The organism is Anaeromyxobacter sp. SG64 (genome assembly GCF_022690745.1).
Classification (GTDB): Bacteria; Myxococcota; Myxococcia; order Myxococcales; family Anaeromyxobacteraceae; genus Anaeromyxobacter; species Anaeromyxobacter soli.
In genome coordinates this window covers 115,344-155,954 of sequence record NZ_JALCZB010000003.1, presented here as the reverse complement: position 1 = coordinate 155,954, position 40,611 = coordinate 115,344, and the positions used below count along the sequence as shown (strand labels likewise).

The window sequence follows — 40,611 nt, the reverse complement described above, 5'->3', positions numbered from 1 at the left end:
GCACCTCGCGCTCCGGGGCCGCTGGCCGCCCTCCGCGTTCGTGCTCGCGCTCGGGGTCCTCGTCGCCGTCCCGCTCGCCGCGCCGGCCGCCATCCGGCTCCTCGGCCGCGCCGGGCGGCCCCAGCGGCTCGGGGTCGCGTACGGCGCGCGCACGCTCGGGGCGAGGCTCGGCTCCTCGGCCGTCGCGGCGGGGGCGCTCGCGGTCGCGGTGGCGATGCTCGCCGGGGTCACCGTCATGGTCGGCAGCTTCCGCGGCTCCGTGGAGCGCTGGCTCGACGCGACCCTCCGGGCGGACGTGTTCGTCACGACGCCGTCGTGGCGGCGCGCGCGCAGCGACGCGACGCTCGCGCCGGAGGTGGTCGCGCGGCTCCGGCAGGCGCCGGGGCTCGTCGCGGTCGATCTCCTCCGCCAGGTGCAGGTCCAGGCGGCCGGCAGGCGCATCTCGCTCTCCGGGATCGACGGCGCGCTGCCCGGCGGCGAGCGGCGCTTCGCGCTCCTCGCGGGAGACCCCGCCGCGGTGATGGCGGCGCTGCGGAGGGGCGCCGCGCTCGTCTCCGAGCCGCTCGCGCGGAAGGCCGGCCTCGCGCCCGGGTCGCGGCTCGCGGTGCGCGGCCCCGAGGGCGAGATCGCGCTGCCCGTCGCGGGGGTGTACCGCGACTACGGCACCGAGGGGGGCGCCGCGCTCGTGGACCTCTCCACCTTCGCGCGCCTGTTCGGGCCCGGCGCCCCGTCGAACGCCGCGCTGTACCTCGCTCCCGGCGCGGATGCCGAGGCGACCGTCCTCCGGCTCCGCGCGGCGCTGCGGGACCACGCGCTCCAGATCCGCTCCAACCGGACGCTCCGCGCGGAGGTGCTCGCGCTCTTCGAGCAGACGTTCGCCGTGACCCGGCTCCTCCAGGTGATGGGGCTCGTCATCGCGGCCGCCGGGGTGACGCTCTCGCTCCTGGTTCTCGCCCGCGAGCGGCGCGGCGAGCTCGCCCTGTACCGCGCCCTCGGCGCCACGCGTCCGCAGCTCTTCACGGTGTTCCTCGGACGCGGCCTCGGCATCGGCGTCGTCGGCCTCGCGCTCGGCGCGGCCGGCGGCGCCGCGCTCGCGCTCGTGCTCGTCGAGGTGGTGAACCCTGCGTTCTTCGGGTGGAGCATCGCCCTCCACCCTCCCTGGGCCGCGCTCGCAGGGCAGGCCCTCGCGATCCTCGCCGCCGCCGCCGCGGCGAGCCTCTACCCGGCGCTCACGGCGAGCCGCACCCCGGCGGCGGAGCTCTCTCGCGATGCGCTCTAGCCCCCTCGCCGCGCTCCTCGCCGTCGCGCTGGCCGGCGCGCCGGGGTGGCGTCCGGCGGATCCCGCGCATCGCTGGGAGCTGCCCCGCGATCACCACGCGCACCCGGACCACCGGAACGAGTGGTGGTACTTCACGGGGACGCTCGCCGTCGTGGACGCTCCGGCGCGCCGGCTCGGCTACCAGCTCACCTTCTTCCGAGCCGGGCTCTCCCCGGACCCGCCCGCGCTCGACTCCGCCTGGGCGGCGAGCCAGGCGGTGATGGGCCACGCGGCGGTGACCGACCTGCGCTCCGGGAAGCACGTCTTCTCGGAGGTGCTCTGGCGCGCCGCGCCGCTCCTCGGCGGCTTCGGCGCGCCGTCCGATCCCGTCCTGGCCTGGGCGCGCGCGCCCGCGGGCACTCCGGGGCGCTGGACGCTGCGGCTCGAGGACGGCGCGTTCCACCTCGCCATGCGCGACGACGCGCGCGGCATCGCCTTGGACCTCGTCGCCCGCCCGTCGAAGCCCCTCGTCCTGCAGGGGCCGAACGGCTACAGCCGCAAGGCGGCGCAGGAGGGCTACGCGAGCCTCTACGCCTCGTACACGCGGCTCGCGACCGAGGGGACGGTGACGGTGGGCGCGGAGACGCTGCGCGTGCGCGGCGAGAGCTGGATGGATCAGGAGGTCGGCTCGTCGCAGCTCGCCCCCGCGCAGGTCGGCTGGGACTGGTTCAGCCTCCGGCTCGCGGACGGGCGCGACCTCATGCTGTACGTCCTCAGGCGCGCGGACGGGAGCGTGGACTGGCGGAACGGGACGCTCGTCGCGCCCGGCGGCGCGTCGCGCGTGCTCGCGCCGGAGGAGTGGAGCGTCACCGCGCTCTCGACCTGGCGGAGCCCGCGCGGAGTGACGTACCCGGCCGGCTGGCGGATCGAGGTGCCGCGCGAGGGGCTCCGGCTCGTCGCGGCGCCGGAGGTCGCCGGGGCGGAGAACCGCTCCGCGCTGGCCGGCGGCATCTCGTACTGGGAGGGGCCGGTCCGGCTCACGGGCGCGGACGGGCGCGCGGCGGGCGAGGGGTACGTCGAGCTCACCGGCTACGGCGAGGGTACGCGGCCGCCGCTCTGAACGTCCACGGAGGGTTGCCGCACGCCCCGGCGACGGCTGGCGCGTCGTCGCAGGCGGCTCGCCTCGTCGGCGGGTCGCGGAGCCGGGCGGAACCCCAGAGGGCGCCGCGCCGGGGGGCGACGCCCCGGTTACCGTCCAGGGATATGGCGCAGCCGGACGAACTCGCCACCACGGGCGCCCTCGCCGCAGCCGGCGCCGCCGCCATCGCGGCGAGCTTCGAGGCATATCAGGACGAGCGGGTGCGCATCACCGCCCGGGCGCGCGGCCGGTTCGAGGCGAAGGACTGGGCCGGCGGCCAGGCCGACGCGCGTGAGCGGCTGGATCTCCGCGATCGGCTCGTGAACGCCTGCGTCGGCACGGTGCGCGCCGAGCTCGGCGCGGCGGCGCACGATCACCCCCTCTGGCGGAGCATGAAGGAGCTCTACGAGGCGCGGGTGGCGGCGCGGCCGGACCGGGAGATCGCGCAGTCGTTCTTCAACTCCGTCACCCGGCGTGTGTTCGTCACGGTGGGCGTGGATCCCGCCATCGAGTTCCTGGCGGCCGACGGTCCGGCGGTCCGCGAGGGCGGCGTGCCCGTTCATCGGAGCTTCCGGCGCGAGGTCACGACCGAGGCGCTCCTCCGCACCGTCCTCCGCGCCTACGCCTTCGCGGTCCCCTACGAGGACCTCGAGCGCGACGTGCGCATCGCGGCGGTCGAGCTCGACGCGCACCTGCGCGAGCTCGACGACGGCCAGCCGATCGAGACGGTCGAGCTGGTGACGTCGGTCTTCTACCGCGGGAAGGGCGCCTACCTCGTCGGGCGGCTCCGGCGCGGGCGGTTCACGACCCCGCTCGTCCTGGCCCTGGTCCATGGCGCGGGCGGCGTGGTCCTCGACGCCATCCTCCTCACCGCCGAGGACGTCTCGATCGTGTTCAGCTTCACGCGCTCGTACTTCCACGTGGAGGTGGAGCGACCGCGCGAGCTGGTGGCGTTCCTCTCCACGCTCATCCCGCAGAAGCGGGTGTCGGAGCTCTACATCGCGCTCGGCTTCAACAAGCACGGCAAGACCGAGCTGTACCGGGAGATCGCGCGCCACATCGCCGCCACCGGCGAGTCGTTCGTGCCGGCGCGCGGCGACAAGGGGCTCGTGATGAGCGTGTTCACGATCCCGGGGCTCGACGTCGTCTTCAAGGTCATCAAGGACGAGTTCAAGCCGCCCAAGCAGACGACGCGCCGCGAGGTCATGGACAAGTACCGGCACGTCTTCCGCCACGACCGCGCCGGCCGGCTGGTGGACGCGCAGGAGTACGAGCACCTCGCGTTCCCGGCGGACCGCTTCTCGCCCGAGGTGCTGCGCGAGCTCCGGGAGGAGTGCGCCGGGAGCGTGGAGATCGGGCCGCGCGAGGTCGCCGTGCGGCACCTCTACGTGGAGCGGCGCGTGACGCCGCTCAACCTGTTCATCCGCGAGGCGGACGAGTGGACCGCGCGGCAGGCGGTGCTCGACTTCGGCCGCGCGCTCAAGGATCTCTCCGCGACGAACACCTTCCCGGGCGACCTGCTCCTCAAGAACTTCGGCGTGACGCGGCACGGGCGCGTGATCTTCTACGACTACGACGAGCTCACGCGGGTCACGGACTGCGTGTTCCGCGACCTGCCCACCGCCTCGGGCGACGACGAGGAGACGAGCGGGGAGCCCTGGTTCTACGTGGGGGAGAACGACATCTTCCCCGAGGAGCTGCTCCCCTTCCTCGGCCTGACCGGGCGGCTGCGCGAGGTCTTCCTCCACGCGCACGGGGACCTGCTCACCGGGCGCTACTGGCGCGGCATCCAGGAGCGGATCCGGGAGGGGGAGATCGTGGACATCTACCCGTACCGCGAGGAGCAGCGGCTCGTGCACGGATATGCCTAGCCGTGCTCAGTCCGCGGCGGTCCGCTCCGTCTGTCGCGTCGCCAGGATGGCGCGATCGATCGCGTCGCCCGTGCAGAACCAGGAGAAGAGCCCGCCGGCGCGCCGCGCCGACTCGAGCGCGGGGAGCGCCGCCGGGTCGCGCAGCTCGCCGAGGAGCTCCGCCGCCGCGCGGCGCGAGCCGCAGCTCTGGGCGCCGGCGAGGAGCTTCCGGGCGTTCTCGCGGAGCGCCGCGTCCTCGCGCAGCGCCGGGCGGGCGGCGAGCGCGACGCGGTAGCGCCGCAGGCACTCACCGCTCGCGCCGCGGGCGCACGCGACGTCGCCGCGGAGCTTCTCGACGAGCGGATCGCCCGGCCGGCTCCTCGCGGCCTGGTCGACCCGGGCGCGCGCGTCCGCGAGCCGGCCGCTCCTCAGGAGCGATGCGACGTCGCCTGCGAGCGCCGCCTCGCTCCGGGGCAGGTACAGCGCCGCGAGCGCGAGGGCGGGGAGGGCGAGGAGCGTGAGGCGCCGTGGAGAGGCGACGAAAGCGCGAGCGAGGCCCGGCGCCCGGGTGAGCGCGACGAGGATGGCGGGCGGGAAGGGGCGATGGGCGGGGGTCGGAGATGGGGTCGGGGTCGCGGTCGCGGTCAGGGTCGGGGTCGGGGTCAGGGTCGGGGTCGGGGTCAGGGTCGGGGTCGGGGTCAGGGTCGGGGTCGGGGTCCGGGTCGCAGTCGCGGTCGCGGTCGCGGTCGCGGTCGAGGTCGAGGTCGAGGTGTGCAGCCCCGTCGTCTGCGCGGCCGCAGCCGCCGCCGGGAGCGAGGCCGCGCTCGCGGTCGGCTCCCCGAGCCTCGCGCTGCCCAGCACGACGCGGAGCTCCTCGGCGAGCTGCGCCGCGGTCGTCCGTCTCCACGCGCGCCGGGAGAGCCCGCGGGTGACCGCCGCGGCGAGCCCGGCGGGAAGATCGGGGCGAAGCACGGCGAGCGGGACCGGCTCCTCGTGGAGCACGCGGCGGATGGCCTCGAGCGGCGTCTCGGCCGGGAAGGGCGGACGACGGGTGAGCAGCGCGTAGATCATCGCGGCGAGCGCGAACGCGTCTCCGCCGCGGGACGGCGCGCCGCCGCGGAGGAGCTCGGGGGCTGCGAAGCCGAGGGCGGAGGCGGCGGCGGGATCGGCGGGATCGGGGTGGAACGGCAGCTCGGCGTCGACGAGCGTCACGGACCCGTCCGCCGCGACGACGACGTTGCCCGGGTGCAACCGACCGTGCACGCGGCCGCGCCCGTGCAGAACGAGGACGGCGCGGGCGAGCGCGCCGGCGAGGTCGAGAGCCGCGGCGACCGGCGGCGGGGCGGCGAGCACCTCGGTGAGCGTCCGGCCCGGCACGAACGGGCGGAGGAGGTGTGCGGCGCCCTCGTGCTCCAGCACGGCCGCCGAGGCGCCGGCGCAGGCGCGCGCCCGGCGCTCGAGCTCTCCTCGTCCGACGCCCGCCCGGCGGAGCACGGCGAGCGTCCCGGCCGCCTCCGCCCGCACGAGCAGCGTCCGGCCGGGGCGGAGCACCGAGACGAGGGCGTGGCCGGGCATGGGCAGGGTTCGCGCCGCCGCGCCCCCGCTCGCCGTGATCGCCTCGCGCGCCGGAGTCATGGCCGGCCGCTCAGGGGAAGAGCAGCGACGCGGTGAGCGCCGCCTCGAGCCGCGTGTACACGTCCGCCACCCGCTCCGCGCGCGCCTCGCCGCCGACCCGGAGCCGCTGGCCGACGCGCTGCGCGAACGCGAGCCGGGCGTCGCCGCCGGCGCGGACTCCACCTCCCGCGCCGCCCACGACCTGCAGCGCGGGCCCGGCGTCGAGCGAGAGCCAGCCGCGCGCGCCCGCCTCGCGGGTCACGGACAGGCGTGGCGAGGCCGAGACGAAGAGCGGCGGCGAGAACACGCCCGGAGCGGCGTCCAGCGGGTCGCTCGTCGCGGAGAGATCGCGGGCGTGGTGGAGGGCGTCCGCGGAGACGCCCGCCGCGATCGCGAACCCGCGGGCTCGCGTGAGCGCCCGATCGACGCGGGCGCCCAGGCCCGCCGCGAAGACCGGCGAGATCCGCTCGGCGGAGATGGATCCCGCGCGCGCGGTGAGCTCGACCCGCGTGGCGCTGCCGCCTGCCAGGCGAAGCTCCACGAGGTTGTCGCTCGCCGCCCCCACGCGCGCGTCGCCGGCGCCCTCGCCGGCGTAGGCGCGGAAGGAGTCGAGGCGCGAGGCGCGCCGGAGCTCCAGCGAGGCCCGCCGGTCCTCGGTGGCGCGCTGGAGGGCCACGCCGCCCGACAGTCCGGCGGCCCCGCGGCGCACGCCGTCGAGCGCGCCCCGCAGCTCGAGCCGCGTCCCCGGCGACGGGCGCCACTCGCCCTGCACCCTCACGTCGGCCCCCGAGGCCTCGGCGCCCGCCTCCCCGCGCGCGACGGCGAACCCCGCCTCGACGGCGCTCGAGGTGAATGGCGTCGGCTCCGCGGCGCCGGACACGAAGGCGCCCACCCGCGAGAGCCTCGCGCCGCCCGGCTGCGCGAGCACCCGCGCGCCGCCGCCCGCGGCCGGCTCGCGCCCCACGCGGAGCGAGCGCTCCAGCGCGGCGACGTCCGGGCGCGCCGGGCCGTACCGCTCGGCGAGCTCCCCGTGCGCGAGGGCGCGGTCGGCGTCGCCGTTCCAGGCGAAGGCGTGCGCGAGGCCGCGGTGCGCCTCCGCGTCGTTCGGCGCCTCGGCGAGCACGGTCTCGTAGACCGCGATGGCGTCCTTGCTCGTCTCCCGGCGCGCACCGAGGACCCGAGCGAGGCCGACCCGGGCGCGCCGCGAGCGCGGCCGCTCGCGCAGGACCGCCTCGTACTCGCGGCGGGCGGCGTCGGCCGAGGCGGGATCGGCAGCGAGCACCTCGGCGTACTCGAGCCTCGTCTCGGGGGAGGGCCGGAGCGCGAGCGCGCGCGCGTACTCGCCGCGCGCCTCGTCGCGCCGCCCCGCGCGGGCGAGCGCGCGGGCGCGGCCGAGCCGCAGATCGGGATCGTCGGGGTGGCGCTCGAGGAGCGCCGCGTAGCGCCCGGCCGCCTCTCCCGCCCGGCGCGGATCCTCGGCCGTGATCCGGGCGAGCTCGCGCGCGGCGCGCTCGTCCCCGGGGCTCGCGGCGAGGCGTCGCTCGAGCTCGCGCACGGCCTCGTCGCGGTGGCGGCGATCCCAGAGCAGGAGCTTCAGCCACTCGTCGCGCAGCGCCGCGTCCTCCGGCGCGCCCGAGAGGAGCGTCCGGTACTCCGCGAGCGCCTCGTCGAGGGTGGCGCGGTCGCGCCCCAGGAGCCGCGCGAGCTCGTGGCGGCGCGCGGGATCGTCCCGGCGGCCGAGGCCCATGCGCAGGTACCTCACCGCGTCCTTCGAGCGGTACGCGTACCGGGACCACTGCAGCAGGCGGGCTTGCTCGAACGCGAGCTGCCAGTCGTCGGGGAAGCGCGCGAGGTGGCGATCGAGCTCGGCGACGGCGCGGTCCGTCTCGCCGTTCTGGAGCAGCGCCCTGCACAGCTCGTGGGAGGCCTCGCGGCTGTTCGGGTTCAGCTCGAGCGCCTTGCGCCACGCCTCGATGGCGGCGCCGTAGTTCGCGATCTGCATGTTCGCGCGGCCGCGCGACAGGTACCAGGACTCGGCGAGGCCGGCGCGCGCCGCGGGCGCGAGGGCGAGCGCGGCCGCGATGATCGCGGTGCGGATCGAGGGGCTCATGCTGGATCTCTCTCGGGTCTTTGCGAGGGCTCTCTAGGCGGCAAGGTATTCATGCGCCTCGCCGCCCGGGAGCGGGGCGGGCAGGAAGGCGAGCCCCGCGCGCCACAGCCCCGGGAGCACCCGGCGTGCGTGCGCGACGCGCACCCAGCGCACGCCATCGCGCAGCACGACGGGCAGGGCTTCCGCCGGCGGTCTCCCGAGGAAGAGCGCGCCGAGCCCCCCCGGCGAGGTGTCGAGCACGACGCCCCGGACGCGCCGGGAGGCCCCCACCCACGCGAGCCCGCGCAGCGTCCCGCGGCGGGGCGCCAGGCGACGGCGCGCGCGGAGCGGCAGGAACGCGCGGACGATCCCGGCGAGGAGCTGGAGCGCCATCGCGACCTGGCTGCGGGTGCGCCCGTCGTGGGCGCCCGCGAACGCCTCCTCGGCGGAGAAGGCGATCCGCACGAGCGCGCGGCGCGACTCCGCGGGGAGCCCCTCGAACGCGAGGCCGGCCCGGGCCGTCCCCTGCACCTCCTCGCGCCAGGCGACGCGGGCGCGCACTCGCAGCGGCTCGGGCGTCACGAACGAGAGCTCGACCTCGGCGGGCAGGGTCGCGCCCGCGGGCAGCCGGAGCGCCGCGCCGGTGAGGGAGAGGTCCACCGTCTCCGCGGAGAGCGCGAGCCCCGGCGCCTCGACGCGCACGGGCACGCGCCGCCGCACGCGCTCGTCCTCGCGGCGCTGCGGCCGCTCCCACGCGACGAGGAGCGCCGCGAGCACGGCGGCGAGGTTCGCGCCGGCCCAGAACAGGTTGAACGCGTACGCCTCGACCTCGATCCCGAACGCCAGGAGCTCGAACGCACCCTTCCCGAGCGCGACCGCGGCGAGCGCCGCGGCAGCGATCGTGAGCCGCGAGGAGGACGCGTCGAACCGGCGGCGGTCCGACACGATCCCCTTGGGCGTCACCTTGAACCCGAGGCTCTTCGGCAGGAGCAGGTCGAGGGTCGCCCGGGCGAGCGGGAAGGCCACCGCGGCCTCGTAGACGGTCCCCCACAGCAGCCGGGGCCAGCCGGGGAGGAGCGCGTTCGCGGCGAGCGTGGAGAGCAGGAGGTGGGGGACGAGGTACGCGAGGAGGACGGGGAGGTCCGCGAAGAGCGGGTGGAGGTGGAAGAGCAGGTACCAGAGCGGCGTCAGGAAGAAGGCGACCCGCGCCAGCGGGAAGAAGAAGTACCAGAGCGAGGCGAAGTAGCCGACGCGGTGGCGGAGCGGGAGGCCGCGCTCGAGGAGCGGGTTGTCCTTGAAGAAGATCTGCAGGCACCCCAGCATCCAGCGGCGCCGCTGCACGAGGTAGCTCTGCACGTTCTCGGCGGAGAGCCCGACGGCGAGGTCCTCGTCCACGAACGCCGAGCGCCAGCCACGCGCGTGCAGCTTCTGGCTCGTGTGGATGTCCTCGGTGATGGAGAGCAGGTTGAAGCCGCCCACCGAGGCGATGGCGGCGCGGCGGAACACGGCGCCCGAGCCCACGAAGAACGCGCCCCCCCAGCGATCGCGGCCCGCCTGGATGGCGTGGTTGAAGAGGTCCGCCTCGTTCGGCACGGCGGGGCCCGTCCCGAACGCGCGCTGGAAGACGTCGGGGTTGTAGAAGTGGTGGGGCGTCTGGACGACGCCCATGCGCGCGTCGCGGAAGTGCGGGACCGTGCGCTCGAGGAACGCGGCGCTCGGCACGTGGTCGGTGTCGAACACCACGACGAGCTCTCCCGCCGTGAGCGAGAGCGCGTTGTTGAGGTTCCCCGCCTTGGCGTGCCGCTTCGGCCCGGCGATGTACCGCGCGCCGTGCTCGGCGGCGAGCCGCGCGACCGACTCGCGGTGCGAGTCGTCGCAGACGTGGACGGTCATCCTCGAGTAGCGCATGGCCATGCAGGCGGCGAGCGTCTTGTCGAGGATCTCGAGCGACTCGGAGTAGATGGGGACGAACACGTCCACGGACGGTGCGTTCTCGCCCGGCGCGAGCGCCGCGGGCGCCTCGCGCCGGCGCCGCGAGACGCCGACCTGCACGACGAGGAGGAGGACGGTCGAGAACGCGTACGCCTCCGCGGCGAGGAGCGACAGGCTGATGACCGGCCCGAGCGGCTCGACGAAGTTGAGCGTCTCGCGGGCGCGCCAGCCCAGGTAGCGCGCGGAGAGGGCGACCGCGAGCGCGACGAGCCCCGCGCGAGCCCAGGTGAACCGCCTCGCGAGCGGCGCGAGCGCGAGGGCCGCGAGCACCGGCAGGAGCGGGAAGCGCTCCTCGAACGGGCTCCAGTCGATCCCGAGCAGGAACGCGAGCGGCTCGTCGAAGCGGCGCGTGACGCCGAGCTCGAGCGCGCGCCCGAGCCAGAGCCAGTTGTGCAGGTAGTAAGGGGTCTCCTCGCCCGCGAGCGCCCGCTCGAAGATCGAGTCGAGCTTCCCCTCGCGCAGCCCGGCGGCGAGCGCCGGGTCCTCCACCGCCGCGAGGGCCGCGACGGAGGCCATGTGCGGCTGGCCGTCGAGCTCCGACAGCGCGCGGCCGCCGGGGGTGTAGCGATCGCGGAGCCGCCCCTCGGCGCGGAGGGCCTCGCGCGGGAAGGCGAGCATGCGGGCGCGCAGGTCCGCCTCGCCGCGCCTCCCGAACCAGCGCGCGTCGAGCGCGACGCGCCAGAAGATCGGGACTGCGTCGTAGCCGAAGACCTGGGGCGCGCCGCCCCCGGGCTTCTCGAGGAGCAGGGCGCCGGACCGCGGATCCACCCAGATCCGCTCGGGCGGCAGCACGAGCCCCTTGTCGAAGTAGAGGAAGCGGAGGACCTCGTAGCTCCCGCGCACGAGCTCCTTCCACGGGTGGGCCGGATCGACCTCGGCGAAGACCTCGTAGGCGTAGGGGGCGAGGTAGGCGACGTGGATGGTGGGGTAGCGCTCGCGCGGCGCCCAGTTCCCGCCGGTGGGCAGGAACCTCCCGCCTGCCTGGATCACCTCGCGCGCCCAGACGTCCGCGAGGAGGCGCCTCGCCTCCTCGAGGTAGCGCGCCTCGCCGAACCGGCGCGACGCCAGCACGAGCGCGAGGGCGCTGTCCTGATCCGCGTCGGTCGCGGCGTTCCGATCCTGGACGCCGTCCTTCCACTTCCAGGCGAGGAGCCGGTCGTCGCGGACCTGGAGGTTCTCGCGCGTCCAGCGCCACACCTCGTCGAAGGTGGCGCGATCGCCGGCCCACACGGCGCGGAGGAGCGCGTACGACTGGCCCTCGGAGGTCGTGATGCCGCCCTCGTCGCGCTCCACGACGCGGCCGCGCTCCACGTGCGCGTAGCGATAGAAGCTCCACAGGGCGGAGAGCTCGTCGCGCTCGCGCGCCCGGGCGTCGCGCGCGCGGCCCGCGTCGCCGTGGCCGCAGGCGAGGAGGGCGGAGAGGGGGAGGAGGAGGATCCAGGCGAGGTCCCGCATGCGCCCACGGAGGGTGGGGGCGGGCGATCGTCCGAGGAAGCACCCGCCCGGATCACGGGCGAGCGAGGCGCCGAACGGGGGACGCGTGGCGGGCCGGGATCGGCCCGTCTTCGCCCGAGCTGGCCCCCTAGGGAGCGCCGCCCCGACGGGACCGAAGGGCTCAGCGGCGACGGACGGCGGCCACCACGTTGGGGACCGGCCAGGGCTCGTGGTTATCGGCCTGCGGCAGGTGCTCGAATCCGCCCACCCACTCGTGCTCGCCCCCGCCGCCGCGCACGTAGAGCTGAGCCTCGGGGCCGCCCTCGACGTACATCGCCTGGCGCAGGTCGATCGGGAGCGCGAGGAGCGCGTTCACGAGGTCGTAGACGGGCCAGGGTGTCCGCGCGTGGATGAAGAGGACGCGCCCCTTCCCGTCCATGCCGATCGCCGCCGCCGAGAAGCGCCGCTGCGACGGGGCCCACACGTTCCGCCGGTCGCAGGAGACGAGCCGGATCGATTGCACGAGGGTCCCATACGCCTTCGCGACCGTCTCGAGGTCGTCGCAGTCGCGATCGATGAGCCGGACCGGCGCGGCGCCGCGCTCGAGGGGGTCGAAGGCCAGCACCGAGCGGTCCCTCGAGACGCGCCGCTGGTTCACGTGCTGCCGCGTGCGCATGAGCGAGACGCTCGTGCGGTAGTCCTGCTGGTACATGCTCGCGTTGATGGCGGCGGCCGCCCCGGCGCGCGCCGCCCAGGCGCGAGCGCTGCGCAGGCTGCCCTCGCCGGGCGCGGAGGCGTTGAGCAGCCTGAGCTCGAAGCGCGCGGGGTCGATGCGCACGATCGCGATGGGCTGCGCGCGGCCCTCGGCGGCCGGGCCGGCGAACTGGCCGAGCTCGAGCCCGGGCTCGAGCACCCGGAAGCCCCCCTGCGCCGCGTCGCCGGCGCGGGGAGCGGGCGGCGCAGGCGGCGGCCCCGGCGCGCGCGCGGGCGGCGACGAGAGCGAGAGGAGCAGGGCGGCGACCGCCGCCGGGAGGCGCATCGGTCCATTGTCGGGCCCGTCCGTGACGGTGACAAGACCGGCGGGAGTGCGAGATTTCCGCCATGCCCCATCCCCTCGCCGGCAAGCCCGCCCCGAAGGACCTGCTCGTCGACGTCGCGGACCTCCTGCGCCGCTACGTCTCGGAGCGGCCCGACCCCGCCAATCCCGCCGAGCGCGTCGCCTTCGGAACCTCCGGCCACCGCGGCTCGTCCCTGCGCAGGAGCTTCAACGAGGCCCACATCCTCGCCGTGGCGCAGGCCGTGTGCGAGCACCGCGCCCGCGCGGGCGTGACCGGGCCGCTCTTCCTCGGGCGCGACACGCACGCGCTCTCCGAGCCCGCGGAGCGCACGGCGCTGGAGGTGCTCGCCGCGAACGGCGTGGAGGTGGTGATCTCCGAGGGCGGCGCTCCCGTCCCGACGCCGGTCATCTCGCACGCGATCCTCGGCCACAACCGCGGGCGGACGGAGGGGCTCGCCGACGGGATCGTGATCACCCCCTCCCACAACCCGCCCGAGGACGGCGGCATCAAGTACAACCCACCCGACGGCGGGCCGGCCGACACGGCGGTCACCGCGGCCATCGAGGCGCGCGCGAACGCGCTCCTCGAGGCCGGGAACGCCGGGGTGAAGCGGCTCGGCTACGAGGCCGCGCGCCGCGCCGCGAGCGTGCACGTGCGCGACTACGTGCGGCCCTACGTCGAGGAGCTCCGCGCGGCGCTCGACCTCGACGGCGCCCGCGGCCTGCCCCTGCACGTCGGCGTCGACCCGCTGGGCGGCTCGAACGCGCACTACTGGAGCGTGATCGCGGCGGAGTACGGCCTCGACCTCACGGTGGTGAACCCGGTGGTGGATCCGACCTTCGGCTTCATGCCGCTCGACCACGACGGCAAGATCCGGATGGACTGCTCGTCGCCGTTCGCGATGGCGAACCTGGTCGCCATGAAGGACCGGTTCGACCTCGCCTTCGGGAACGACGCCGACTCCGACCGGCACGGCATCGTCACGCCCGCGTCCGGGCTCATGAACCCGAACCACTACCTCGCGGTCGCGATCGACTACCTCTTCCGGAACCGCCCGGCCTGGAGCCCCGCCGCCGGGATCGGGAAGACCCTCGTCTCGTCCGCGCTCATCGACCGCGTCGCGGCGCGGCTCCGGCGGCGCCTCGTGGAGGTGCCCGTCGGGTTCAAGTGGTTCGTGCCGGGGCTCCTCGACGGCTCCATCGGCTTCGGCGGCGAGGAGAGCGCGGGGGCGTCGTTCCTCCGCCGCGACGGCACGACCTGGACGACGGACAAGGACGGGATCGTGATGGACCTCCTCGCGGTGGAGATGAGCGCCCGCACCGGCAGGGACCCCGGAGAGCTCTACCAGGCCCTCGCGGCGGATCTCGGCGCGCCGGTCTACGCGCGCGTGGACGCCGCCGCGACCCCCGCGGAGAAGGCGATCCTGAAGAAGCTCGCCCCGGAGTCGGTGAAGGCGCGGACGCTCGCCGGCGAGCCCATCGTGGCGCGGCTCACGCGCGCGCCCGGGAACGGGGCGGAGATCGGCGGGCTCAAGGTGGTCGCCGAGAACGGCTGGTTCGCGGCGCGCCCGTCCGGCACCGAGGACGTCTACAAGATCTACGCGGAGAGCTTCCGGGACGAGGCGCACCTCGCGCGCATCCTCGAGGAGGCGAGGGCGATCGTCGCGGCGGCGCTCACGAGCGCCTGAAACTCAGGGCTCCGCCGTCGCGGTGGCCCCCTGGGAGGTTCGACCCGCTCGCGGTTCGCGACTGGGTGATCGCCGTTCACCCGGCGGCGAGCTCGGGCCTGGCCACGACGAGGAAGGCGCCCTCCGGCGCGGCGCGCACCTCGTACGCCGCCGCGAACCCCTCCGCCGGCTCCGGCGCCTCGAGCCGCCTGGCGGTGGCGAAGATCGCGACCTTCGGCACCTGCGCCTTCCCGCTGCGCCCCGCGTTCCGCGCGAGCGAGGCGCGCACGTCCGGCGGGAACCAGTACAGCACCGGCCGCAGGCCGAGCGCGCGCGCGAGCTCCACCAGGACGGCGCGATCCTCGCGGCGCGGGTTCGTGTCGTCCACGACGACGGGCAGCCCCGCCGCCGCCGCGGCGTGCACGAGCTCGCGCTGCCTGCGGCGCTTGTCGCGGGCGCTCGGGAAGAGGTCCTTCGACACGTGAGCGTGGGTCGCCGAGAAGCGGGCGCGGAAGAAGCTCGACTTGCCCGCCCCCTGCAGGCCGGCGAGGACGACGAGGGCCGGTCGATCCATGCGCCTCCCCGCGCGCCACGAGAGGAGCGGCTGCACGCGCGCCGCCCTCCGGTCATAATCGGCGCGAACCCTCTCCGCGAGGTGACGCATGCACGTCCTCGTCGCAGGCTGCGGCTGGCTCGGGACGGCGCTCGCGCGCCGCCTCGTCGAGCGAGGCGATCGCGTGACCGGGATCCGCCGCGACCCTGCCCGCGCAGAGGCGCTGCGCGCGCTCGGGGTGGAGCCGCTCGCGGTCGACCTCGCCGCCGGCGGTGCCGCGGCGCGGCTCCCGGAGGTGGACGCGATCGTCGCCTGCCAGGCCGCCGGCGCGGACGGCGTGGAGGCGTACCGGGCGGCGTACGTCGAGGCGAACCGCGCCCTCCTCGCCGCCGCCGCGCGGGGAGGCGCGCGCGCCTTCGTCTACACCGGCTCCACGGGCGTGTTCGGCCAGCGCGACGGGTCGGACGTCGACGAGGGGTCGCCGCCCGCGCCCGCGAGCGCGAGCGCGGAGGTGCTCGTGGAGGCGGAGGCGCTCGTGCGCGGCGCGTCCACCGGTGCGCTGCGGACGGCGGTGGTCCGCCTCTCCGGACTCTACGGCCCGGGCCGGGCTGGAATCGTCGACCGGGTGCGCACGGGGCGGCTCGCGCTCGGGCCGGGTGACGACGCGTGGATGAACTTCTGCCACCGCGAGGACGCGATCTCGTTCGTCCTCGCGGCGCTGGAGCGCACCGCTCCCGGGACCGTCTACCACGGCAGCGACGCCGAGCCCACCCGGCGCCGCGAGGTCGTGGCGTGGATCTGCGGCCGGCTCGGGATCGCGCCGTCCGTCTCGGCGGCCCCGGCCGGCGGCCCGAGCCGCCGCATCCACTCGCAGCGCACGCGCGCCGCGCTCGGCGTCTCGCTCGCCTATCCCTCGTTTCGTGACGGCCTCGCGCCCCTCCTCGGCGGGGGCTAGCGCCCGCCAGGCGGCCGAGCGGCTCAGCGCGCCGCGGGCCGGCGGGGGAGCGCGGCGGCCACGGCGACGGCCGCCGCCGCGAGGTCTGGCTCGGGACGCATGTCCTCCGGCCGCCCCTCGAAGCAGCGGCGCCCCAGCAGCCGCTCCGGCGTGTCCGAGAAGCGCGGAACGAGGTGCAGGTGGAAGTGCCGGAGCACGTCACCGATGGCGAAGGCGTAGACGTGCTCCGCGCCGAGGGCCTCGCGCTGTGCGGCCATGACGCGCGCGACGAGCGGCCCCAGCGCGGCGAGCTCGTCCTCGGGCAGGTCGTACCAGGCGCGGGCGTGACGCTCGCTCGTCAGGACGAGCCAGCCTCGGAGCGGCGACGGGTCCGCGAGGGCGTGCAGGACGAAGCCTCCCTCGCGCCGCAGGAGGCCGCCGGGAACCCGATGAAGGCCGCGCGAGATCGCGCAACCGATGCACTGTGCGTCAACCATCGGGCCTCCGTGGCGCTTCGTCGCAGGGCCCGCGGACCCCCGATGCGTACACTTACAGCGAATACCGGTTGGAGTGAGCCCGTCAGCGGCACAGCGTGGAAAGCGCCGTTATACCGGAGGCACCATCGATTCGCGCATCGGTTCGTCCCGATCGGGGCTTCCGTCCTCGTGGGGTAGCCCCCAAGTTGCGCGCTTTCGAACGACTTTTTCCGCACGGGCCCCGGCCCGGGAATCGACCGGCCGCATGCCTGTTCCGAACGAGACCAGGAGCACCCAGGTGGAAACCAATCCGAACCCGACCCCGCTCACCCAGCTCATCCGCTCCGAGACGACCGTGGCCGGTCACCGGAATCTCTACTGCCTGCACTACGACGCTTGCCTCGACGTCGCGGTGAGGCTCGACTGGGACAGCTGGTCCTGCGAGAAGTGCCCTCTGTTCAAGCTGCACGAGGAGCCTCGCTCGTTCGCAGGGATGTTCGCGAACGACCGGCGCGGCGGCGGCCAGCCACACTGAAGCGGCGCGCACCCCGCCTGGGTCCGTGAGGGGCGCGCGGCAGCGCGCCCCGGCTCGGCTGACCCGGGGTGACGTGCGCGCGCTGGCGCGGGGGGCGGCTCGCCCGTAGGATCCGCGCCCCATGAGACTCCTCCCGTTCGTCCCACTCTTCTCAGCGTGTCTCCTCGCCGGCGCCCCCGCGCAGGCGGCTGCCCCTGCCGCGACCGACACGCGCGCCGTGGTCGTCGCGCCCGCGACGCCCGGGAAGCCCACCGCCGCCGAGGCGAGGGCCTTCGTCGACGGCGTCAACTCCGAGCTGAAGCGGCTCTGGATCCGCTCCTCGACGGCCGACTGGATCAAGGCCACCTACATCACCGACGACACCGAGCGGAACGCCGCGGCCCTCAACGAGGACGTGATGGCCTACCTGTCCGGCGCGATCGCGGCGTCGGTCCGATTCGACGGCCTCGACGTGGACGCGGACACCGCGCGGATGCTGCACCTGCTCAAGGTCGCCACCCCGCTGCCCGCGCCCAGCGATCCGGCGCGCCGCCGGGAGCTCGCCGAGATCGCCGCCAAGCTCGAGGGCATCTACGGCAAGGGCAAGTGGTGCGGCACGCCCGCGCCCGGCAAGCCGGCGCCGCGCTGCCACGACCTGCAGGAGCTCGAGGAGGTCCTCGCGAAGAGCCACAGCTACCCCGAGCTGCTCGACGCCTGGACCGGCTGGCACACGATCTCCCGCGAGATGCGGCCGCTCTACACGCGCCTCGTCGCGCTCGGCAACGAGGGCTCGAAGGAGATCGGCTTCCGCGATCTCGGCGACCTGTGGCGCGCCGACTACGACATGCCGCCCGCGGAGTTCGAGGCGGACGTCGACCGGCTCTGGGCGGAGGTGAAGCCCCTCTACGACGACCTGCACTGCTTCGTCCGCGCCCGGCTCCAGAAGCTCTACGGGAAGGAGAGGGTCCCCGACGGCAAGCCCATCCCGGCGCACCTGCTCGGCAACATGTGGGCGCAGGACTGGTCGAACCTCTACCCGCTCGTCGAGCCGTACAAGGGCGCGGGGAGCCTCGACGTGGACGCGGCGCTGAAGCGCCAGAGGTACGATCCGACCCGGATGGTGAAGCTCGGCGAGGCGTTCTTCAGCTCGCTCGGCCTCGATCCGCTCCCGGCCACGTTCTGGCAGCGCTCGCAGCTCGTGAAGCCGAAGGACCGCGAGGTGGTGTGCCACGCGAGCGCGTGGGACGTGACCTACGACGCCGACCTGCGCGTCAAGATGTGCATCCGGCCGACGGAGGAGGATCTCGTCACGATCCATCACGAGCTCGGACACAACTACTACCAGCGCGCGTACGTGCACCTGCCGGTGCTCTACCAGGACAGCGCCAACGACGGGTTCCACGAGGCGCTCGGCGACGCGATCGCGCTCTCGGTGACGCCCGGCTACCTGAAGCAGGTGGGCCTCGTCCCGGCGGTCGCGAAGGACGACCACGGCGTCATCAACTTCCAGATGAAGAAGGCCCTGGAGAAGGTCTCGTTCCTGCCGTTCGGCCGCCTCATCGACCAGTGGCGCTGGGACGTGTTCAGCGGGAAGGTCGCGCCGGACCGCTACAACGCCGCGTGGTGGGAGCTGCGCCGCAAGTTCCAGGGCGTCGACGCCCCCGTGGCGCGGACCGAGGACGACTTCGACCCGGGCGCGAAGTACCACGTCCCGGCGAACGTGCCGTACACGCGCTACTTCCTCGCCCACGTGTACCAGTTCCAGTTCCACAAGGCGCTCTGCGAGGCCGCCGGGTGGAAGGGCCCCCTGCACCAGTGCTCGATCTACGGCTCGAAGGACGCGGGGAAGCGGCTCCAGGCGATGATGGAGCTCGGCGCGTCGAAGCCGTGGCCGGAGGCGATGGCCGCCCTGACCGGCTCGAGGAAGGCCGACGCGTCCGCACTGCTCGAGTACTTCGCGCCGCTGCGCGCGTGGCTGCGCGCGCAGAACGCGGGCCAGAAGTGCGGCTGGTGAGCGCGCGCCGCTCGAAGGCTCTCGCGCAGGAAAGCGCCCCGGCGGCTCATGGCCGCCGGGGCGCCGTCTTCTCTACGGGCTCGCTCGTCCGCGTCAGACGTCGCGGTCGAGGTCACGGGTCGGGTCGCGCTCGTCCTCGCGCTTGACCTTCTCCTTGAGGTCGCCGACGCCCTGGCGGATCTGGCCCTTCTTCTCCTCCAGCCAGCCCTCGCCCTGCGTCGAGCGGTCCTTCGTGGCGCCGCCGATCCGCTGCTTCACGTCGCCCTTGATCTCCTCGATCTTGCCCTTGATCTGGTCCTTGTTCATCGTTCCCTCCCTTTGGACTTCAACGTAGGGCGCGGGTCCGATGGCGGCCCGCGCGAGGGCCCGCGGCGGGGGCGAGGGAGCGGGCGCGCGGCGCGGAGCCAGACCCGGCGGCGCCCTGGATCCGGGCTCGCGGAGCGCGTCCTCCGGGCGGGCGCGCGTCAGGGCTGCGGGGCGGCGGCGGAGCGGTCGGGCGCGACGCCGCCCGGGGTCGAGGCGCGGCGCCGTCCGAGGCCGGCCCGGAGCCGCTCCATCCAGACGTAGAACACCGGCGTCACGTAGAGCGTGAGGAACTGCGAGAAGACGAGCCCGCCGACGACGGCGAGGCCGAGCGGCTGGCGCGACTCCGCGCCTGCGCCCAGCCCGAACGCGATGGGCAGGGTGCCCATGAGCGCGGCCATCGAGGTCATCATGATCGGCCGGAACCGCACGAGCGACGCCTCGTGGATGGCGTCGCGCGGCGACTTCCCCGTGCGCTGCGCCTCGATCGCGAAGTCGACCATCATGATGCCGTTCTTCTTCACCAGGCCGACGAGCATGATGATGCCGACGAAGGCGTAGATGGAGAGATCGGTGCGGAACAGGAGCAGGGTGACGAGCGCGCCGAAGCCGGCGAAGGGGAGGGCGGTGAGGATCGTGATGGGGTGCACGAAGCTCTCGTAGAGGATCCCGAGCACCACGTAGATGACGAGCACCGCCATCACGAGCAGGAGCCCGAGGCCCCGCATCGACTCCTGGAAGGCCTGCGCCGTGCCCTGGAACCGCGTGGCGACCGTCGCGGGGAGCACCTCCGCGGCGGCGCCCTCGATCCCCTGCATCGCCTCGCCGAGGGAGCGGCCGGGGGCGAGGTTGAAGCTGAGGTTCACCGCCGGGAGCTGCCCGGCGTGGTTCACCGACAGCGGGCCCACCGCGCGGCCCAGCCGCGCGACGGCGTCGAGCGGGACGAGCTTCCCGGACGCGGAGCGGACGTAGACGAGGGAGAGGGCCCCGGGATCGAGGCGGAAGCCCGGGTCGAGCTCCATCAGCACGTCGTACTGGTCCTCGGGCGCGTTGATGACGGAGACCCGGCGCGAGCCGAAGGCGGTGTAGAGCGCGTCCTCGATCGCGAGCGGCGCGATCTGGAGCGCCGCGGCGCGGTCTCGGTCTATCGCGACCGTCACGCGCGGCGACGCGAGCCGCAGGTCGGAGTTCACGTCGGCGAGCGCCGGGAGCGCGCGCATGCGGGCCTCGAGGGCCGGCGCCGCCCTGTAGAGCGCGTCGGTGTCGGCGTCCTGGAGGGTCACCGAGTAGAGGGCGCGGCCGCCGCCGCCGGCGAGCGAGATGGGGGGCGGGTTCATCGGGAACGCCCGGAGCGACGGCACCGCGCCGAGCTCCCCGCGGAGGTCGCGGATCACCTGGTCGACGTGCGCGCGCGTGCCGTCCTTGAGCTTGAGGAACACGAAGCCGCTCGAGACGCTGCGGACCGTCGAGTTCGCGTGCTCGACGGCCGGGTGGCGGGTCGCGATCTCCGCCACCTGCCGGTGCGCGCGCACCATCGCGTCCCAGCTCGTCCCCTCCGCGGGCTCGGTGTTGATGAGGAGCCGCCCCGTGTCCTCGCTCGGGAGGAAGCCCTTCGGGACCGCCTGCCAGAGCGGGATCATCAGGACGAGCACGGCCGCGGAGAAGGCGAGGACCGACCGCGGGTGCGCGAGCGACCAGGTGAGCCCGCGGTCGTAGAAGCGCAGCATCGCGTCGAACGCGCGCTCGGTGCTCCGGTAGAGGCGGCCGTGCCGCTCGGCGGCGTGCGGCTTCAGGAAGCGCGCGCACAGGAGCGGCGTCAGCGTGAGCGACACGAAGCCGGACACCAGGATCGCCGCGCCGATCGTGACCGCGAACTCCTTGAAGAGCCGTCCGACGAGCCCGCCCATGAAGAGGATCGGGAGGAACACCGCCGCGAGCGAGATCGTCATCGAGAGGATCGTGAACGCGATCTCCTTCGACCCGCGGAACGCCGCCTCCCGCGCGGCCTCGCCGCGCTCCATGTGGCGCACGATGTTCTCGAGCATGACGATGGCGTCGTCCACGACGAACCCCACCGCGAGCGTGAGCGCCATGAGCGAGAGGTTGTCGAGCGAGTAGCCCATCGCCGCCATGATCCCGAAGGTGCCGACGAGCGAGACGGGGAGGGCGAGGCTCGGGATGACCGTCGCGGGCAGGTTCCTGAGGAACAGGAAGATGACGAGGACGACGAGGACGAGCGTGAGGAGGAGCGTGAACTGCACGTCCCCGACCGAGTGGCGGATCGACTCGGAGCGATCGTAGATGACCTTGAGCTCGACGGCCGCCGGGAGCTGCTGGTTGATCGTCGGGAGCAGCTCCTGCACCTCCCGCGCGATCCGCACGGTGTTCGTGCCCGGCTGCCTGCGCACCGCGACGGTGACGCTCCGCTGGTCCTTGCCGCCCTGGACGAACCACGCCGCGACGCGGTCGTTCTCGACGCCGTCCTTCACCTCGCCGAGGTCGGCGAGGCGCACCGGCGCCCCGTCCCGGAAGGCGACCACCACCTGGCGGAAGTCGGCGGCGGTGAGGAGCCCGCCGGTCGCCTCGACGGTGTAGGCGCGGTCCCGGCCCTCGACCACGCCGGTGGGCAGGTTCGCGTTCGCGTTGCGGACGGCCGCGGTGACCTCCTCGAGGCCGAGCCCGCGAGCCTGGAGCGCGCGGGGATCGAGCTGGATCCGCACCGCGTACTTCTGCGCGCCGAAGATCGCCACCTCGGCCACCCCGGGGACGGTCGCGACCCGCTGCGCGACGAGGTCCTGCGCGTAGCGGTTCACCGCCGAGAGCGGCAGGGTGGGGGAGGTGAGCGAGAGGTAGAGGATGGGCTGGTCCGCCGGGTTCACCTTCCGGAACGTGGGCGGGTTCGGCATGTTCGACGGGAGCTGGCCGAGGCTCGCCGAGATCGCCGCCTGCACGTCGAGCGCCGCCGAGTCGATGTCCCGGTCGAGGTCGAACTCGAGCGTGATCGAGGTCGAGCTCTGGCTCGACGACGAGTTCATCGTCTTGATGCCGGCGATGTTCGAGAACTGGCGCTCGAGCGGCGTCGCGACGGACGCGGCCATCGTCTCGGGGCTCGCCCCGGGGAGCGAGGCGTTCACCGAGATGGTGGGGAAGTCCACCACGGGGAGGTCGGAGACGGGCAGGCTCCGGTAGGCGAACACGCCGAACAGCGTGAAGCTCGCCATGACGAGCGTCGTCATGACGGGCCGCCGGATGAACGGGGCGGAGAGGTTCATCGCGCCGCGCCCTTCGCGCCGCCGTCGCCGGTCCCGGGCGCGGGCCGCTCGCCGAGGAGCTCGACCGGCGCGTCCGGCCGCAGCTTGAGCTGCCCCTCGGTGACGACGAGCTCGCCCGCCGCGATCCCCTCGCCGATCACCGTCTCCGCGTCGCCCGCCTGCTGGACGACGACCGGGCGCAGCACCGCCTTGCGCTCGGCGCTCACGACGTAGGCGTAGTCGCCCTGCTGGCCGGACGCGACCGCGGACGCCGGCACCACGATGGCGCGGCTCCGCTCTGCGATGCGGAGGAACACGTCCACCACCTGGCCGGGCAAGAGCGCCTCGTCCTCGTTCTCGACGCGCGCCTTGAGCAGGATCGTGCCGGTGGCGGCGTCCACCGCGTTGTCCATGAAGGCGAGCGTCGCCTCGACGTCGGCGTCGCCGCCGGCCGGGCGCACGCGCACCGGCAGGCCGGTCACGCGGCCACGCAGCGCCGCGAGGTGGCGCTCCGGGATGGAGAACGCCGCGAAGACCGGCTTCACCTGCTCGATGGTCACGAGCGGCTCCTGCGCGCCGGAGGAGACGAGGTTCCCGGGGTGCACGAGCAGCCGCCCGGTCCGCCCCGCGGCGGGCGCGCGGAGCGTGCAGTAGGAGAGGTCGAGCGCGGCGCGGTCCACCGCGGCCTGGTCTGCGACCACCGTCGCGTCGAGCGCGGCGGCGTTCGCACGGGCCGCGTCGTGCTGCTGGCGCGTCACGTACTCCTTCTCCACGAGCTCGGCGTAGCGCTTCGCGTCGGCGCGCGCGTTCTCCGCCCGGGCCCGATCCTGCTCGAGCCTCGCCCGCGCGCCGGCGAGCGCGGCGGCGTAGGGGCGGCGGTCGAGCTCGAGGAGCAGGTCGCCCTTCTTCACCTGCTGGCCCTCGGTGAAGTGCACCGCCACGATCGGCCCGGACACCTGCGCGCGCACCGCGACGGACTGGTTCGCGACGATGCGGCCGACGGCGCGCACCTCGACGGGCACGTCCTTCTCCACCGCGCGCTCCGCGCGGACGGGGACGGGGCGTGGCCCGGCCACGCTGCGGGCGTCGCCGCGCGAGCAGCCGGCGAGGGCGCCGGCGAGGACGAGGGCCGCGGCGGTGGAGGCGGTGCGAGGGGTCATGGTGTTCCTTCGAGCGCGGGCGGCGCGACCTGCGGGTCGGACGGCGCGGGGGCCGCGGGCGCCGCGGCGGGGAGATCGAGGCGGCCGCTCGCGCGCGTGAGCTGGGCGAGCGCGACGAGATAGTCGGAGCGCGCGCGCACGTTCTCGGCCTGGGCGGTCTCGAGGGCGGACTGGGCGTTCAGGAGGTCCAGGATCGAGCCGACGCCCTCCTGGTACCGGCCACGCGCCACGTCGGAGGACGCGCGGGCGGAGGCGAGGAGGTCGCGGGAGGTCTCGAGCCGGCGCCCCGCGCTGCTGAGGCCCTGGTAGCTCGTCCAGACGTCGAGCGCGACCCGCTGCCCGGCGGCGTCGGCGCGCGCCCGCGCGGCGTCGGCCGTGGCGCGCGCGGCGAGCGCGTCGTAGGCGGGGCCGAGCCCCTCGAACATCGGGACGCGGAGGACGAGGCCCGCGGACCACGAGGTGGTCGGGTCGAGCCCCTCGGGCGCGAGGTAGTGGGTGCGCCCGGCGCTCGCCTGGAACGAGAGCGTCGGCCAGGCGGCGCGGGAGGCCGCCCGGGCGCGGGCATCGGCCGCGTCGGCCAGGGCGCGCGCCCGGGCGACGTCCGGGTTGCGGGCCGCAGCCAGCGCGAGGAGCTCGTCCACCGTGGGCCGCGCCCGCGCCGTATCCACCTCCGCGGGCAGCGCGCCGACCTCGAGCTCGGCGGTGGGGGAGAGACCCGCCAGCGTGGCGAGCGCGCCGCGGAGGGCGAGCGCCTGGCCCTCCGCCTGCTGCAGCACGAGCTGCACCTGCGAGAGCGCCGTCCGCGCCTGCAGCACGTCGGCGATGGTGGCGAGCCCCGCCTGGCGCCGGGCCTCCGCGGCGGCGAGGCTCGTCTCCGCCTGACGGACGGAGGTCTTCTCCGCCTCGGCGAGGGCGCGCGCGCCGAGGTACTGGAAGTACGTCTGCTGCACCTGCAGCACGAGATCGGCCACCGCCGCGTGCTCGGCGAGCCGCGCCGCCACGAGGAGCCGGTCGGCCGCGTCGACGAGCGCGCCCCGCGCGCCGAGATCGAGGAGCAGCCAGGTGAGGCTCGCGCTCGCGCCCGCGGTCGTGCTCGTCGAGGACGCGCGGTTGGGGCCGCCGCCCGAGCGCTGGCGCAGGAGCGAGGCCGTCGCCTCGAGCGAGGGCCAGTACAGGCTGCGCTGCGAGCCGGCCTGGGCGGCCGCGGCGCGCGCGTCGTGCCACGTGGCCCGGGTCGCCGGCTCGCGCGCGAGCGCGAGGTCGACGAGGTCGGCGAGCGAGCGCGGCGCGGGGACGGGCTCCGGCGCCTGCGGCTGTGGCTGGGGAGGCGCGGCCGGCGCGGGCGCGCCCACCTCGCGAGCGACGTCGCGCGGCGGCGCCGTCCGGCTCGAGACGTAGAGTGAGGGCGAGACCGTGCCGCACGCGCCGAGCAGGGCGAGGGCGGACGCGGCGACGGCGGCCCCACGGACCGCGCTGCTGGAGGGCGTAGGAGGGGGCATCGGCAGCCCCTGTTGTGGAGGAGATGAACCCGCCCGTCAACGGGCTCGACGACCCGCGCGCCGCCCTCAGGACTCTCCGCGCAGGATCGGTTCGAGACGGCCCTCGCGGTCGAGCGCGTCGAGGTCCGAGAACCCGCCCAGCGAGCGTTCGCCCACGAAGACCTGCGGCACCGTCATCTGGCCGCTCTTCTCGACGAGCCAGGTGCGCAGCGCGTCATCGCCCTCCACGCTCACCTCCTCGTACGCGACGCCCTTGCTCGAGAGGAGCGCCTTGGCGCGAACGCAGTAGGGGCAGTTCCGCTTCGTGTAGACGGTCACCTGGGGTGCGGTCATGTCATCTTCATAATCCGATCGGTCCCTCTCCGGCTCGCGAACGACCGAGCCTCGGGCGCCGCCGGGCGCCACCGCGGTGGCGGCGAGGCCGCCCGCGGGGGCGCAGGGGACACGGCGAAGACCTCGAGCCGTCGCTTCAGCGAACGAGGCGCGAGCGGGGCGCGGCGCCGGCCGGCTCGAAGGCGGGCCCGCGGACGGTCTGCGCGAGCGCGCGCAGGCGCCGGATCCGCTCCTCGGCGGGCGGGTGGGTCGAGAACAGGCGCGAGAGCCCGCCCGTCAGCGCGCCGAACGGGTTCACGATGAAAAGGCTCGCCGTGGCGGGGGTGGCGGCGCTCGGGAGCTGCTCCGCCGCCCGGTGGAGCTTCTCCAGCGCGCCGGCGAGGGCGAGCGGATCCCCGGCGAGGCGCGCCCCGGTCTCGTCGGCGAGGTACTCGCGCGAGCGCGAGATGCCGAGCTGGACGAGCGTCGCGCCGATGGGCGCGAGGAGCGCGAGCGCGAGCCCGCCTGCGGGGGAGCCGCCCTCCTCGTCCTGGCTCCCGCCCCCGAACATGCCGGTGAACGCGAGCGCGTTCGCGAGGTGCGAGACGGCGGTCGCGAGCCCCGCGGCCACGCTCGCCACGAGGATGTCGCGGTTCGCCACGTGCGCGAGCTCGTGCGCGAGCACGCCGCGCAGCTCGCGCTCGTCGAGGATCTCCACGATCCCGCGCGTCACCGCCACGACGGCGTGCTTCGGGTCGCGGCCCGTGGCGAACGCGTTCGCGTGCGGGTCGTCCATGAAGAACACCCGCGGCTTCGGGATCCCCGCGCGCCCGGCGAGCTCCGCGACGATCCCGTGCAGCCGGGGCGCCTCGGCCTCGGGCAGCTCGCGGGCGCGGTGCATCCTGAGGACGATCCGGTCGGAGAAGAAGTAGCTGACGAGGTTCATGGCGACCGCGAGCGCGGTGAACAGCCAGAACGCGTTCGGGCCGAGGCTCGCGCCGACGCCGACGAGGATCGCGGAGAGGGCGCCGAGCAAGAGGACGGTCTTGAACTGGTTCATCATGGCAATGCCTCCGGGCAGCGCGGCATTGATGCCGCCCGCGGCATTCCCAGTCCATTTCAAAATGTCGGCGCGAGACTGCGGAAAAGCCTGGGGTAGCGCCGCCGGCTCACGCCGCGGCCCCGAACAGCGCGTCGCGCGCGGCCTCGGCGATCGCGACCACGGCGGGGTGGCGCAGGCGGCGCTCGACGGTGATGGCGTAGAAGGTCTCGCGCACCTCGTCCGCGCGGCCGACGACCTGCACGCCGTGCTCGGAGCGGATCTCCTCCTCGAGCACTCGCGGCGCCGCGAACACGCCGAGCCCGCGCTCGCCGAAAGCCATCATGAGCGCGCTGTCATCGAACTCGCCCGCGAGCTCGGGACGAACGCCGAGCCCGTCGAGCCAGCCGTCCAGCGCACGGCGGAGCGCCGTCCCCGGCGACGGCAGGAGCGAGGGCGCGCCCTGCAGCGAGCGCGGGAAGCCCTTGCGAAGGCCCGCGTGGCGCGCCGCCGCGAAGAACGACGTGCCGCAGTCGCCCAGGCGGTGGTTGAAGGCCTTCACCTTCACCTCCTCGGAGGCGGGCACGTCGGCGATCACGACGTCGAGCTCGTGCAGGGCGAGCGCGGCGAGGAGCTGCGGCAGCGGCCCCTCCCGGCAGACGAGCGTCAGGTCCGGGTGCGCGTCCACCGCCGGCTGGAGCAGGAGGGCCGCCATGCGCTTCGGGATGACGTCCACCACGCCCGCGACGAGCCGGAGCCGCTGGCCGGTCGGAAGGCCCTTCACCGCGCGCTGCAGCTCGCTCCCGGTCCGGAAGATGTCGTCCGCGTAGCGGAGGACCGTGCGGCCGACGTCCGTGAGGACGAGCCGCCGCCCCTGCCGCTCGAGCAGCTTCACGCCCAGGCTCCCCTCGAGCGTCTTCAGCTGGTTCGAGATGGTGGGCTGCGCGAGCCGCAGCTCCTGGCTCGCCTTGGCGATGCTGCCCGCGCGGGCCACGGTCCAGAAGTAGAAGAGGTGATGGTAGTTGAGCCACTCCATGGTGAGGGAAAGTCTAACGGACACCGTGAAACTTTCTCATCCTGAGCGGGGCTGAGCCGTCTATTGAAGAGGCGGGGCCGCGCGACGGCGGCACGGGAGACCAGCGGATGATCGAGAGCGTAGGCACCCCCGGCCTGTGGGCGGGGTTCGTCGTGTTCGTGCTGGTGATGCTCGCGCTCGATCTCGGCGTCTTCAACCGCAAGGACCACGTCGTCTCGACGCGCGAGGCGCTCCGCTGGACCGCGGTGTGGATCGGCCTCGCCCTCGCCTTCGACGGCCTCGTCTGGTGGCGGTTCGGGTCCGGGCCGGCGATCGAGTTCCTGACCGGCTACCTCATCGAGAAGTCGCTCTCCGTCGACAACCTCTTCGTCTTCGTCATCATCTTCGGGACGTTCGCGATCCCCGCGGCCTACCAGCACCGCGTGCTGTTCTGGGGCATCCTCACCGCGCTCGTCCTGCGCGCGCTCATGATCGTGGGCGGGAGCGCGCTCCTCGCGCGCTTCCACTGGCTCATCTACGTGTTCGGCGCGTTCCTGCTCGCCACCGGCGTGCGGCTGTTCTTCCACAAGGGCGAGGAGCACCACCACCCGGAGCGGAGCTGGGCCTTCCAGGTCCTCCGCAAGGTCATCCCGTCGACGCACCGCATCGAGGGGCACGCCTTCTTCCTCCGCGAGGCCGGCCGGCTCGTGGCGACGCCGCTGTTCCTCGCGCTCGCGCTCATCGAGATCTCCGACGTGGTGTTCGCGCTCGACTCCATCCCCGCGATCTTCGGCGTGACGCTCGACCCCTTCATCGTCTTCACGTCCAACATCTTCGCGATCATGGGGCTCCGCTCGCTCTACTTCGCGGTCGCGCAGCTCCTGAACCGCTTCGAGTACCTGTCCGCCGGGCTCGCGGCGGTGCTCGTCTTCATCGGGGCGAAGATGCTCGCGTCGCGCTGGGTCCACGTGCACGCGCTCGTCTCGCTCGCGGTGGTGGTGGCGCTCCTCGGCGGGGCCGTGATCTTCTCGCTCGTGAAGACGCGCCGGGCCGGCGCGCCCGCCGCGGCGCGCGCGTCGTCCGGGACGTGACGGGGCGTCGGCGTCGAGCGCGCGGCGCTCAAGTCCCCGCGCTGACGCGGCGGTACAGCGTGCCCGGCACGAGCGACAGGAGCAGCATCGCGGCCGCAACGGCGAGGTCGTTCCAGCGCGCGGCCGGCGAGCGCTGCGGCAGGACCAGCGCGGCGACGACGAGCCAGGCGGACAGCGCCGTGTTCGCGAAGCGCGCCTTCGCCCGCGTCATCCCCAGGACCGCGAAGATGGCGGCGAGGAGCCCGACCGCCCACGCGTTCGTGAACGAGGGCGTGGTGCGGGGGAACGCGAAGGCCGAGAAGAACAGCCAGAGCGCGAGCATCAGGTTGAGCGTCCGGGCGGGCATTCGGACCTCCTCGCGCTGAAGATGCTCCGGCTCTTCCTCGCCGGCCCGCCCTCCCGCCCGGTGCGCGCGCGCGGTCCCTGCCGCCTGCCCGCTCGCGCACCCGGCGGCCCGCGCGCGGCGTCGCTCAGTCGAAGACGACCGTCTTGTTGCCGTGGACGATGATCCGGTCCTCGCAGTGCCACCGCACGGCGCGCGCGAGGACGCGGCGCTCGAGGTCGCGGCCGAGCCGCTTCAGATCGTCGACCGAGTGCCGGTGCGTCACGCGCCCGACGTCCTGCTCGATGATCGGGCCGGCGTCGAGCTCGGCCGTGACGTAGTGCGCGGTGGCGCCGACGATCTTCACTCCGCGCTCGTGCGCCTGCCGGTAGGGGTCCGCGCCCACGAACGCCGGGAGGAACGAGTGGTGGATGTTGATCATGCGGTTCGGCCAGCGCGAGACGAGCTCGGGTGAGACGATCTGCATGTAGCGCGCGAGGACGACGAGGTCGGCGCGCCCGTCGACGAGCGCGCCCAGCCGAGCCTCCGCCTCGGCGCGGATGTCGCGCGAGTTCGGCACGTGCTCGAACGGGACGCCGAACGCCTCGACGGCGGGGCGCAGATCCGGGTGGTTCGAGACGACGAGCGAGACCTCGCCGCCGAGCTCGCCGCGCTTCCAGGTCCAGAGGAGCTCGAGCAGCGCGTGGTCGTGCTTCGAGACGAGGACCGCGATGCGCTTTCGCCGGGAGGAGAGGGTGAGGCGCCAGTCCATCGCGAACGGGCGCGCGACGTCGAGGGCGAACGCCCGCTCGAGATCCTCCGGCGGGAGGTCCAGCCGGTCCGTCTGGAACTCGAGCCGCGTGAAGTAGACGCCGCCGTCCTCCTCGGCGGTGTGCTGATCGAAGTCGGTGATGTTCGCCCCGTGGCGGAAGAGGAAGCTCGAGATCGCGGCGACGATCCCGGGGCGGTCGGGGCACTGGACGAGGAGGATGGCGCGAGGGTGGGTCACGGGACCGGGCAAACTAGCAAAAAAGCGGGGCTGGACGCGCGCGACCAGCGCTCGCACGCGCGTCCAGCCCGGCCCCCTCCCGTGGAAACCCCTGGGTGCCGCAGGCCATTGCGACCCCCGTGCCATCCGGGCGCGAGGGAGAACCCTGCAATCTCCATGGGTTCCGCCGCGGGCTGGGGCGTCGGCTGCGTTGCGCTGGGGCAATTGACGCAGCGCTGGGGAGGGCGGCCCAGGGTGCGACCGGAGGCCGCATGGACAGCCGCATCGTTCGCCGCGCCCGAGTCTCGTGCCGCCCGCGCGAGGGTTCGCCGCGCGCCGGAGGATGGCGGCTCGACGACTCTGCCCGCACGTTCGAAAGGTGCGACAATACAGCGCAATCCACCCCCAAAGATTGCGCGCCGGAAAGCAACGGTGTTGATGTGGGACAAGGCTATCGTCCCAGGCGCGGGCGTATCGGTGGGCGAGCGTCGCGACGGAGGTCTTCCGGGAGGGGGAGGATGTCCAGGGCCGCAGGGCACCCGGCCGAGAGCACGCCGCCGACAGGCGAGCGGGGGCCCGCGGAGCGCCCTGCGCCGCCCTCCGACGACGCCCGCGCCCTCGAGCGGCTCGCGCGCGCGATCGCGCCGCGCTCGGTCGGCGACCTCGGCTTCGACATTCCCTGGCAGCAGCGGCTCTCGACCCGGTTCTTCACGATGATCGCCGTCGTCGCCCTGGGCGTCGTCGCCGCGTTCTTCTTCGCCGAGGTGGCGGTGCAGCGTCACCTGCTGTCGCAGGTCGTCGCGGAGTCCGATCTCCTCAGCCACACCATCCGCAACGCGCTCCACCGCGCCATGCTCCAGGACCGCCGGGGCGACGCCTACCTCATCATGCAGGACATCGGGCGCCAGCCCGGCATCGAGATGGTGCGCATGATGGACGCAGAGGGGCGGATCACCTACTCGACGGAGCGGGTGGAGATCGGCCGCAGCGTCGATCGCAACGCGGAGGCGTGCTCCGGGTGCCACGCCGCCGACGAGCCGCTCCACCGGGTGGACCTCAAGGAGCGGAGCCGCGTCTTCACCCCGAACGGCCACCGCGTCCTCGGGATCATCACCCCCATCTACAACGAGGCGTCCTGCTCCACCGCCGCCTGCCACGCGCACCCGGCCGAGCGGAAGGTGCTCGGCGTCCTCGACGTCGGGGTGTCGCTGTCGCGCCTCGACGAGGAGACCGCCGGGTTCCGCTGGCGCACGCTCGCGGCCGCGGCCGCCGCCGCCGCGCTCCTCGGCCTGTTCGTCTGGTTCTTCACGGGCCAGCACCTGATGCGCCCCGTCGCGGCGCTCGTCCAGGCGACCCGCCGGGTCGCCCGCGACCAGCTCGAGCTCGAGATCCCCGTCACCTGGAGCGGGGAGCTCGGCCTCCTCGGCGCGTCGTTCAACGAGATGACGCGGTCCCTGCGCAAGGCGAAGGGCGACCTCGACGCGCTCATGCACAGCCTGGAGCGGCAGGTGCAGGAGCGGACGGCGGCGCTCCGCTCGGCGCAGGATCAGCTCGTCCGGAACGAGAAGCTCTCCTCCCTCGGCAAGCTCTCCGCCTCGATCGCGCACGAGATCAACAACCCGCTCGCCGGCATCCTCACCTTCGCGAAGCTCATCGTGCGGACGCTCGAGGCGGGCGTCCCGGACGAGTCGACGCGCCGCGCGCTCATCAAGCACCTCCTCCTCGTCGAGCGCGAGACCGAGCGCTGCAGCGCCATCGTCCGCAACCTGCTCGACTTCGCGCGCGAGCGGCCGCTGGCCGTGAAGGACGTGAACGTGAACGACGTCGTGGAGGAGGCCCTGCAGCTGCTCGCGAACCAGATCCACATCCAGGGCATCACGCTCGAGAAGCGCCTCGCCGAGGTGCCCGTGGTCGCCGCCGACTTCGGCCAGCTCCGCCAGGCGTGCGTGAACGTCATCATGAACGCGTGCGAGGCGATGGGGCGCAGCGGCCGGCTCGAGATCGAGAGCGCGCTCGTGGAGGGCGGCCGGTGGGTGGAGCTCTCGTTCGCCGACACCGGCCCCGGCATCGCGCCCGAGCACCTCTCCAAGATCTTCGACCCGTTCTTCACGACGAAGGAGCGCGGCACGGGGCTCGGGCTCTCCGTCGTCTACGGCATCGTCGAGCGGCACGGCGGCAAGGTCGAGCTCACGAGCGAGGTGGGGAAGGGGACTCGCATCGCGCTGCGGATCCCGCCGCGCCCCGCGGAGGACGCGGCCGCGCCGGTCGTGCCGGCGGGAGGGGCGGGGTGAGCGCGCGTGGACGGCGAGGGGCGGCGTCCTCCGCGGGCTCCGGGAACCTGAATGCTCTCGATCTTCGTCTGGTGGATCGGTGAGGGAGAGGTCGATCGCGAGCTGATGGAGCACGTCCGCGTCCACCTCGCCGCCGCCTTCGGCCGCCCCGTCTTCCTCTGGGAGTCCCCGGAGCGGCCGCGCCACGCCTACGACGAGAAGCGCAAGCAGCACCGGACGACGCCGATCCTGAGCTGGCTCGGCGAGTCCGGGCCGGGCTCCGGGAAGGTGCTCGGCATCACCGACGGCGACCTGTTCATCCCCATCCTCACCTACGTCTTCGGCGAGGCCCAGCTCGGCGGCGGCGCGGCGGTGGTGTCGCTGAAGCGGCTCGTCGAGCCCGGCCCCGGCGGGCGGGCGCTGCTCGCCCTGCGGCTCGCCAAGGAGGCGGTGCACGAGGTCGGGCACGCCTTCGGCCTCGTCCACTGCGGACACGAGCGCTGCGTCATGTCGCGCTCGCCCGCGGTCCGCGAGGTGGACGCGAAGGGCGTCGATCTCTGCCCCGAGTGCCGCAGCCACCTGGACGACGTCTCCGAAGGAGCGTGAAGCCATGGCGAACGAGAGGACCCGCATCCTGGTGGTGGACGACGAGGAGATCGTCCGGGAGTCGCTCGGCGGCTGGCTCGAGAAGGACGGCTACACCGTCGGGACGATGCCCGAGGGCCGCTCGGCGATCGAGGCGCTCAAGAGAGAGCGCTGGTCCATCATGATCGTCGATCTGAAGATGCCGGGGATGGACGGCCTCCAGGTGCTCGAGGAGGCGAAGAAGCTCCAGCCGGACGTCGCCGTCGTGATCATGACGGCCTACGCCACGGTCGACACCGCCGTGAGCGCGATGAAGATGGGCGCCTACGACTACCTCGTGAAGCCGTTCGATCCCGAGGAGCTGTCGCTCATGATGCAGAAGATCGTCTCCCAGCAGTCGCTCGTGCGGGAGAACGCGGTGCTGCGCCAGGCGCTCCGGCAGGAGTACCGCTTCCGCGACCTGCTCTCGAAGAGCCCGGCCATGCAGTCCGTGTTCGAGCTCGCCCGCACCGCCGCGCGCTCGAACTCGACGATCCTCGTCCTCGGCGAGTCCGGCAGCGGCAAGGAGGTGCTCGCCCGGGCCATCCACGCCGAGAGCCCGCGGACGGAGGGACCGTTCGTGGCGGTCTCCTGCGCGGCGCTGACCGAGAGCCTGCTCGAGTCGGAGCTGTTCGGTCACGAGAAGGGGGCGTTCACCGGCGCCATCTCGCGGCGAAAGGGGAAGTTCGAGGCGGCGCACGGCGGCACCCTGTTCCTCGACGAGGTGGGCGACATCGGTCCGAAGCTGCAGCTCGATCTGCTGCGCGTGCTCGAGGAGCGCCGCTTCCATCGCGTGGGCGGCAACGAGCCCATCGAGGTGGACGTCCGGATCGTGGCGGCGACGAACCGCGACCTGCGCCGCGCGGCCCGCGAGGGCAAGTTCCGCGAGGACCTGTTCTACCGCCTGAACGTCATCCCGATCCTCATCCCGCCGCTGCGCGAGCGGCGGGAGGACATCCCGCTCCTCGTCGAGAACTTCGTCGAGCGGCTCTCGGTGGAGATGAAGCGGCGGATCGAGGGGCTCACGCCCGAGGCGATGAGCGCCCTCATGGCGCACGACTGGCCGGGCAACGTGCGCGAGCTCCGGAACGTGCTCGAGCGCGGCGCCGTCGTCGCCTCGGGGCCCGTCATCCAGCTCTCCGATCTCGGGCTCCCCACCAAGCTCGACGCGCCGCCCCGGCACGGGACGCTCGCGTCGCTCGAGGAGGTCGAGCGGCGGCACGTCGCGGCGATGCTGGCGCACACCAACGGGAACGTGAGCCAGTCGGCCCGCATCCTCGGGATCGACCGCGTGACCCTCTACAACAAGATGAAGAAGTGGGGGCTCCGCAGGGACGGCGAGGAGGCGGAGCTCGCGCCAGGAAGCGAGCCGAGCGCGGGCGGGTAGGCGCCCGCTCGCGAGCCTTCGGCGCTCGGTCGCCCCCCCGCGGCTCGGCAGCAGGTGGGTTTGACACCCCGGGCGGTCAGCGGCGATTCTCCCGCCGCCGTGAGAGGTCCATCGGAGGCGAAGATCGCCGGGCCCGCGATCGACGCGTGCGCACCCGAGCAGCGCGCGCTGCCGCCGCTCGCTTCGCTCGCTCGCGCGCACGGCCCCGCGCTCGCGGCTGCCGCCGTCGGCATCGCCTGGTTCGCTTCGAAGGTGGGGCTCGCGGTCGCCCACCCCTCCCACGTCGGCTGGCTGATGTCGGGCGACTGGAGCGCGAACTACATGGGCTGGCTGTTCTTCCGGTCCGCGCCCATCTCCCTGCCGCTCGGGGCCAACCCCTTCTACCCGTTCCCGGTCGGCTCGACGCTGGGCTTCACCGACTCGATCCCGCTCGTCGCGATCCTCCTGAGGCCCTGGGCGTCATTCCTCCCGCGGGACTTCCAGTACGTCGGCGCGTGGCTCCTCCTGGCCTTCGCGCTGCAGGGTTACGTCGGCGCGAAGCTCGTGAAGCTCGCGACGCCGCACCCGGCTGCGCAGGCGCTCGGGGGCGCGCTGTTCGCGCTGTCGCCGCCGCTGCTCAATCGCCTCGGCCACGCGAGCCTGTCCGCCCACTGGATCGTCCTCGTCGCGCTCTGGCTCGCGCTCGCGTCGGTCGAGCCCCGGCGGGTGCGTGGACGCATCGTGGCCGTCCTGCTGCTCGTCTTCCTCTGCGCGGGCGTGCACCCGTACTTCGTGGTGATGACCGCGGCATTGGCGGCCGCGCTCGTCGTGCGGCTCGTGGCCGTGGAGCGCCTCGGCGGGTCCGCGCTGCTCCTCGGCGGCCTCTCCGGCATCGCGGTCGCGGCCGCCGCCGGGCTCCTCCTCTTCGGATTCTTCGGGAGTGGCGTGCGCTCCGAGGCGCCAGGGTTCGGGTTCTTCTCCGCCGATCTCGCCACGCTCGTGAACCCGATGGGCTGGTCACGCGTGCTCGGGAGCCTCCCGGTCCAGGGCGGACAGTACGAAGGCTTCGGCTACCTCGGCGCGGGCGCGCTCCTCCTCGTGCTCCTCGGGATCGGCCTCACCCTCGCGCTGCGTGGGACACGGCCCTCGCCCGGCGCGCTCGCGCGGTCGGCGCCGATCGGGGCGGTCACGCTGCTCCTCTTCGTCTTCGCGCTCTCGGACGCGATCACCTTCGCGGGAGAGCGCATCCTGACGGTCCGGCTGTACGCGCTCGTTCCCCAGCTGGGGAGCACGTTCAGGTCCTCTGGCCGGTTCGTCTGGCCGCTCCATTACCTCATCGTCCTGGCTGCGATCGCGGCGGTCGCGACCGCGCTGCGGACGCGACCACGTGCGCTCGTGGGCGCACTGGCAGTCGCCTTCGCGGTGCAGGCTGCGGACGTGAATCCTCCCGTTCCGCTGCAGCTCGGGACCGAGCCGTGGCGTCCCCCGGGTTCCGAGGTATGGGAGCTCGCGCGCGGCGGGTACCAGCACCTCGCGATGTACCCGCCCTATCTCAACGCGGGCGGGGAGCCCGTGGCGGAGGACGCGTGCGGACCGCCCGTCTGGCCGCCTGACGCGCAGCTCGGTCTCGCGCACGTCGCGTACAGGCTCGGGCTCACGTTCAACGGGGCGTACGCTGCGCGCCTCGATCCGGATCGCGCCGGGGCCTACTGCCGGGAGCTCTACGGCGCCGTCTCCGGGGCGCGGCTGGATCCTGCGACGATCTACGTGGTCCGTCCGCAAGAGGTCGAGGCGTTCCGTCGCGCGCACGGGATCTGCGGTCGAGTCGACGGGGCCCCTGTCTGCGTCAGCGGCGAACGGGAGCCTGGCGACCCGTTCGCGCGAGCGGTGCGAATGAACCCGCTCCCCTGACGTGGCAGCGCGCGCGCGACGAACGGTCGCGCGCGTCCGGTCGCCTCCACCCGGGATCGCATGCGCGCGGGGCATGGGCCGTCTCCTGCGGGAGCGCAGGTCTCGGCGTCCACGCGCGCCGTTGAATCCCTCCACGGCCGTGGAGTAACTCGCCATCGCGCCCGCGATCGCTCGCAACCGCGCGTGATCGCGCGCGAAGGTTCCCGCCATACGAGCGGCCCCCGCTGCGGGTCGTCGAGATTCTCGACGGCCGGCGCCGCTCGAGCGGGGAGCCGCGGCGAGGGGTGGACGCGGCGCCCCCGCAGTAACCCTGCGTAAACAATCCCGAACCGACGCTCCGGCCGCGCCCGCCGCGGCGATGGCCCGGCGCGTGCTCTAGCGACCAAGCGGGAAGGCCACCACCCCCGCAGGAATCGAAAGGAGCACGCCATGATGTTCGCCTTCGTGTTCGCGCTTTTCGGAGTCGCGGTGCTCGGAACCCTGAACCTCGTCGCCGCCCGCTAGGCGCCTCGAGCTGCCCGGAGACACCATGAGGATCGGACGCAGAGGGTTCTTCAAGATCGCCGCAGTGACGGCAGGGGCCGCGGGCGCCGCGTCGGCGTCGGCGGCCTTGCCGCACGCGGAGGGGACGGACACGCCAGGCGTGCTCGTCGACACGACCCTCTGCGTCGGCTGCCGCGCCTGCGAGGCCGCGTGTGCCGAGAAGAACGCGCTCCCGGCGCCGCCGGCGAGCGACGACGTGATGAAGCAGCGGCGCGACACCGCCCCCCAGGTCTTCACCGTCGTGAACCGCGCCGAGAAGGAGGACGGGACCGTCCGCTTCGCGAAGAAGCAGTGCATGCACTGCCTCGCGCCCGGGTGCGCGTCCGCGTGCCCGGTCCGGGCCATGGACAAGACGCCGGCCGGGCCGGTGGTCTACGACCCGTCGAAGTGCATGGGCTGCCGCTACTGCATGATCGCCTGCCCGTTCGACGTGCCGAAGTACGAGTACGACAGCTGGAAGCCGCGCGTCCGGAAGTGCGGGTTCTGCGCGGACCGCCAGGCGAAGGGGCTGAAGCCCGCGTGCACCGAGGTGTGCCCCTCCGGCGCGCTCACCTTCGGTCACCGGGCGGAGCTCATCGAGCTCGCGAAGACCCGCATCTACACGAACCCCGGCAAGTACGTGCCGCACGTCTTCGGCGAGCACGAGGCCGGCGGGACGAGCTGGCTGTACATCACCGACGTCGACCTCGAGAAGCTCGCGCTCCGCACCGACGTCCCGGAGAAGGACATCCCGAGCCTCGTGTCCGGCGCGCTGGGCGCCCCGCCGTTCGTGATGACCCTGTGGCCCCCGCTGCTGATGGGGCTCTACGCCTTCTCGCGCCGCCGCGACACGGTCGAGGGCGACGCGCAGGAGAACGCAAAGGAGGACCGCCATGGCTAGCGCGCAGGCCGGTGCCGCCGTCGCGGCGCACCCGTCGTTCGTCCGCGAGAAGATCCTGCTCGGCATGAGCGTGCGCGAGTACGTCCGCTCCTGCTGCACGCCCGCGAACGCGGTGGCCGCGGCCATCCTGGTCGTCGGCGTCCCGATCCTCGTCTACCGGTTCATCGCCGGTCTCGGCGCCACGACGGCCCTGTCCCAGACCGCCCCGTGGGGCCTCTGGATCGGGTTCGACATGATGACCGGGATCGCGCTCGCCGCGGGTGGGTTCACCATCGGCGCGACCGTCCAGCTCTTCGGGCTGAAGGCGTACCACCCGATCGAGCGGCCGGCGATCCTCACGGCCTTCCTCGGCTACGTGATGGCCGTCATCGGGCTGCTCGCCGACCTCGGCCGGCCGTGGAACATCGTCATGGCGATCTTCAACTACGGCACCGCGTCGGCGCTGTTCGAGGTCGCCTGGTGCGTCATGTGCTACACGACCGTGCTCCTCCTCGAGTTCACGGTCCCCGTGTTCGAGTGGCTCGGCTGGAAGAAGCTCCACTCGGTCATGCGCAACGCGCTCATCGGGCTCACGGTCCTGTCCGTGATGTTCTCGACGATGCACCAGAGCGCGCTCGGCTCGCTCTTCCTGCTCGCGCCGACGAAGCTCCACCCGCTCTGGTACACGCCGTACATCTTCGTCTTCTTCTTCATCTCCGCGATCATCGCGGGGATCTCGATGGTCATCGTCGAGTCGATGCTCTCGCACCGCGCGTTCCACTCCCAGGTCGCCGGGCAGCACGTCGACATCGACAAGCTGACGCTGGGGCTCGGGAAGGCGGGGGCGCTCGTGATGTTCGCCTACTTCTTCCTCAAGCTGCAGGGGGTCATCGACGGGCACGCCTGGGGCTACCTCGCCACCGGCTACGGGGCGTGGTTCCTCGTGGAGATCGTCGGGTTCGTCCTCGTCCCGGCGCTCCTCTTCGCCTACGGCTCGCGGAACGGCAACGTGACGCTCGTCCGGGTCGCCGCCGTGATGGGCGTCCTCTCCATCATCCTGAACCGCCTCAACGTCTCGATCGTCGCATTCAACTGGAACCAGCCGGTCCGCTACGTGCCGTCGGTGAGCGAGGTGATCGTCTCGATCACCCTCGTGACCATCGGCGTGCTGGCGTTCCGGTGGATCGTGAACCGCATGCCCATCCTCCGCGAAGACCCGCGCTTCGCGGAAGGGCATCACTGAGGGAGGACGCCATGGCTCATGACTTCCTGAGCATCTACCCGGCCAAGCTCCTCGAGTACGGCCTCGCCGTCGCCTACCTGCTCATGTTCATCCCGTTCTGGCGGTACGTGCAGGGCGGCCGCGCCAAGGAGGCGGTGGTCCCCGTCACCGCGCCGCGTCCCGTCGCCCGCCCCGCCGCCGTGCGCGCGGCACGGCCCACCGCCGGGTGGTTCCAGCTCCCCGCGGGCCTGCACCTGCACCCCGGCCACACCTGGGCGCGGCTCGAGAACGACGGGCTCATCGCGGTGGGCGTGGACGACTTCGCCCACAAGCTCGTCGGCCCGGCGCGCCTCGACCTCCCCGCCATCGGCGAGCGGGTCGCGCAGGGTGAGGCCGCCTTCGCGATGGGCGACTCGGACCGGACGGTCCCGCTCCTCTCCCCGATCGACGGCACGGTCGTCGCGGTGAACACGGCGATCCGGGACGGCAAGGACGGCCTCGAGGACCCGTACGGCGCGGGCTGGCTGTTCAAGGTGAAGGCGTCGCGCCTCGCCGCGAACCTCCGCCAGCTCCTCACGGACGGCCCCGCGCGCCACTTCCTCGAGGACGCGGGCGAGCGGCTCGCCCTGCGGATGAGCCCCGAGATCGCCCACGTGCTGCAGGACGGCGGCACGCCCATCCACGGCATCGCCCACGCGCTCGCCGGCGACGAGTGGGAGCGGCTCGCCCGCGAGCACTTCCTCACCTAGCGACGGAGACGGCCATGACGACGACGAAGCTCATGAGGATCGGCGCGGTGCTCGGGGCGCTCATCGCGGGCGGCGCGCTCGCCGAAGGCCTGCCGCGGCTGCCGCAGCCGCTGCAGCTCCCGCAGGGCGCGGACAGCCCGGGGGTGGTGACCTTCCGCCACGACAGCCACCTCGACGCGAAGAGGCCGGCTTGCGTGGAGTGCCACGCCGGGAGGTTCAGCATCCTCGGCCGGTCGGGGGAGCGCCCGGGCGGGCGGGGGCCCCGCCCCCCCCGGGCGCGCGCGCGCCCGGGGGGGGCGGGGGTGGTCGCGGCGCGGTGCGCCGCGAAGAAGCGAGGAGGGGGTCATGTCCGCGGTGCTCGAGGTCTTGCAGGCGGTCGGCGTGTTCCTCGGCGGGATCGTGGCGCGGTTCGGGGTCTTCCTCGCCATGATCGCGCTCTTCGCGGTCCCTGCCGTCGTGCTGGCGCTCGCGATGCGCGCCATCGAGAGGCGGCGCGAGCGGCGGCTCGGGCTGCGCAGCGTGTCCGGCGTGCTCTTCCGGCCGGGCCTCGTCTACGCGCCGGGCCACACCTGGCTCCAGCCGCGCATCGGCGGGGCCCTCGAGCTCGGCATCGACGGCCTCGCGCAGCGCCTGCTCCCCGCGGTGTCCTCGGTGGAGGTGCCGCGGGCAGGGACGCAGGTCGCGCGCGGCGAGACCATCGCGACGCTCTCGGGCGGAGGCCGCGAGGTGCGCGTCCGCGCGCCGATGCCGGGCGTCGTCGCGGGCGTGAACGCGGCGGTGGTGCGCGACCCCGCGCTCGTCAAGCGAGACGGCTACGGGCGCGGGTGGCTCGTCCGGATCTCCCCCGCGGATGGATCGTGGGCCTCGCTGCCGCGCGGCGAGGCTGCGGAGGGCTGGATGCGACGCGAGGCCGTGCGCTGGAACCGCTTCCTCGAGGACCAGCTCGGGTTCGCCGCGGCGGACGGAGGCGAGCTCGTCGCTCCTGCGCCGTGGCTCATCGGCGAGTCCGGCTGGCGCGCGCTCGCGACGGCCTTCCTCTCGGTGTGAGCTCCGCGATGGTGCGGCAATCAACCGCGGGCCGCATCTCTTTCGCGGACTCCCCGGGTAGGGTTCACGGTCCGGAAATGGCGCGACACGGTGCCGCACGTCTCTTCGGTCAGGGCGTGCGGCTTCTTGTCACGCCACTCGTCGCGCTCGGGGTGCTCGCCGCGGGCGCACTTTACGTGATTCTCCTGCCGGTATGCGGGATTGCGTCTACCGCGCAGGCGCTCGCCACCGCCGGCTGGCGCCACCTCCGTGCGACGCCCCCGTTCAGGCCGCGCTCTCGGGTGATGCAGCGTTGATTGCAGTCAAACCTCCCCCGCCGTCTCGTCGCATTTTGCGAGAATTGCGCAAAAGGCGGGGGAGGCGTGCGATCCCGGCGAGTTTTGCGTGAGGCGCGTCCGGGTGGACGTTTGTCGAATGTTGCTGGGTTTACGCGTGCTTAAGCGCTGAAAC

General features: G+C 73.9%; 31 protein-coding genes. 16 read left to right on the top strand and 15 right to left on the bottom strand.

Annotated elements, in window-relative coordinates; translation table 11 throughout:
- From MNZ29_RS01965 to aceK, 3 genes are all read left to right on the top strand, one after another.
- Window positions 1–1,279 (top strand): ABC transporter permease (locus MNZ29_RS01965; protein ID WP_242352537.1); only part of this gene is annotated, 1,279 nt, incomplete at its 5' end.
- Entirely contained in the window at window positions 1,269–2,378 is a 1,110-nt protein-coding gene (locus MNZ29_RS01960; protein WP_242341056.1) for a lipocalin-like domain-containing protein, read from the top strand. The genes MNZ29_RS01965 and MNZ29_RS01960, both read left to right, overlap by 11 nt.
- A gap of 143 nt (window positions 2,379–2,521) precedes the next feature.
- On the top strand, window positions 2,522–4,267 hold the full coding sequence (gene aceK, locus MNZ29_RS01955) for a bifunctional isocitrate dehydrogenase kinase/phosphatase (protein WP_242341055.1): 1,746 nt from the start codon (window positions 2,522–2,524) through the stop codon (window positions 4,265–4,267).
- Window positions 4,268–4,273: 6 nt separating this feature from the next.
- Here the strand turns inward: aceK and MNZ29_RS01950 are convergent, their stop codons facing one another.
- The 4 genes from MNZ29_RS01950 to MNZ29_RS01935 all read right to left on the bottom strand — a co-directional run bounded on the left by MNZ29_RS01950 (window position 4,274) and on the right by MNZ29_RS01935 (window position 12,414).
- A complete protein-coding gene (locus MNZ29_RS01950; RefSeq protein ID WP_242352535.1) occupies window positions 4,274–5,881 on the bottom strand; it encodes a serine/threonine protein kinase in 1,608 nt (535 codons plus the stop codon).
- A 10-nt stretch (window positions 5,882–5,891) separates the two neighbouring features.
- Window positions 5,892–7,970: a tetratricopeptide repeat protein gene (locus MNZ29_RS01945; protein WP_242341053.1), complete on the bottom strand. Its 2,079-nt coding sequence runs from the start codon at window positions 7,968–7,970 to the stop codon at window positions 5,892–5,894.
- Between the two features lie 33 nt (window positions 7,971–8,003).
- The gene (locus MNZ29_RS01940) at window positions 8,004–11,396 is read right to left on the bottom strand and encodes a glycosyl hydrolase family 8 (protein WP_242352533.1); all 3,393 of its coding nucleotides are present in this window, start codon (window positions 11,394–11,396) and stop codon (window positions 8,004–8,006) included.
- 160 nt (window positions 11,397–11,556) lie between these two features.
- Window positions 11,557–12,414 (bottom strand): phosphodiester glycosidase family protein, encoded by an 858-nt coding sequence (locus tag MNZ29_RS01935; RefSeq protein WP_242352531.1) that lies wholly within the window; start codon window positions 12,412–12,414, stop codon window positions 11,557–11,559.
- 62 nt (window positions 12,415–12,476) lie between these two features.
- Here MNZ29_RS01935 and pgm point away from each other — a divergent pair, with 62 nt between their 5' ends.
- Window positions 12,477–14,120: a phosphoglucomutase (alpha-D-glucose-1,6-bisphosphate-dependent) gene (gene pgm, locus MNZ29_RS01930; protein WP_242352529.1), complete on the top strand. Its 1,644-nt coding sequence runs from the start codon at window positions 12,477–12,479 to the stop codon at window positions 14,118–14,120.
- Between the two features lie 76 nt (window positions 14,121–14,196).
- On the opposite strand, the gene MNZ29_RS01925 is transcribed toward pgm, so the two are convergent.
- A complete protein-coding gene (locus tag MNZ29_RS01925; protein ID WP_242352527.1) occupies window positions 14,197–14,673 on the bottom strand; it encodes an AAA family ATPase in 477 nt (158 codons plus the stop codon).
- Between the two features lie 88 nt (window positions 14,674–14,761).
- On the opposite strand from MNZ29_RS01925, the gene MNZ29_RS01920 reads away from it, so the two are divergent.
- Complete coding sequence (locus tag MNZ29_RS01920) at window positions 14,762–15,607, top strand: NAD-dependent epimerase/dehydratase family protein (protein WP_242352525.1); 846 nt, start codon at window positions 14,762–14,764, stop codon at window positions 15,605–15,607.
- A gap of 23 nt (window positions 15,608–15,630) precedes the next feature.
- Here the strand turns inward: MNZ29_RS01920 and MNZ29_RS01915 are convergent, their stop codons facing one another.
- Window positions 15,631–16,083 carry an HIT family protein gene (locus MNZ29_RS01915; protein ID WP_242337929.1) on the bottom strand — a complete coding sequence of 151 codons (453 nt, stop codon included), beginning with the start codon at window positions 16,081–16,083 and terminating at the stop codon, window positions 15,631–15,633.
- Window positions 16,084–16,360: 277 nt separating this feature from the next.
- Here MNZ29_RS01915 and MNZ29_RS01910 point away from each other — a divergent pair, with 277 nt between their 5' ends.
- Together MNZ29_RS01910 and MNZ29_RS01905 are read left to right on the top strand one after the other, a co-directional pair.
- The gene (locus MNZ29_RS01910) at window positions 16,361–16,597 is read left to right on the top strand and encodes a hypothetical protein (RefSeq protein WP_242337927.1); all 237 of its coding nucleotides are present in this window, start codon (window positions 16,361–16,363) and stop codon (window positions 16,595–16,597) included.
- A gap of 121 nt (window positions 16,598–16,718) precedes the next feature.
- A complete protein-coding gene (locus tag MNZ29_RS01905) occupies window positions 16,719–18,590 on the top strand; it encodes a M2 family metallopeptidase (RefSeq protein ID WP_242352524.1) in 1,872 nt (623 codons plus the stop codon).
- 93 nt (window positions 18,591–18,683) lie between these two features.
- On the opposite strand, the gene MNZ29_RS01900 is transcribed toward MNZ29_RS01905, so the two are convergent.
- The 7 genes from MNZ29_RS01900 to nhaR all read right to left on the bottom strand — a co-directional run bounded on the left by MNZ29_RS01900 (window position 18,684) and on the right by nhaR (window position 27,190).
- Window positions 18,684–18,896 (bottom strand): CsbD family protein, encoded by a 213-nt coding sequence (locus MNZ29_RS01900; protein ID WP_242337923.1) that lies wholly within the window; start codon window positions 18,894–18,896, stop codon window positions 18,684–18,686.
- A 158-nt stretch (window positions 18,897–19,054) separates the two neighbouring features.
- Entirely contained in the window at window positions 19,055–22,165 is a 3,111-nt protein-coding gene (locus tag MNZ29_RS01895; RefSeq protein ID WP_242352522.1) for an efflux RND transporter permease subunit, read from the bottom strand.
- Window positions 22,162–23,304, bottom strand: a complete 1,143-nt coding sequence (locus MNZ29_RS01890; RefSeq protein ID WP_242337919.1) for an efflux RND transporter periplasmic adaptor subunit — start codon at window positions 23,302–23,304, stop codon at window positions 22,162–22,164. Before MNZ29_RS01890 ends, MNZ29_RS01895 begins: the two co-directional genes overlap by 4 nt.
- Entirely contained in the window at window positions 23,301–24,803 is a 1,503-nt protein-coding gene (locus MNZ29_RS01885) for a TolC family protein (RefSeq protein WP_242352520.1), read from the bottom strand. The genes MNZ29_RS01890 and MNZ29_RS01885 overlap by 4 nt, the downstream gene beginning before the upstream one ends.
- A gap of 66 nt (window positions 24,804–24,869) precedes the next feature.
- Window positions 24,870–25,136, bottom strand: a complete 267-nt coding sequence (gene grxC / locus MNZ29_RS01880; RefSeq protein ID WP_242352518.1) for a glutaredoxin 3 — start codon at window positions 25,134–25,136, stop codon at window positions 24,870–24,872.
- Between the two features lie 136 nt (window positions 25,137–25,272).
- Window positions 25,273–26,178, bottom strand: a complete 906-nt coding sequence (locus MNZ29_RS01875; RefSeq protein WP_242352516.1) for a zinc metalloprotease HtpX — start codon at window positions 26,176–26,178, stop codon at window positions 25,273–25,275.
- Between the two features lie 106 nt (window positions 26,179–26,284).
- Window positions 26,285–27,190 (bottom strand): transcriptional activator NhaR, encoded by a 906-nt coding sequence (nhaR, locus tag MNZ29_RS01870; protein ID WP_242352539.1) that lies wholly within the window; start codon window positions 27,188–27,190, stop codon window positions 26,285–26,287.
- Window positions 27,191–27,297: 107 nt separating this feature from the next.
- On the opposite strand from nhaR, the gene MNZ29_RS01865 reads away from it, so the two are divergent.
- Complete coding sequence (locus MNZ29_RS01865) at window positions 27,298–28,260, top strand: TerC family protein (RefSeq protein WP_242352514.1); 963 nt, start codon at window positions 27,298–27,300, stop codon at window positions 28,258–28,260.
- Window positions 28,261–28,288: 28 nt separating this feature from the next.
- Here MNZ29_RS01865 and MNZ29_RS01860 read toward each other — a convergent pair whose 3' ends face one another.
- Both MNZ29_RS01860 and purU read right to left on the bottom strand, forming a co-directional pair.
- The gene (locus MNZ29_RS01860; RefSeq protein WP_242337909.1) at window positions 28,289–28,606 is read right to left on the bottom strand and encodes a hypothetical protein; all 318 of its coding nucleotides are present in this window, start codon (window positions 28,604–28,606) and stop codon (window positions 28,289–28,291) included.
- A 124-nt stretch (window positions 28,607–28,730) separates the two neighbouring features.
- Complete coding sequence (purU, locus tag MNZ29_RS01855; protein WP_242337907.1) at window positions 28,731–29,591, bottom strand: formyltetrahydrofolate deformylase; 861 nt, start codon at window positions 29,589–29,591, stop codon at window positions 28,731–28,733.
- 497 nt (window positions 29,592–30,088) lie between these two features.
- Here purU and MNZ29_RS01850 point away from each other — a divergent pair, with 497 nt between their 5' ends.
- The 8 genes from MNZ29_RS01850 (at window position 30,089) to MNZ29_RS01815 (ending at window position 40,161) form a co-directional block, all read left to right on the top strand.
- Window positions 30,089–31,861 (top strand): sensor histidine kinase, encoded by a 1,773-nt coding sequence (locus MNZ29_RS01850; RefSeq protein ID WP_242352512.1) that lies wholly within the window; start codon window positions 30,089–30,091, stop codon window positions 31,859–31,861.
- Between the two features lie 51 nt (window positions 31,862–31,912).
- A complete protein-coding gene (locus tag MNZ29_RS01845) occupies window positions 31,913–32,446 on the top strand; it encodes an archaemetzincin family Zn-dependent metalloprotease (RefSeq protein ID WP_242352510.1) in 534 nt (177 codons plus the stop codon).
- Window positions 32,447–32,450: 4 nt separating this feature from the next.
- On the top strand, window positions 32,451–33,851 hold the full coding sequence (locus tag MNZ29_RS01840) for a sigma-54 dependent transcriptional regulator (RefSeq protein WP_242352508.1): 1,401 nt from the start codon (window positions 32,451–32,453) through the stop codon (window positions 33,849–33,851).
- A 99-nt stretch (window positions 33,852–33,950) separates the two neighbouring features.
- Window positions 33,951–35,741, top strand: a complete 1,791-nt coding sequence (locus MNZ29_RS01835; RefSeq protein ID WP_242352506.1) for a DUF6311 domain-containing protein — start codon at window positions 33,951–33,953, stop codon at window positions 35,739–35,741.
- Window positions 35,742–36,270: 529 nt separating this feature from the next.
- Window positions 36,271–37,164, top strand: coding sequence for a 4Fe-4S dicluster domain-containing protein (locus tag MNZ29_RS01830; RefSeq protein ID WP_242352504.1), 894 nt, complete (start codon window positions 36,271–36,273; stop codon window positions 37,162–37,164).
- A complete protein-coding gene (nrfD, locus tag MNZ29_RS01825) occupies window positions 37,157–38,386 on the top strand; it encodes an NrfD/PsrC family molybdoenzyme membrane anchor subunit (RefSeq protein WP_242352502.1) in 1,230 nt (409 codons plus the stop codon). The genes MNZ29_RS01830 and nrfD overlap by 8 nt, the downstream gene beginning before the upstream one ends.
- Before the next feature lie 11 nt (window positions 38,387–38,397).
- Window positions 38,398–39,114, top strand: coding sequence for a glycine cleavage system protein H (locus tag MNZ29_RS01820; RefSeq protein ID WP_242352500.1), 717 nt, complete (start codon window positions 38,398–38,400; stop codon window positions 39,112–39,114).
- A 345-nt stretch (window positions 39,115–39,459) separates the two neighbouring features.
- Window positions 39,460–40,161, top strand: a complete 702-nt coding sequence (locus tag MNZ29_RS01815) for a glycine cleavage system protein H (RefSeq protein ID WP_242352498.1) — start codon at window positions 39,460–39,462, stop codon at window positions 40,159–40,161.
- Window positions 40,162–40,611 lie beyond the last annotated feature (450 nt).

Excerpts from the sequence above, each read along its gene's own strand:
- MNZ29_RS01960 (WP_242341056.1), top strand. The coding sequence starts at position 1,269 with ATGCGCTCTAGCCCCCTCGCCGCGCTCCTCGCCGTCGCGCTGGCCGGC.
- aceK (WP_242341055.1), top strand. The coding sequence starts at position 2,522 with ATGGCGCAGCCGGACGAACTCGCCACCACGGGCGCCCTCGCCGCAGCC.
- MNZ29_RS01950 (WP_242352535.1), bottom strand. The coding sequence starts at position 5,881 with ATGACTCCGGCGCGCGAGGCGATCACGGCGAGCGGGGGCGCGGCGGCG.
- MNZ29_RS01945 (WP_242341053.1), bottom strand. The coding sequence starts at position 7,970 with ATGAGCCCCTCGATCCGCACCGCGATCATCGCGGCCGCGCTCGCCCTC.
- MNZ29_RS01940 (WP_242352533.1), bottom strand. The coding sequence starts at position 11,396 with ATGCGGGACCTCGCCTGGATCCTCCTCCTCCCCCTCTCCGCCCTCCTC.
- MNZ29_RS01935 (WP_242352531.1), bottom strand. The coding sequence starts at position 12,414 with ATGCGCCTCCCGGCGGCGGTCGCCGCCCTGCTCCTCTCGCTCTCGTCG.
- pgm (WP_242352529.1), top strand. The coding sequence starts at position 12,477 with ATGCCCCATCCCCTCGCCGGCAAGCCCGCCCCGAAGGACCTGCTCGTC.
- MNZ29_RS01925 (WP_242352527.1), bottom strand. The coding sequence starts at position 14,673 with ATGGATCGACCGGCCCTCGTCGTCCTCGCCGGCCTGCAGGGGGCGGGC.
- MNZ29_RS01920 (WP_242352525.1), top strand. The coding sequence starts at position 14,762 with ATGCACGTCCTCGTCGCAGGCTGCGGCTGGCTCGGGACGGCGCTCGCG.
- MNZ29_RS01915 (WP_242337929.1), bottom strand. The coding sequence starts at position 16,083 with ATGGTTGACGCACAGTGCATCGGTTGCGCGATCTCGCGCGGCCTTCAT.
- MNZ29_RS01905 (WP_242352524.1), top strand. The coding sequence starts at position 16,719 with ATGAGACTCCTCCCGTTCGTCCCACTCTTCTCAGCGTGTCTCCTCGCC.
- MNZ29_RS01900 (WP_242337923.1), bottom strand. The coding sequence starts at position 18,896 with ATGAACAAGGACCAGATCAAGGGCAAGATCGAGGAGATCAAGGGCGAC.
- MNZ29_RS01895 (WP_242352522.1), bottom strand. The coding sequence starts at position 22,165 with ATGAACCTCTCCGCCCCGTTCATCCGGCGGCCCGTCATGACGACGCTC.
- MNZ29_RS01890 (WP_242337919.1), bottom strand. The coding sequence starts at position 23,304 with ATGACCCCTCGCACCGCCTCCACCGCCGCGGCCCTCGTCCTCGCCGGC.
- MNZ29_RS01885 (WP_242352520.1), bottom strand. The coding sequence starts at position 24,803 with ATGCCCCCTCCTACGCCCTCCAGCAGCGCGGTCCGTGGGGCCGCCGTC.
- grxC (WP_242352518.1), bottom strand. The coding sequence starts at position 25,136 with ATGACCGCACCCCAGGTGACCGTCTACACGAAGCGGAACTGCCCCTAC.
- MNZ29_RS01875 (WP_242352516.1), bottom strand. The coding sequence starts at position 26,178 with ATGATGAACCAGTTCAAGACCGTCCTCTTGCTCGGCGCCCTCTCCGCG.
- nhaR (WP_242352539.1), bottom strand. The coding sequence starts at position 27,190 with ATGGAGTGGCTCAACTACCATCACCTCTTCTACTTCTGGACCGTGGCC.
- MNZ29_RS01865 (WP_242352514.1), top strand. The coding sequence starts at position 27,298 with ATGATCGAGAGCGTAGGCACCCCCGGCCTGTGGGCGGGGTTCGTCGTG.
- MNZ29_RS01860 (WP_242337909.1), bottom strand. The coding sequence starts at position 28,606 with ATGCCCGCCCGGACGCTCAACCTGATGCTCGCGCTCTGGCTGTTCTTC.
- MNZ29_RS01850 (WP_242352512.1), top strand. The coding sequence starts at position 30,089 with ATGTCCAGGGCCGCAGGGCACCCGGCCGAGAGCACGCCGCCGACAGGC.
- MNZ29_RS01845 (WP_242352510.1), top strand. The coding sequence starts at position 31,913 with ATGCTCTCGATCTTCGTCTGGTGGATCGGTGAGGGAGAGGTCGATCGC.
- MNZ29_RS01840 (WP_242352508.1), top strand. The coding sequence starts at position 32,451 with ATGGCGAACGAGAGGACCCGCATCCTGGTGGTGGACGACGAGGAGATC.
- MNZ29_RS01830 (WP_242352504.1), top strand. The coding sequence starts at position 36,271 with ATGAGGATCGGACGCAGAGGGTTCTTCAAGATCGCCGCAGTGACGGCA.
- nrfD (WP_242352502.1), top strand. The coding sequence starts at position 37,157 with ATGGCTAGCGCGCAGGCCGGTGCCGCCGTCGCGGCGCACCCGTCGTTC.
- MNZ29_RS01820 (WP_242352500.1), top strand. The coding sequence starts at position 38,398 with ATGGCTCATGACTTCCTGAGCATCTACCCGGCCAAGCTCCTCGAGTAC.
- MNZ29_RS01815 (WP_242352498.1), top strand. The coding sequence starts at position 39,460 with ATGTCCGCGGTGCTCGAGGTCTTGCAGGCGGTCGGCGTGTTCCTCGGC.